A 56433-nucleotide genomic window follows, 5' to 3' on the forward strand; every position below is an offset into this window, starting at 1 on the left:
CGAGCTCGCCGGAATTGACGCCGGGCTCGTGGACGCTCGGCTCCGCCTCGACGATCAGATAGACGCCGGAGAGATGGATCGAAAGATCAAAGGGTGGCTTGCCGGGCTGCAGCTCGACGCCGAACAGGCGCTCGGTCGCATCCGGACCGCCGAGATGATCGACCCGGCTGCGGATCGTTTCGACCGCCGCCTCGGAGATCACGCCCGACAGCGGCCGCTGCAGCAGGTCGGCAACATCCGTTCCAAGAAAGCTCCCGACGTTGTCCGACGCCATGCAGATCGTGAAATCCGAGAGCACGGCCAGCAGGAAGCCAAACGGCTGCACGCTGCCGGGAATGTGGATCGGCTCGCGATCGCAGTTGGTGAGATTGACGGCCTGGTTCATGCCCGGTCCGCCGCCTGCTCGAATGCGGCGAAGGCGATGCGGGCCGCCGCGATCGCCTCGTCTTCGTCCCAGCGCTCGTCGGTTGCAAGCTTCGCCAGGAAAGTTTGCCAAAACCGCCTGCCGGTGCCGTGACTGAGATAGGCGACAGCTTCGCAGATGCGCGGATTGGCGGAATCCGCGACCATCTTCAGCAGGAATTTTGCCCCGAGACGGGAGCCTTCGAGCACATACATCGTGCCCACAACGCCGCTGCGCGTCAGTGGGGACACGGACACCAGCTGCGGCACCGCGCTGCCGAGGCGCTCGAGATCAGCCAGAATTGCCGCGCTTCGCGACCGCTCCGGCCAGTCCGGGAAAGCGCTGCTGACGCCGGCCTCGACGAGTGCCGTCTCGAGCGGCAGCAGGGCGCCGGCACTGGCTTGCAGAAAGCGCCGATAGCCGGAGAGCTCGGCCAGCTCGAACGCCGACAGCTGCGCGTCGAGGTCGCGGTGCGCGGCCGACGTTGCGTCTCTTAGTCGTTCGCGGAGTCCGGAGAAGCTGCGGCCTCCCTGCGTTGAAACGTCCGAAGCCCCAGCCAGCATGAAATTCCCGAGAACGCAGGTTGCCGCGGGCGCGGCGCGCCCGGCAACCGAGGGAACGCCGGCGGCACGCAATAGTTCCGCCGGCCTTGGCACTGCGAGAGGCGGGACATCGGGGGTCCACTCCGTTCATTTCCGCCGAACCGGCTTTCTGAGCTCGTGCTCGATCTCGCTCCGGGACATCCCCAAATCCTGAAGCTCGCGTTCGGTCACGGCCGCGAGCTGGCAGCGGACCCGAGACCGTTCGCGCCGGGCCTGCATGAGTTCCAGCAGCGCCCGGCAGGCCCGCACAAACATCGCGGGCCGTGACGAACAGGAGCGGCCGGTGGACGCGACCTGATCCAATCTGGTCAGCTCGCTGCCCTGGCGGGAGCTTGCGGAAACGGGCCGAGCGCCTTCTCGGTCAGCACGGAGTCGCAGTACTCGCGAATCTCCTTGATCCTGCCGTCCTCCAGACGAAACACGAGGCAATAATCGTTGTCGTAACGCACGCCCTCGGGCGTGACGTTATCGCCCTTGGCTTCGACCACCACGATGTCGCCATCGGCGATGAAGCGATGGGCGACGGTACGCGTGCGGTCGCGCAAGCGCGTGCGGACATAACCGTGCAGATCCTTGAGGATCGCCTCCTTGCCGGCAAAGGTGCGCGACCAGGAATATTGCCCGGTGACGACCCATTTGGCGTCGTCGGCGAGACTTGCGCTGAACAGGGCGCGGTCGCGCGCGGCGGGATCGGGATTGGCGGCCGCGGCAAAGATATCCTGCAGCAGTTTCTTGTTGGCGCTCGCGTTCATGGCGGCATCTCCTCGTGGTGACAACGCCGAGATCATCGCCGGGCCAACGTCATTCTTCAAATCGATATGAAATATGATATCTATTCACCTCATGAATTTGAAAACGCTCGACCTCAACCTATTGACCGCGCTCGACGCATTGCTCCGCGAGGCCAATGTCAGCCGCGCGGCCCTGAGGATTGGCCTGTCACAGCCGGCCACGAGCCACGCCTTGCAGCGCCTGCGCGACATCTTCGGTGACCCGCTGCTGGTGCGCACGGGCGTACGGATGGAGCTGACGCCGCGGGCGCTCGCCCTGCGTGCGCCGCTGGCGCAGGCGCTCGACCAGGTCCGCGGGCTGTTCTTGCCCGATGACTTCGATGCCGCGCGCAGCGAGCGGCAGTTCCGCCTGATGATGCCGGATCTCGCGGTCGAGCTGTTGATGCCGCCCTTGATGGCGAAAGTGACGCGCCTTGCCCCCAACGTCCGCATCGACGTGGTGCCGTGGCGGGGACCTGCGATCTTCCACGCCGAGTTCGCCCGCACCATCGATCTCGTGATCTCGATCGGCAACGCCTTCAAGGGGTTTCATCGCCAGTTGCTCTACACCGACAGCGACGCGCTGGCGGTGCGGCGCGGCCATCCCGTCGGAGCGAGGCTGAAGCGACGCGAGGCGTTCCTGGCCGCCCGCCATGTCGGCGTGATCATCCGCGGCAATGCCGAGGATCTCATCGACACCTGGCTGCACAGCAAAGGCGTCGAGCGACATATCTCGCTGGTCGTGCCGGGCTATCTCGAAGCCTTGCACGTTGCCGCGCGCACCGATCTCGTCGCCTTCGTGCCGCGCCGGCTGATCGCCGCGCTGTCGCAGCAGCTCGGCCTCGTCACGGTGACGCCGCCGCTCGATCCAGGGATCGACGAGCAGTTCATGTTCCACCCGACGCGCGCGCAGATGGACCCCGGTTCGATCTGGCTGAGAAGGCTGATGCTGGAGACGGGGCGGCAGCTGGAGCAAGCCAGGCGGAAACTCCCGTAGCAACTCTCGTAGGGTGGGTTAGCCGAAGGCGTAACCCACCACTTTGGCTTCCGCAGCGACAGAAGAGGTGGGTTACGCTGCGCTAACCCACCCCACAACAGCTGCGCTCCTACGCCTTCTGCGCCGCCATCACCTTGCTCACCGCGGGGCGATCGGACATGCGCTTGAAGTGATCGGCGATCTTCGGCGTCGCATTGATGTCGACGCTGTCGCCTTCGAGCCAGGTCGAGAGCGTATAGAGATAGGGATCGCAGATCGTGTACTGATCGCCCATCACCCAGGGTCCCCGAAACATCTTCTGCTCGATCAGCTTGAAGCAGGCGCCCATGGTCTTCGGCACCATCGCCTTCATGTCGGCGAACGAGCTCTCCTCGGTCGCCCAGCGCGCGCCGCGCATCTTGTGGGCGTGGTTGATGTGCACGGTCGAGCAGAGATAGGAGTTGAACGACTGCACCTGGGCGAAGTCGAAGGGATCGTCGAGCGGCGCGAGCTTCGCCTTGGGGAAGGTCTGCGCGAGATAGGCCAGCATCGCCGGCGTCTCGGTCAGGACGCCGCGGTCGGTGACCAGCGCCGGCACCCGGCCCTTCGGGTTGATGGCGAGATAGTCCGGGCTGTTCTGCTGGTTATCCTTGAAGCTCAGCCGCTCAGCGGTGTAGTCGGCGCCGGCCTCTTCCAGGGTGATGTAGGTGGCGAGCGCGCAGGTGCCGGTGGCGTAGTAGAGCTTGAGCATGTCGGACCTCATGGGGAAAACCGGAGGTTAACGGTCCTCCGCCGCGCCGTCCATAGGCGGCCTGTTCGCAGTTGCCCACGGCCGCCCGGCTGTGCCAAGACGCCTCCATCGGAGGGGTTTTCTCATGACGGTACTCATCGCCGGTGGCGGCATCGGCGGGCTGACGCTTGCGCTCAGCCTGCATCAAATCGGCGTTCCCGTGAAAGTGTTCGAGAGTGTCGCGGAACTGAAGCCGCTCGGGGTCGGCATCAACGTGCTGCCGCATGCGGTGCGCGAGCTGATCGAGCTCGGCCTGCTGGACAAGCTGGACGCCAGCGGTGTGCGGACGCGCGAGCTCGCATATTTCTCCAAGCACGGCAAGCCGATCTGGAGCGAGCCGCGCGGCCTTGAGGCCGGCTACAAATGGCCGCAATTCTCGATCCATCGCGGCACGCTGCAGCAGATCCTGCTCGACACCGCGCTCGAGCGGCTCGGCCGCGACAACATCCTCACCAGCCATCATCTGACCGGCTGGACCGAGACGGCGGGCGGCGTGCGCGCCGACTTCGTCGACAGGGCGACCGGCAAGGCCGCCGGCACCTACGAGGGCGCGATCCTGATCGCCGCCGACGGCATCCATTCCGCCGCGCGAGAGAAGCTCTATCCGAACGAAGGCCCGCCGATCTGGAACGGCCGCATCCTCTGGCGCGGCGTCACGCCGGCCAAAGCCTTCCTCACCGGCCGCAGCATGATCATGGCCGGTCACGAGATCCTGAAATTCGTCTGCTATCCGATCTCGAAAGAAGCGGACGCCGACGGCAACCACCTCATCAACTGGGTCGCGGAGCGCCACATGCCGCCGACCTATCAGTGGCGTCGCGAGGACTATAACCGCACGGCGCGGCTCGAGGAGTTCCTGCCCTGGTTCGAGAGCTGGCAGTTCGACTGGCTCGATGTGCCCGCCCTGATCAGGAACTGCCCGCACGCCTACGAATATCCGCTGGTCGATCGCGATCCGGTGTCGCAATGGACCTTCGGCCGCGTCACGCTGATGGGCGATGCCGCGCATCCGATGTACCCGATCGGCTCGAACGGCGCCTCGCAGGCGATCCTCGACGCGCGCGTCATCACGCGCGAGATCCTGGCGCACGGCCCGACGCAGGCGGCACTGCTCGCCTATGAGGCCGAGCGACGGCCCGCAACCACCGACCTCGTCCTGCTCAACCGCAAGAACGGTCCCGAGCAGGTGATGCAGCTGGTCGAGGAGCGCGCGCCTGACGGGTACAAGGTCGTCACCGACGTGCTGTCGCAAAAGGAGCTGGAGGACATCGCCGCCAACTACAAGCGCGTTGCGGGATTTCAGGTCGAGGCGCTGAATGCGAAGCCGCCGATCGTGAGCAAGGACGCGCGGGCGAAGGGGTGAGTTCTTTGCTCAAGGCGAGATGTGCGCGAATACGCCCTCTCCCCTTGCGGGAGAGGGCAGCGACGCAGGTAGAAGCGGACTCACTTGGGTGAGGGGTTCTGTCCGCAGGTAAATCTTTTGCCGTAGAATTCGCTGAGGCAACCCCTCATCCGGCGCTTCGCGCCACCTTCTCCCGCAAGGGGAGAAGGAAGAGCAGTGCGCACCGCCGAACTATTTTCCCACCACCCTCGCCGCCTCCAACAATCGCTCGCTGGCGCTTGCCGTCGCCAGCACCGTGCCGTCCTCTGCCATCAGCTTGGCTTCGACGAAGGCGATGGTCTTGCCGAGCTGCGTGACCTTGGCTTCGCCGGTGATCGGACCGGGCTTTGCGGGTGCCAAAAAATTCACGGTCATGCTGATCGTGGTGGTGTAGAGCCGGCCCTCGCTCATCACCAGCACCGCCGGACCCATGGTGTCGTCGAGCATCGCCGAGAGCATGCCGCCCTGGATGAAGCCCGCGGGGTTGCAGAACTCCGGCTTGCCGTCGAAGCCGAGCTTGATCCAGCCCTCCTCCGGACGGGCATCGAGCAGGCGCCAGCCGAGCAGCTCGGCGCATGGGGGCCTTGGGAAGTTATCGAGCGCGGTCTTGACCATGCGAGATCTCCTTTGCCCCCTGTTAGCGCAAGCCTGCTGACAGCCTGCTGTCAGCAGGATGGATGCTAGAGATCCAATCCATGCGCGATGACCTTGCGCATGACGTTGGGCAGCGCCTCATCTGCCAGAGTCGCGATCGGCACCCAACGCATGCCCTCGGGCGCGCGGACCCGGGCCTCGGCCTTGGCCGTGTAGACCACTAGCTCGAGCGGAAAATGCGTGAAGACGTGGGTGACGGCGCCCACCTTGCGCTGCCAGCGCGACAGCCCCTTCAGCTGCGGCGCCTGCTGCTTCGCCGTTGCATCGTCCTGGCCGGCGAGCCAGTCCGAGCACGGCACCTCCGTCATGCCGCCGAGCAACCCCTTTTCGGGCCTCGAGCGGACGAGCAGCTCGTCGCCGCGCGTGACCACGAAGGCGGCACCGCGCCTGAGCGTCCCGCTCTTCTTCGGTGCCTTGCGCGGGAACGTCTCCTGGGTGCCCTGCGCGCGTGCCGCGCAGTCCTCGTTCAGCGGACACAGCGAGCAGGCCGGCTTCTTCGGCGTGCAGATCGAGGCGCCGAGATCCATCAGCGCCTGCGCGCTGTCGCCGGCGCGAGACTCCGCCAGCAGCGTCGCGGCCAGTTGCTGGATGAGCGGCTTGGCTTGCGGCAGCTCCTCCTCGACCGCGAACAGCCGCGACACCACGCGCTCGATATTGCCGTCGACCGGCATGGTGCGGCGGTCGAACGCGATCGCCGCAATCGCCGCCGCCGTGTAGGGCCCGATCCCCGGCAGCGCGCGCAGGCCCTCCTCGGTATCCGGAAACACGCCGCCAAGTTCGCGCGTCACCGCGACCGCGCAGGCGTGGAGGTTGCGTGCGCGCGAATAGTAGCCGAGCCCCGCCCACATCCGCAGCACGTCGTCCTGCGAGGCTCGCCCCAGCGCCGTGACATCAGGCCAGCGCGCGACGAACTTTTCGAAATAGGGGCCGACCGCCTTCACGGTGGTCTGCTGGAGCATGATCTCGGAGAGCCAGACGCGATAGGGATCGGATGCCTCGCCCGGCGCGGCGCGCCACGGCAATCGGCGGCGGTGGCGGTCGTACCATTGCAGGAGCGCGAGCGGGCGAACCGACGACGCCGTACTCTGTTCCTTCTTGCGCGCAGTCGTGGAGAGCATGCACCTTTACTAGAGGAGGATTCCGCCTGTGGCCAGCGCGACCGGACCGTTGCGCGCTATAACGCCTTGCGTTATACACAGACATGATCCAGAGCTTCGCCAACTCCGAGACAGAGTTGATCTGGTCCGGTCGGCGAAGTCGAAAACTGCCGTCCGACATTCAGAATGTGGCTTTGCGAAAGCTGCGCTTGCTAAACCAGGCGCGGGTGTTGGCGGATCTCAAGGTTCCGCCGGGCAATCGGCTGGAAGCCCTGAAAGCCAACCGCGAAGGTCAGCACTCGATCCGGATCAACGATCAGTGGCGCATCTGTTTTGTGTGGGATGAAGGAGGACCGAGAGATGTCGAAATCGTCGACTACCACCAGGAACGGGTTCCTCCGCAATCCCCATCCCGGCGAGATCCTGCTGGAGGAGTTTTTGAAGCCGATGGAGCTGAGCCAGAACGCGCTGGCGCGGGCCGTTCACGTCCCGCCGCGGCGGATCAACGAGATCGTCCTCGGCAAGCGCGACATCACCGCCGACACTGACCTGCGGCTCGCCCGCTATTTCGGTCTGTCGGAGGGCTTTTTCCTGGGTCTGCAGATGGACTATGATCTGATGCAACGACGGCGCGAGATCGATCGCGACCTCAAGGCCATCCGGCCTCGCGCCGCGGCATAACGGACGGCTCATGTCCAAATCCGGCCCCATCTTCAAGCCCGGCCCGGTCAGCGCCAAACCGCTCGGGATCCTGCTCAACGACGTCTTTGCCGAGGCCTATGCCAAGCAGGGCTTTGCGGCGCGCGAGCTGGTGACGCGGTGGGCACAGATCGCGGGGCCGGAGATCGCGGCCCATGCCGAGCCGCTCAAGATGCAATGGCCGCGGCCGGTCGAGGGTCAGCCGCAGGAGCCGGCAACCCTGGTGCTACGGGTCGAGGGGCCGATGGCGCTGGAGATTCAGCATTCGGCCGACGTGATCCTGGAGCGGGTCAACCGCTTCTTCGGCTGGAGCGCGGTCGGCAAGCTGGCCTTCCGCCAGGCGCCCCTGTCGCGGCCGCGGGCCCGGAAGCGGCCCGGCCCACCCGACCCCAAGGCTGTCGCCAAGGTGGCGGAGAACCTGACCGAGATCGAAGATGAAGAACTGAAGACCGCGCTGGCGCGCCTCGGGGCCGCCATCAAGCGAAATTGAGCCTCATTCCGCGGCCAAACTGGACCTGTCCGTAGCGCCCGCCATTGCCTCAAACGACGTTTCAAGCTAGCGACAGGCCGTCCGAGCAGGAAACCTTGACCCGTCCTTTGGGCGAACCTTGCCAATCCCGGGAGCCGACCTTGATCATCACCCGCCGCGCCTTCACCACGATGCTGTCGCTGACCGGGCTTGCCGCGTTCGCCGGGCTCTCGCCGCTGCGGTTCATCTCGGACGCCATGATCCCTGAAGCAATGGCGCAGTCGGCCGCCGACGTCGCCAAGCCGGTGTCGCTGCCCGACATGGCGCTCGGCCCGAAGGATGCCGCCGTCACCATCACCGAATACGCCTCGATGACGTGCCCGCACTGCGCCGCCTTCAACGAGCAGGTGTTCCCGAAGATCAAGACGGAATACATCGACACCGGCAAGGTGCGTTACATCTTCCGCGAGTTCCCGCTCGACATCAAAGCCGCCGCCGGCTCGATGCTGTCGCGCTGCATCGCCAAGGACGATGCGCCGAAATACTTCGCGGTCACCGACATGCTGTTCCGCCAGCAGAATGACTGGGTGATGAAGAACACCACCGAGACCCTGACGCGGATCGGCAAGCAGGCCGGCCTCACCCAGCAGCAGGTCGAGGCCTGCCTGAAGGACCAGGCGCTGCTCGACAAGATTGCCGCCGACCAGAAATATGCCAGCGACGTGCTCAAGGTGGATTCGACGCCGACCTTCTTCATCAACGGCGAGAAGATCAAGGGCGACACCTCGTTCGAGGAGTTCGCCAAGAAGATCAACCCGCTGCTGAAGAGCTGATTCGCGCGTCAAGATCCTGATTCGCATCTCGAAAGCCGTATCTTTCCCGGCATAAATCCCTTGGGAAAAGCGGCTTTCGCCGGTTGCCCTCGCGGCGCACCGCGGCCATTGTCCAGCCGCATGAGGCGCCTCGCGCGACTCACCCAGACAGCGACATTGCCTTCCATGGTATTGTCCCGGCAGGGGGATTCGCGCCTGCCAACAGAGATGCGTGCTTATGAAAATCACCCGCCTGCGCCTTCACGGTTTCAAGTCCTTCGTTGAGCCCACGGACTTCGTCATCGAGCCCGGCCTGACCGGCGTGGTCGGCCCCAACGGCTGCGGCAAGTCCAATCTCGTCGAGGCGCTGCGCTGGGCGATGGGCGAGACCTCCTACAAGTCGCTGCGCGCGGCCGACATGGATGCGGTGATCTTCGCCGGCTCCGGCAATCGTCCGGCGCGCAACCATGCCGAAGTGACGATGACGATCGACAATGCCGATCGCACCGCGCCGGCGGCGATGAACGACAGCCAGATCCTGGAAATCTCCCGCCGCATCGAGCGCGAGGCGGGCTCGGTCTACCGCATCAACGGCCGCGACGTGCGGGCCCGCGACGTGCAGATCCTGTTCGCGGACGCCGCCACCGGTGCGCGTTCGCCCGCCCTCGTCCACCAGGGCAAGATCGGCGAGATCATCCAGGCCAAGCCCGAGCAGCGCCGCCGCGTGCTGGAAGACGCCGCGGGCGTTGCCGGCCTGCACGCCCGCCGTCACGAGGCCGAGCTGCGGCTGAAGGCGGCCGAAACCAACCTCACCCGCGTCGAGGATGTGATCGGCCAGCTCTCCGGCCAGATGGAAGGCCTGAAGAAGCAGGCTCGCCAGGCCGTGCGCTATCGCGAGGTCGCCGCCAAGGTCCGCAAGGCCGAAGCCACGCTGTTCCACCTGCGCTGGGTCGGTGCCCATGCCGACGTCAACGAATCCGGCCAGACCCACGATCTCGCCGTGCGCGAGATGGCCGAGCGCACCCAGCACCAGGCCGAAGCCGCCCGCATCCAGGCGATCCGCGCCGCCGAGATGCCGGCGCTGCGCGATGCCGAAGCGCGCGCCGCGGCCGGCCTGCAGCGCCTGACCAATGCCCGCGAGCAGCTCGACCGTGAGGAAGAGCGCGCCAAGGAGCGCGTCGCCGAGCTCGAGCGCCGCCTCGCCCAGTTCGAGGGCGACATCTCCCGCGCCCAGCAGCAGACCATGGACGCCGACGTCGCGCTGCAGCGGCTCGACGCCGAAGATGCCGAGCTGAAGGAAGAGATCAAGTCGCGCGTCGAGAAGCGCTCCGGCGTCGACGAGCGCGTCGCCGAGGCCGAGGCGGTACTGACCGAAACCGAGCAGCGCTTCGCCGAGCTCACAACCGCGCTCGCCGACCTCACCGCGAAGCGCAACCAGCTCGAGGCCAACGTCCGCACCCATCGCGACAAGCTCGCCCGGCTCGATCAGGAGATCGCGAACGTCACGGCAGAAGAGCAGAAGCTCACCGAAGCAACCGGCGGCTTCGGCGATCTCGACGAGCTGACCGCGCTGGTCGAGACGGCGGAAGGGACGCTGGCCGCCTCCGAAGCTGCGGCGCAGGCCAGCGAAGCGGCGCATGTCGCGGCACGCCAGACGCTGGAATCCTCACGCTCGCCGCTGGTCGAGGCCGACAAGCGCGTGCAGCGGCTCGAGACCGAGGCGCGCACGATCTCCAAGATCGTCAACGGCGAGACCAAGAATTTGTGGCCGCCGATCATCGACGGCATCACCGTCGACAAGGGCTTTGAAAAGGCGATCGGCGCCGCGCTCGGCGACGATCTCGACGCCCCGATCGATCCGTCGGCGCCGATGCGCTGGACCAATGTCGGACACACCGAGGGCGATCCGGAGCTGCCCGAAGGCGCCGTTCCGCTCTCCAACCATGTGCAGGCGCCGGCCGAGCTGGCGCGTCGCCTCGCGCAGATCGGTGTCGTCCCGCGCGAGCGCGGCGCCGAGCTGGTGTCGCAGCTCAAGACCGGCCAGCGGCTGGTCTCGCCCGAGGGCGACGTCTGGCGCTGGGACGGTTTTGTCGCCGCGGCTCACGCGCCGACCGGCGCCGCGCGGCGCCTGGCCGAACGCGCCCGCCTCGTCGACATCGAGAACGAGCTGGAGCAGGCCCGCATCGACGCGCAGATCAAGCGCCAGGCGCTGGAGAATGCCGAGTCCGAGCTGCAGATGGCGGCGAGCACCGAAGGCGCCAGCCGCGAAGCCTGGCGCGGCGCGCAGCGCGAGCTCAACGTCGCGCGCGAGCGCCATGCCAATGCCGAGCGCGAGATCAGCCGCCATGCCGCGCGCAAGGCGACGCTGTCGGAAGCGCACAGCCGCCTCGCCGCCGACCGCGCCGAAGCCGAGGCCGCCTACGAATACGCCCAGGCCGGCATCGGCGAGCTGCCGTCGAGCGAAGACACCGAAACCCAGCTCGCCGCCGTCCGCAGCGACATCGAAGGCCGCCGCCGCATGGCCGCCCAGGTCCGCGCCGAGGCGCAGGCGCTGGCACGCGAAGCCGAGCTCGCTGACCGCCGCGTGCAGGCGATCCTCGCCGAGCGGACCGAGTGGCAGAACCGCAAGGAGAGCGCGGCCTCCCACATCGACACCATCCAGGCCCGTATCGCCGAGCTCACGATCGAGCGCAGCGAGCTTGAAAACGCCCCGGCCGTTTTCGCCGAGAAGCGCAGCGCGCTGATCACCGAGATCGAATACGCCGAGAACGACCGCCGCATGGCCGCCGACGCGCTCGCCACCGCGGAGACCGCGATGGCCGAGACCGACCGTGTCGCCAAGCTGACGCTCGAGGCGCTCTCCAGCGCCCGCGAGGCCACCGCCCGCGCCGAGGAGCGCATGGAAGGCGCCCGCCGCCGTCTGGAAGACATCGAGCGCGAGATCCGCGACATGCTCGAGGTCGAGCCGCAGGCCGTCGCCGGCCTTGCCGAGCTCGAGCCCGGCGCCGAACTGCCGCCGCTGCACGAGATCGAGGAGGACCTCGAGAAGATGCGCCGGGACCGCGAGCGCCTCGGCGCCGTCAATCTGCGCGCCGAGGAAGAGCTGCGCGAGGTCGAGACCCAGCACACCGGCCTCGTCACCGAGCGCGACGACCTGGTCGAGGCCATCAAGCGGCTGCGCCAGGGCATCCAGAGCCTCAACAAGGAAGCCCGCGAGCGGCTGCTGACCTCGTTCGACGTCGTCAACGAGCACTTCAAGCGCCTGTTCGTCGAGCTGTTCGGCGGCGGCGAAGCCGCGCTGCACCTGATCGAGAGCGACGACCCCCTGGAAGCCGGCCTCGAAATCATCGCCAAGCCGCCGGGCAAGAAGCCGCAGACGCTCTCGCTGCTCTCGGGAGGCGAGCAGGCGCTGACCGCGATGGCGCTGATCTTCGCGGTGTTCCTGACCAACCCCTCGCCGATCTGCGTGCTGGACGAAGTCGACGCGCCGCTCGACGACCACAACGTCGAGCGCTACTGCAACCTCCTGCACGAGATGACTGGCTCGACCGACACGCGCTTTATCATCATCACGCACAACCCGATCACGATGGCGCGGATGAACCGCCTGTTCGGCGTCACCATGGCCGAGCGCGGCGTGTCGCAGCTGGTGTCGGTGAGCCTCGCCGAGGCCGTGGACATTCTCGACCAGAACGTGGCGTGATCTTGGACCGTCATTCCGGGGCGATGCGCAGCATCGAACCCGGAATCCATGGTGCGACCGACGCTGCAGATAAATGGATTCCGGGTTCTCGCTTCGCGAGCCCCGGAATGACGTGGGGTTGCTGATGATCTCCCCCACCCTTCCCGCCGAACTGAAAGCCGCCCTCGACGGCAAGCTGCAGGGCTTCTCTCGCAGCGACGCGGCCCGGCGCTCGCAGAAGATCTCGACTACATATCGCGCCGGCGGCACCTCCGGCACGATCAAGTCGGACGCAGATGCGCTCGCGTATGCGCTGGCGCGCATGCCCGCGACCTACGCGGCGGTGGCGGCGAGCCTCAATGCGCTCACCGAGATCGCGCCTGATCTCGCCCCCGAAACATTGCTCGACGTCGGCGCCGGTCCGGGCACCGCCAGCTGGGCCGCCGCGGAAGCCTTTCCGTCGCTACAGGATTTTACCCTGCTCGATGCCAACGCCACGCTGAGCCGGCTCGCGCTCGAACTGGCACACGGCAGCTCGCGATTGGCGGAGTGCCGTTATCTGCCCGGCGATGCCGGCGGCAACCTCGCCGAGGTCTCACAGGCCGATTTCGTCATCGCCAGCTACATCATCGGCGAGCTCAGCGAGGCCGATCAGCGCAAGCTGACCGAGGCGATGTGGGCCAAGGCGCGCCACGCGCTGGTGGTGATCGAGCCCGGCACGCCCGCTGGCTATGCCCGCATCCTCGCCCTGCGCCAGCAGCTGATCGCAGCTGGCGCCTTCGTCACCGCGCCCTGCCCGCACGAAAGGCCGTGCCCGCTCATCGCGCCCGACTGGTGCCATTTCAGCCAGCGCCTGCCGCGCTCGCAGGCGCACCGGCAGATCAAGGGCGCCGAGGTGCCGTTCGAGGACGAGCGCTTCATCTACGTCGCCCTGACCCGCACCCCGCCCGCGAACCGCGCCGCGCGCGTGCTGGCACCGCCGGACATCGGCAAGGCCGAGATCGCGGCCAAGCTTTGCACGGAGGCTGGGGTTGCGCCGGCAAACGTCCCGCGGCGGGACAAGGCGGCCTATGCCGAGGCCCGGCGCTGGCGCTGGGGCGATGCCGTCATGTCCGAAAGTTAATTTCGCTGGCCGTGCCTACCTTGAACTCGGGCCGTTCCTGATCCGACCAAGTCTTACCTTCCCTCCGCGCCGGGCTCTCATCCTGCGTTAATTTCGTCTACCCTAGCGCCCGCCTTCTTCCCTCTTCAGGAGTTCTCCATGTCGACCGGCTGGATCGTTCTCGGCGTCATCGTCGTCCTCGCGCTGATCGCTTTCAGCGCCTACAACCGCCTGGTGGCGCTGAGCCAGCGTGTCGGCCAGGCCTTTGCCGACATCGACGTGCAGCTCAAGCAGCGTCACGACCTGATCCCGAACCTGGTCGAGACGGTGAAGGGCTACGCCTCGCACGAGCGCGGCACGCTCGACGACGTCATCAAGGCGCGCAATTCGGCGATGTCGGCACAGGGTCCGGCGCAGGTGTCCGCGGCCGAGAACCAGCTCTCCGGCGCGCTCGGCCGGCTGATCGCGCTGTCGGAGGCCTATCCCGACCTCAAGGCCAACGCCAATTTCCAGCAGCTCGCGTCCGAGCTCTCCGACCTCGAAAATAAGATCGCGGCGAGTCGTCGCTTCTTCAACAACGCGGTGCAGGAATACAATACCGGCATCCAGCAGCTGCCCGCCGCCTTGTTCGCCGGCATGTTCGGCTTCACCAAAAAGGACTTCTTCGATCTCGGCGCCAGCCGCACCGAGGTCGAGACCGTGCCGCAGGTGAAGTTCTGATTTGAGCCGATAGGCCGGCAGGGCATCGCGTCATGGCCGCGTATGGTCTCTACACGCACATCGCCTCGAACAAGCTTCGTTCGATGCTGCTGCTCGCCGGCCTGTTCGCGCTGGTCTATGTGCTGGTCTATGCCGGCGCGCTGGTGGCCGAGGTGTTCATCGACGACAGTGAGACCGCCGCGTACTATCTGAGACACGCCTTCTCGGACCTGCTCAAGGCCGCGCCGATTGCAACGGTCGTGGCGGCGGTCTGGATCGTGATCGCCTATTTCTTTCACCAGTCGATGATCGATGCCGTGACCGGCGGCCACAGCGTCACCCGGCAGGAACAGCCGCGGCTCTACAATCTGCTCGAGAACCTCTGCATCTCGCGCGGCCTCACCATGCCGAAGCTGAAGATCATGGAGAGCCCGGCGCTGAACGCGTTCGCGACCGGCCTCAATCCGCGGCAATATTCCATCACGGTCACCACGGGTCTCCTCGATGCGCTCAACGACAAGGAGATCGAGGCGGTGCTCGGCCACGAGCTGACCCACATCAAGAACGGCGATGTGCAACTGATGGTGGTCGCCGTCATCATCGCCGGCGTGGTCGGCTTCTTCGGCGAATTGTTCTTCCGCCTGTTCACGAATCTGAACTGGAGCTCGGGCGGCTCCTCGGGCTCGTCCTCGTCGTCGCGGTCGTCCTCGTCGTCGAGCGACAGCAAGAGCTCCGGCGGCGGCGCGATCATCGTCATCATCATCGCCATCGTGCTGATCGTGCTGGCCTGGCTGCTGTCGCAGGTGGTGAAGCTCGCACTGTCGCGGTCACGCGAATATCTCGCCGACGCCGGTTCGGTCGAGCTGACGAAAGACCCCGACGCGATGATCTCGGCGCTGCGCAAGATCGACGGCCGCGGCGAGCTGCCCGGCGCGACCTCGGCCGTGATGGAGCTCTGCGTCGACAATCCGCGCGAGGGCTTTGCCGACCTGTTCGCGACCCATCCTTCCGTGCAGTCCCGGATCGACGCGCTGGTCAAGTTCGCCGGCGGGCGCGATCCGGGACCGCTGCCGGACCCCGCCGAAGAGACGGAACAACTCGAGACCGAACATGCCGAGGCGCAGGACGGGCCGCCGCCGCTCTCGCAGGGGCCGTGGAGCGATGCGGCCGGTCCCGCCAGCCCGCCGCCCGTTCCCGCGCCCAGTCCCTCTGGAGCCCCGGCAGCCAATCCGATGGGACCGTGGGGCCGTCACTGACGGCGTGATTTGCCGCTTCATGCGCCGGGTTTCCCGGCAATCGGGAAAATCCTCGGGAATTGCCGTAAGTGGAGCGCGAGGAATTGAATTCTCCCTTGTTTCTGCCATGTTCGCGCCCAACAGCAGACTCGGGACGTCTTTCGGGACATCGATTTGGGGCCCGGCCGATTGCGACCTCGCGATCGGGGGCGCGCGTTAGGGGACAGCAATGGCAAAGCCGGCAGTGGTTGTGGTGGGCGCGGACAAGGGCGGGGTCGGCAAGACCACGGTATCGCGCACCCTGCTCGATTATTTCTCGGCCAACAACGTGCCGACGCGGGCGTTCGACACGGAGTCGCCGCGCGGAACCCTGAAGCGCTTCCACCCCGACATCACCGAGATCGTCGACATGACGACGACGGCCGATCAGATGAAGATCTTCGACACGCTCAACGCTGTCAGCCCTTCGGTCACCGTGATCGACGTCCGCGCCGGCCTGCTTTCGCCGGCGCTGGCCTCGCTGCGCGACATCGGCTTCCTCGACGCCGCCAAGGCCGGCCAGATCACCTTCGCCGTGTTCCACATCCTCGGACCCTCGATCGCCTCGCTGGAGGAGATCGCGGAGACCGCAGGCTTCATGGGGGGCGCGAAATATTTCCTGGTGAAGAACTTCATCAACGACACCCAGTTCTTCCAGTGGGACCAGGCGACCTATAATTCCTACTTCCACCGCATCAAGGACGCGACCGAGCTGACCATCCCCAAGCTCAACGAGATGGCCTATGAGCAGGTCGAGGTCTCCTCGGTCCCGTTCCTGAAATTCGTGGCCAACAAGGGCATCAGCGACGAGGCCGCGAACTATTCCTTCGTGCTGCGCGGTTATGTCCGGCACTGGTTGGCCAATGTCTGGAGCGAATACGACCGCATCCGCCTGACTGACATCGTCGGGTCGAAATCCGCCAGCCGCAACAGCGAAAAATAGTTGCGCAAACCGGGCTGATACGGCTGGATTGGGCGGTGAGTTGGCCTGATATAGCTGGCGATGCCCGCGACACCCGTCTACATCATCTGCTCGCCCCGCCCGCAGGTCGGCAAGACCTTGCTGGCGCGGCTTTTGAGCGAATTCCTGCTGCTCAAGAACGGCAACGTCGCGGCCTTCGACGTCAACCTGAAGGAGCCGTCGCTGCTCGATTACCTACCGAAGGTGACCGAGACCGCCGACGTGATCGACACCTTCGGCAAGATGCAGCTGATGGACCGCGTCATCGTCGATGACGGACTTGCCAAGGTGATCGACCTCGGCTTCCACGCCTTCGACGAGTTCTTCAAGATGACCGACGAGATCGGCCTGCTGAAGGAGGCGGCGCGGCGCCACGTTGCGCCGATGATCCTGTTCGTCGCCGACACCGACCGCGTCTCGGCCCGCGCCCACGAGATGCTCCGTGGGCGGATCCCGCGGATGAACCTGGTCACGGTGGACAACGAATATGTCGTCCGCGGCGAGCTGCCGCCGGCAATGGGAGGCGGCCGGCTGTTCCGCCTTCCCGCGCTGCCCGGTTTCCTCAAGACCTATATCGACCGACTGAACTTCTCCTTCACTGGCTACCTGCGCCAGGAGAAGGACTCCTCGACCGAGCTGCACCAATGGACGCGGCGGAATTACATCGCGTTCCGGGAGCTGGAGCTCAGCCTGATCCTGCAGCGGTCGTGAAGCATCCGATCGGGAGCTCGGTGTTCACCTCTCCCCAGCGGGGAGAGGTCGGATTGCGCTTGGCGATGCGAAGCATCGTCCAGAGCAATCCGGGTGAGGGGCCGCAGCGTTCAGTGAGACCAGAACCCCTCACCCGGATCGCCTCATCGATGCGATCCGACCTCTCCCTATGGGAGAGGTGAACCGCGTCCTTGGCCCACACACCGCCCCCGAAGCTTGTTCTGCCTCGTTGACGCTCAGTGCCCCTCGAACGACATCAGCGTGCGCACGGGCACGTCCATGGCGCGCAGCTTGGCGGCGCCGCCGAGCTCGGGCAGGTCGACGATGAAGCAAGCGGCAATCACGTTGGCGCCGATCTGGCGCAGCAGCTTGACCGCGCCTTCCGCGGTGCCGCCGGTGGCGATGAGGTCGTCGACCAGGATCACGCGCTCGCCGGGTGCGACCGCGTCGACATGCATCTCCATCTCGTCGATGCCGTATTCGAGCGAATAGGCGATGCGCACCGTGGTATGCGGCAGCTTGCCCTTCTTGCGGATCGGCACGAAGCCCGCCGAGAGCTGATGCGCCACCGCGCCGCCGATGATGAAGCCGCGCGCCTCCATGCCGGCGACCTTGTCGATCTTGTTGCCGGCCCAGGGGTTGACGAGCTCGTCCACGGCTCGGCGGAACGCGCGCGCATCCGCGAGCAAGGTGGTGATGTCGCGGAACATGATGCCGGGCTTGGGATAATCCGGGATGGTGCGGACGCTCGCCTTGATGTCGTGGTCAAAAGTCATTCGTGCCTCTCAATTGACCGGCGCATCCAGCCGGAACGCGTTTTCGACAATACGTAGCCCCACCTCGCCGCCGAGCGACATCAGCGATTCCGGATGGAATTGCACGCCGGCGACCGGCAGGGTCTTGTGCTCCAGCGCCATGGCGACGCCGTCCTCGGTGCTGGCGGTGACGCTGAGCACCTCCGGCATGCTGTCGCGCTCGACATAGAGCGAGTGATAGCGGCCGATGACGATCTCGTTCGGCAAATTGCGCATCAGCCGTCCGCCGCGCACCTGCACCCGCGAGGGCCGGCCGTGGGCGGGATGGGTGAGCTGGCCGAGCTCGCCGCCGAAATATTCGCCGATCGCCTGCACGCCGAGGCAGACGCCGAACACCGGCAGCTTCTTCTCCAGCGCCGCATCGATCGTCGTCTTGATCCCGAAATCCTCAGGGCGCCCGGGGCCGGGCGACAGCACCAGCAAGTCCCACCTCTTCTGCTTGAGCATGTCGAGCGCATGCACATAGCGGACCACGGTGACGCTGGCGCCGACCTGGCGGAAATAATCGGCGAGCATGTGCACGAAGCTGTCGTCGTGGTCGATCAGCAGCACCTGCTTGCCCGAACCGGTGGCATCAGGCGCAAAGGTCGAGAGCGGCTTCGGCGGATCGCCGCGCAGCGCCTGGAACAGCGCGGCCGCCTTGACCTGGCACTCGCGGTCTTCTGCGGCGGGGTCTGAATCGAACAGGCAGGTGGCGCCGACGCGCACTTCGGCGAGGCCATCCTTCATGCGGATGGTGCGGATGGTGAGGCCGGTGTTAATGCTGCCGTCGAAATTCACCGCGCCGATCGCGCCGGCATACCAGCGCCGCGGCGAGCGCTCGTGATCCTCGACGAATTGCATGGCCCAGAGCTTCGGCGCACCGGTGACGGTGACAGCCCAGGCGTGGGTGAGGAAGGCATCGAGCGCATCGAAGCCGGGGCGCAACATGCCCTCGACGTGATCAACGGTGTGGAACAGCTTTGAGTAAGTCTCGATCTGGCGGCGCGCCAGGACCTTGATCGTGCCGGGCACGCAGACGCGCGCCTTGTCGTTGCGGTCGACGTCGGTGCACATGTTGAGCTCGAACTCGTCCTTCTCCGAGTTCAGGAGCTGGCGGATCTGCTCGGCATCGCCGATCGCATCAAGGCCGCGCGCGATCGTGCCCGAGATTGGGCAGGTCTCGACGCGGCGGCCGTCCGAGCGCACGAACATTTCGGGCGAAGCCGAGACGAGAAACTCGCCCTCGCCGAGATTCATCAGCGCACCATAGGGCGACGGGTTGATGACGCAGAGGCGCTGGAACACTTCGGCCGGCGAGCGGTCGCAGGGCTCGGCGAACAGCTGGCCCGGCACGGCCTCGAACAGATCGCCACGGGCAAAGGCGGCGCGCGCTGTCTCGACCGTGGCCTGATATTCGCCCGGCGCGTGATCGGCAAAGCCCTGGCGCGGCGTCTTCAGATAGGGGCTGTCGGCGGTCTCGCGCGGCAGGCCTTCGGTCGACTTGCCCTTCCAGGCGAAATCGTAAGAGAGCACCACGCCGCGGCCGGTGGCACGGTCGTAGGCGAGCAGGCGATCGGGAATATAGAGCACGATATCGCGCTGGTCGGCCTCGCGCGGGCGCTTCTGCACGAGGTCCTCGATCTGGAACACGAGGTCGTAGGCGAAAGCGCCGAACAGGCCGAGCAGGCCGTCGTCACTGGCGGAGAAGGCAGCGACGAGATCGCGCACCAGCGACATCACGCTGGCACGCCGCGTGCGCTGGTCCTCCTCGACCGGCGCATCACCGCGGATGATGTGGCCGGCAAGGCGGCTCGCCGTTCTCTCGGAGATGACGACACAGGGTTCGCGCAGGACATCGCCGAGGAAGGCGATCAGCACCTCTCCGCGCGCGTTCAGCGCTTCCAGCTTGAAATTGACGCCAACTGTCTCGAGCTTGAGCGGCGGGTCGGAGAAGCCGAGATCGAAGCTCTCGTAGCGGCCGGGCACGGTCGTGCCCGAGGACAGCACCACGCCGCGGCGGCGGTCGAGCAGGTTGATCAGGTCGTCGAGCCGGTTGGCGCCGCCGGTGAACTGCTCGGCCACGCGCGTGATCGCAAGACCCGCGCGGGTCACGTAGTCGCTTCGAGCCGGGAGGGCAAAGACTGTCCTGTTCATGTCGTCCTCTTACGAAACTTGTCGAGGAAACGCCACACAGGACAAACGATCAGGCCGCCGCACTGCGTGGCGACCTCAGACGATTTTGAGAAATGAAATCGCACCGGCCACCTCTTTAGGAGGTGCGCCACCAACGACGGGCTGGGCGGACGGCGGTGCTCATGGGCGGATACTCACCATGGCGCGGGGGCGGCGTCAAGGGTGCGGCAAGGCGGTAGCCCGGATGGAGCGCAGCGCAATCCGGGGTTCGTCCACAATCGGAAAGTCCCCGGATTCCGCTTCGCTCCATCCGGGCTACGGACTAGAGGCCGCACCGCTTCCAAAGCGCGGCCATGTCTGCATCGGTCGCGTACTCGGCTCGATCGGCCTCGCGGAGCCCCTCAAGAACGGCAGCGCGATGGTCCTCCGGGACCTTGAAGGCCTCACGCTTCGACTGCGCATCGGCTTCAGATTTGTCCTTCACGCTCCTACCCCAGATGCTTCCTGAAAAACTCCGTCGCTCGGCCCCAAGCGAGCTCGGCGGCTTCGCGGTCGTGCACGGCCTGGCGCTGCTCGTTGACGAAGGCGTGCTCGGCGTCATAGCGGAACAGCTCCAGCGACTTGCCGGCGGCCTTCATGGCCTTCTCGAAACCGTTGACCAGCTCCGGCGTGCACCAATCGTCCTTGTTGGCGAAATGGGCCTGCAGCGGGATCTTGACGTCGGCAGGCTTGGCCGCCTGCTCGGGCGGGATGCCGTAGAACACGACGCCCGCCGCGAGCTCCGGGATCTTGGTCGCGCCGATGATGGTCACGGCGCCGCCGAGGCAGAAGCCGGTCAGCCCGACCTTGGCACCGTTGCGCGACAGATATTGCGTGGCGCCGCGCACGGTCTGTGTGGTGGCGTCCATGAAGTCGAGCGAGTTCATCTCCTTGTTGGCGCTGTCCGTGTCGTGATACGGCACCACCTTGCCCTTGTAGAGATCGGGCGCCAGCGCGTCGAAGCCGGCCAGCGCGAAGCGGTCGCACAGGCCCTTGATCTGATCGGACAGGCCCCACCATTCCTGGATCACGACGACGCCCGGCGCATTGCCGCGCCCGGCATTGGCGAGATAGCCCGAGGCGTCCTTACCGTCCGGGCGCTTGAAGGTGATGCTGGTTCCCATGGTGTCCTCCGGTGAGTTTCTGGGGGATCGGTTGGCGGCATTTTGGCCGGTGGGGGGGCGATAGGCAATCGTGCCGAGCAACACACTCTCGTGCCCGGATGAAATGCAGCGCGCCCCTGGCGATGCGCAGCATCGTCCAGTGCGGCGATGCATTGCTGATCCGGGGCCCAGCCCCACGCATCCAGTGTCCCGGCTCGCGCGCTTCGCGCGTCCGGGACACGGGACCAACAAAAAAGCCCCCGTACGGGGGCTTTTGCATTTCTCGTCTTTCGCCGCTCAGTGCGAGTCGGCCCAGACCTTCTTCTTGGTGAAGTACATCAGGCCCGCGAAGACGATCAGGAACACGAAGACCTGGAAGCCGAGGCGCTTGCGCGCTTCCATGTGCGGCTCGGCGGTCCACATCAGGAAGGTGGTGACGTCCTTGGAGTACTGCGCGACGGTAGTCGGCGAGCCGTCGTCATAGGTCACCTGGCCGTCGCTGATCGGCTTCGGCATCTTGATGGCGTGGCCCGGGAAGTACTTGTTGTAGTACGAGCCCTCCGGGAGGGTGACGCCCTCCGGCACCTTGTCCTCATAGCCTTGGAGCAATGCGGCGACGTAGTCAGGCCCCTGCTCCTGGTACTGGGTGAAGACGTCGAAGATGAACCAGGGGAAGCCGCGCTTGTAGGAGCGCGCCTTGGTGATCAGGGACAGGTCCGGCGGCGCCGCACCGCCGTTCGCGGCACGCGCGGCCTGCTCGTTCGCGAACGGCGACGGGAAATAGTCCGCCGGCCGGCCCGGACGCTCGAACATGTCCCCCGCATCGTTCGGGCCGTCCTTGACCTTGTACTCGGATGCAAACGCCGCGGCTTGCGCCACCGAATAGCCGGGCCCGCCGGGCTCGGCGAGGTTACGGAAGGCGACGAAGGACAGGCCGTGGCAACTGGCGCAGACCTCCTTGTAGACCTTGAGGCCGCGCTGCAGCGCGCCGCGATCGAACTTACCGAAAGGGCCCGAGAACGACCATGTGTTGCCTGGCGGCTTATCGCTACCTTCGGCTGCTTTCGCGCTGTCGATCGAGCCCGCGAACAGCGAGCCGGCGAGCGCCAGCACGATCGCGGTCGAGACCATGGGCGTCGACCGGCTGCCGGTCTTGGCCAGCACGGCATCCGAGATCGAGTTCGGCACCGGCCGCGGCTTCTCGATGCGCGCGAGCAGCGGCAGCACGATCAGGAAGTAGGCGAAATAGCAGAACGTCAGGATGCGGCCGGCGATGACGTAGATGCCTTCCGGCGGCTGTGCGCCGAGATAGCCGAGCAGGATGCAGACCGCGACGAAGATCCAGAAGAACTGCTTGGCGAGCGGACGGTACTTCGAGGACCTGGTCTTGGCGGTGTCGAGCCAGGGCAGGAAGCACAGGATGATGATCGCCCCGAACATCGCGATGACGCCCGCGAGCTTGTCTGGAATCGAGCGCAGGATCGCGTAGAACGGCAGGTAATACCATTCCGGCACGATGTGCGGCGGCGTCACGCCCGGGTTCGCGGGAATGTAGTTGTCGGCGTCGCCAAGATAGTTCGGCATGTAGAAGATGAACCAAGCGTACAGCAGCAGGAAGCAGGCGACGCCGAACATGTCCTTGATGGTCGCATGCGGCGTGAACGGCACCGTGTCCTTTTCCGTCTTCGGCTCGACGCCATCAGGGTTGTTCTGGCCAGCGACGTGCAGCGCCCAGACGTGGAGCACGACGACGCCTGCAATCACGAACGGCAAGAGATAGTGCAGCGAGAAGAAGCGGTTCAGCGTCGGGTTGCCGACTGCATAGCCGCCCCAGAGCAGCGTCACGATGCTCTCGCCGACATAGGGAACGGCCGAGAACAAATTGGTGATGACGGTGGCGCCCCAGAAGCTCATTTGGCCCCAGGGCAGCACGTAGCCCATGAAGCCGGTCGCCATCATCAGGAGGTAGATGATGACGCCGAGGATCCACAGCACCTCACGCGGCTCCTTGTACGACCCGTAGTACAGACCGCGGAACATGTGGACGTAGACGGCGACGAAGAACATCGAGGCGCCGACCGCGTGCATGTTGCGCAGCAGCCAGCCGTAGTTCACGTCACGGACGATCAGCTCGACCGACTTGAAGGCGAGATCGGCGTTTGGCGTGTAGTGCATCGCCAGGATCACGCCGGTCAGGATCTGCATTCCGAGCATGAAGGAAAGAATGGCGCCGAAGGTCCACCAATAGTTCAGGTTGCGCGGGGTGGGATAGGCGACGAAGGAGGAATGGATGAGACCAAAAATCGGCAGGCGCCGCTCGATCCATTGCAGGGCCGGATTGCTCGGCTGGTAGTCGGATGGTCCGCTCATGATGCGATCCTGAGGAAATAGTACGACGAGACGGCGCGAAGCTTCGGACTTGAGTCCGAAGCTCAGCCGATCTGGATTTTGGTGTCGGAAACGAACTGGTACGGCGGCACGGCCAGGTTCGTGGGCGCTGGGCCCTGGCGGATGCGGCCGGACGTATCGTAGACCGAACCATGGCAGGGGCAGAAGAACCCGTCGTAGCTGCCTTCATGAGCGATCGGGATACAGCCGAGATGGGTGCAGATGCCGATCACGACCAGCCACTGCTCGTGGCCCGACTTGACCCGGGCCTCGTCGGTCTGCGGATCCGGCAGGCTCGCCACGTTGACGGCGCGCGCCTCGTCGATCTGCTTCTTGGTGCGGTGGCTGATGTAGATCGGCTTGCCGCGCCAGAACACCTTGATGTCCTGGCCTTCCGCGATCGGGCTGAGATCGACCTCGATCGGCGCACCGGCGGCGATGGTCGAGGCATCCGGATTCATTTGGGAGATGAAGGGCCAGAGCGCAGCCGCGCCCCCTACTGCTGCAAATGCCCCTGTTGCAACGAATAAGAAATCACGGCGTGTCGGATGGTCCGCCGAAGACGCTGTCGTCACGATTCCAACCCTTTCTTCTTGCGCTACCGGTGGAACCGCTCCGAGGGGCGCCCAAGAGGTCCCCGGAAAGGCTGCCGGCACCCGCGGCCCCCCGCGGCGGCAGAACTTGGCTTGTTCACCTCTAAACGGGTGAAACAGCAGTCCAGAATCGTTCTATTGGCACCCTTGCCGGGCGAGCGCAAGCCCGCTAACGGCGTGAGAGCGTGCAATGCACGAATTCCCGGGCGGGCGATGTTTTATTGAGACATTTTGCGCCCGCAAGCCAACTCGCCGCCGCCCATGCAGATCGCACTTTTCCAGCCCGACATCCCCCAGAACACCGGCACGATTCTTCGCCTCTGCGCCTGCCTGGGGCTCGATGCCCATATCATCGAACCGGCGGGCTTCCCCATCTCGGACCGCCTGTTCCGCCGGGCGGGAATGGACTACCTCGACCATGTCAGGCTGGCCCGCCACGTCTCCTGGGCGACATTCGAGGACTGGCGTGCAAGCCAGGGCCACCGGCTGCTGCTGTTCACCACCAAGGCCGCCACCGACTACCTCGATTTTCATTACCAGAGCTCGGACATCCTGCTATTCGGGCGCGAGAGCGCCGGCGTCACCGACGCAGTGGTCGAGGCGGCCGATGCGCGTCTGGTGATCCCGATCAAGGCGGGGCTGCGGTCGCTCAATGTGGCCATGAGCGTAGCCATGGCCGCCGGCGAGGCGCTGCGGCAGATCCGGAACTCGCAAGGTTTGACAGGTTGAGGAGAGAGGCTTGAGTTACGCGGTCAAGGAGATCTTCCTGACCCTGCAAGGCGAAGGCGCCCATGCCGGGCGCGCGTCGGTGTTCTGCCGCTTTGCCGGCTGCAACCTTTGGAGCGGGCGGGAGGCTGACCGCGCGGATGCGACCTGCAAGTTCTGCGACACGGATTTCGTCGGCACCGACGGCACGCTCGGCGGGCGCTATGGCTCGGCTGCGGAACTCGCCGATACCATCGCCGCGCAATGGACGGCGGCGGCCGCCAACCGCTATGTGGTGCTGACCGGCGGGGAGCCGCTGCTCCAGGTCGACGCCGCGCTGATCGAGGCGCTGCACGAAAGAGGCTTCGAGATCGGCGTCGAGACCAACGGCACGATCGCAGCTCCTGATGGGCTCGACTGGATCTGCGTTAGCCCCAAGGGCGGCAGCGAGCTGGTCCTGCGCCAGGGCCACGAGCTGAAGCTGGTCTATCCCCAGGCCTTGGCGATGCCCGAAGCATTTGAGGATCTCGCCTTCGAGCGCTTCTCGCTGCAGCCGATGGACGGGCCTGAGGTCATCGAGAACACCGCGCGCGCGATCGATTATTGCCTGCACCATCCGCAATGGCGGCTCAGCGTGCAGACCCACAAATCGCTCGGCATCAGATAGGACGCGACCCGCGAATGCAGATGGACGTCACGACGATCGAACACCGCAAGGCCCGCGCCCGCGCCTGGTTCGAGCGCTTGCGCGACGACATCTGCGCGAGCTTCGAGCGGCTCGAGGACGACGCGCCGCAAAGCCTCTATCCGGGCGAGGTCGGCCGCTTCAAGCGCACGCTTTGGCAGCGCACCGACCATTCCGGCGCGGCCGGCGGCGGCGGCGTGATGTCGATGATGCATGGCCGGCTGTTCGAGAAGGTCGGCGTGCACTGTTCGACGGTGCACGGCGAGTTCGCACCCGAGTTTCGGGCCCAGATCCCCGGCGCGGCGGAGGATCCAAAATTCTGGGCCTCCGGCATCTCGCTGATCGCGCATATGCGCAATCCGAATGTCCCTGCCGTGCACATGAACACGCGCTTCGTCGTCACCACGAAAGCCTGGTTCGGCGGCGGCGCCGACCTGACGCCGGTGCTGGAGCGAAGGCGGACGCAGGACGATCCCGACAGCATCGCCTTCCATGCCGCGATGAAACAGGCCTGCGCGCAGCCGAACGGCGTCGCCGACTACGACAAGTACAAGAAGTGGTGCGACGAGTATTTCTACCTGCCGCACCGGAAAGAGGCGCGCGGCATCGGCGGCATCTTCTACGACTGGCACGACAGCGGCGACTGGGACGCCGACCTCGCCTTTACCCAGGACGTCGGCCGCGCCTTCCTGAAGATCTATCCCGAGATCGTGCGGCGCAATTTTGCGAGCGCCTGGACCGCTGCGGATCGCGAGGAGCAACTGATCCGCCGCGGCCGCTACGTCGAGTTCAACCTGCTCTACGACCGCGGCACCATCTTCGGGCTGAAGACAGGCGGCAATGTGGACTCCATCCTGTCGTCGCTGCCGCCGGAGGTGAAATGGCCATGACGACGATGAAGCCCGCTGCAAGACCGCTCCCGCGCGCCATGCTGATCGACATGGACGACACCATCCTGTCGGCCTATGGCCGGCCCGAGATCGCCTGGAACACGATCACGGCCGAATTCGCCGAGGAGCTCGCCCCGCTGCCACCGCCGATGGTCGCGACCGCAGTGCTGGCCTTCGCGCGAAACTTCTGGGCCAATGCCGAACCGGCGTGGCGGATGAAGCTCGCCGAGGCGCGGCACCTGACCGTGAAGGGCGGCTTCGCCGCGCTCGCGGCCGCAGGCCACCGCGCCCTGCCCGATGACCTCGCCATTCGCCTCGCCGACCGCTTCACCGCCTATCGCGAGGAGGAGATGTTCGTCTTTCCCGGCGCGCACGAGGCGATCGACCAGTTCAAGGCGCTCGGCATCAAGCTCGCGCTGGTCACCAACGGCGCCGCCGACATGCAGCGCGCCAAGGTCGAACGCTTCGAGCTGGCGCACCGCTTCGACCACATCCAGATCGAGGGCGAGCACGGCTTCGGCAAGCCCGAGGAGCGCGCCTATCTGCACGCGATGCAGGCGCTCGGCGTCACCGCTGAGGACACCTGGATGATCGGCGACAATCTGGAATGGGAAGTGGTGACGCCGCAGCGCCTCGGCATCTATGCGATCTGGATGGACGTGCATGGCGAGGGCCTGCCCGAGGGCTCGACGGTCAGGCCCGACCGCATCATCCGCTCGCTCGGCGAGCTGCTGCCCGACCGGGCATGATCGAGGGCCCAAAACAAAACCTCGAAAACAACCCCATGCACAGTAGCGCGCTGCTGTAAAATCAAGGACTTACGGATTTTACGAAAAATTTCTGACCCGTCGGGCAAAACAGGGGTATTGTGGCATCGTCGCGAGGGTTGCGATCGAGCCTGGAGCGCGATGGCATCAGGATGAATCGTCATCGCGCTTTAGCTTATGTTTGAGCATGATCTTTTCGGAAAACCGCTACGCACTTTTCCGGATCATGCTCTAGTCGCGCTCCCGCGAGCACGCCCAAGGCAACCTATTCCACGGTGATATTGCCGGCCTCGATGACCCGCTTCCAGCGGGCCAACTCAGAGACCAGAAACTCCTGGAATTGCTCCGGGGTGTTGGCCACGATTTCGAGGCCGATATCCTCCATTCGTTTGCGTACGTCCGGTGCCTTCAGCGCCGCGACGATCTCGCCATGCAATTTTGCTTTCACGTCGGCAGGAAGGCCCTTCGGAGCAGCCACCGCCTGCCACGAAAAGACGTCGACACCTTCAATCCCAAGTTCCTTCAAGGTAGGCACTTCGGGCAAAAGAGGGGATCTGGCATCGCCGGTGATGGCGAGAACCTTGAGCTGCTTGGATTGAATTTGCCCGATGACGGCGTTGATGTTTTGAAACGATACGTTGACATGCCCCGCGAGGAGATCACTCACGGCAGGCGCCCCGCCGCGATACGGCACGTGGAGACCGGTCGTCCCAGTGCGCTGCCAGAACAGCGCCGCCGTGAGATGATCGGACGAACCCGCACCCGAGCTTGCAAAAGTGATCTTGCCGGGGGCCTTCTTCAGTTGCTCCACCAACTCGGCGACGGTGTTTGCCGGAAAGTTCAAGTTGGCGACCAGGACGTTCGGTGCGCGCACAGCGACCGTCAAAAGGTCGAAGTCCTTCAGAGGATCATACTTCAGATTAGGCTGAAGAAATGGATTCGTCGCATAGACACCGATCGAGCCGACGAGAATGGTGTATCCGTCCGCTGGCGCCCGGGCAACCGCCGTTGCTCCAAGAGCGCCCGTTGCGCCGGACCGGTTTTCGACGACCACCGGCTGCCCCAACGTATCGGAGACCTTCTGTCCGATTGCTCGCGCGACCATGTCGGACGAGCCTCCCGCCGGGAATGGGACGATGAAGGTGATATTCCTTTCCGGCCAGGCCGCGTATGCCATCGAGGTTGCGGCAAGAAGCAGGATGCCAGCTGCGCCAAATCGAATCTTCGATAAAAAAGTAGCATTGCCCATTGTCGATCCTCCGTTGCGACATTTTTCTGAGGGCCTATTTTACGTGCTCATGCCATCCCGATTGATGCTCAGATTGTATTGATTGATCCACTATTTATCACGGGCGCTTTGTCGCGGTGAAATCGCCGATGTGCAAACCTGCCGAGGGGTGGCGCTTCGCTCTTCCAAGCGCTGTCGAGTTTTGCCTACGCGTTATCTCAGCTCCCACGCTTCACCTTGAGCGTCAGCAGCGGCTTGCCTTTCTCGGCGATGTAGGTCGCGAGCTCCGCCGCGTTGCGGGCGCAAACGCGGTCTTTCACGCCCCAATCATTGCGCAGCGTATCTCGCGGTCAACGAATGACCGTGCAAGCTACCGGAGAACACCACGATCGCCTTTGGCGACAGCTCGGCCTGCAGCTTTCCCGTCATCATGTTGGGATTGGCCGGCGCAAGCGGAACGGTGACTGTCTTGCCGCCATCCTGAATCGTTGCGCGTCCCCGCATATCCTTCGTCGACAGCGGCGATCCATCGTCGTCGCCAACGTAAAAGATGATGTCCGTCCCCTTGCTGACGAATTCGATCGGATGCCCCTGCGACTTGACGACGGGGCCGCCGTTGCTGCCCTTCGTCTGCGCCGCGGCAACATCCAGCGTCGCGATCATCGCAGCCGTCATGGCGAGGCCGATATAAGTTCTCATTGCAGGCTCCTCGGTGGTTGTCCGCGCGCATCAATAGGCTTCCGCGGGGGTGAACGTTGCGGCGTGCCCGGCCACCAGCCGCTGCAGCGGCCGGTGGCCGAACTTCAGAAACAGAATCGGGGTCACGATTGTGTCGAGGACCGTGGCGCTGAGCAGGCCGCCGAAGATCGTCACGGCCACCGGGTGCAGGATTTCCCGGCCCGGCTCGTCCGCGCCGATCAAGAGCGGCGTGAGCGCTAGTCCTGCGCAAAGCGCCGTCATCAGCACCGGACTGAGGCGCTCCATGCTGCCGCGAATGACCAGCCCGGCCCCGAAACGCTCGCCTTCGTGGATGGCGAGATTGATATAGTGCGAGATCTTCAAGATCCCGTTGCGCGCCGAGATGCCGGCCAGCGTGATGAAGCCGATCATCGATGCCACCGACAAGGGCTGCCCGGAGATCTTCAGCGCGGCGACGCTGCCGATCAGGGCGAGCGGAATACCTCCCATGATGATCAGCGCCAGTGCGATCGACCGGTAGCGGCTGTAGAGGACGACGAAGATCATCGTCATCGAGGCCAGCGACAGAATGCCGATGCGCCAGATCGCCTCCTGCTGGGCCTGGAACGCGCCTTCGAGGCTGGTCGTGTAGCCTTGCGGGAAATCGAGCTCGCGAACCGACCTCTGAATGTCGGCCGCGATATCGGCGATGTCGCGGCGTCCGTCCCCGTTGCCGTACACGACGATCCTGCGCTGGGTCCCCTCCCGCTGAATCTGGTTCGGCCCGTCTGTCTCGACGATGTCGGCCAAAGCGCTCAGCGGGACGAACTCCGAGCCGGTCGGGATGAGCAAATTGTGCAGTCCCGTCGTCGACCGGTCTTGCTCCGACAGGCGCATCACGACGTCGAAACGGCGATTGCCGTCGACGATCTGGGAGACCTTCCGGCCATTGGACAGCGCGTCGAGTGCCTGGGTGACCGCAGCCGGCGTCAGGCCGTGAAGCGCGGCGCGAGCATGGTCGATTTGAACCCGCACTTGCGGAATCAGCACCTGCTTCTCGACCTGGAGATCGACCAGACCCGCGATCGTCGATAGACGCTGGCGCACCGTTTCGGACAGCCGCCGCAACATCTCGATGTCCTGGCCGAAGATCTTGAGCACGATCTGGGCACGAATACCGGACTGGAGATGATCGAGGCGGTGGCTGATCGGCTGTCCGATGGCCACCGACGCCGGCAGCGCGGACAGGGCTTCCCGGATGCTCGCATAGATGTCCGCCTTCTGGCGCTTGGACGGTGTGAGATCGACATCGACCTCGCTGTAGTGCACGCCTTCGGCGTGTTCATCCAGTTCGGCGCGGCCGGTGCGCCGTCCGAGCGATTTCACCTCGGGCACCTTTGCGAGCAACTGCTCCGCCAATAGGCCAAGACGGTTGGATTCCGCGAGCGAAATGCCTGGATTGTACTGCAGCGACAGGACCAGCGTCCCCTCGTTGAAAGGAGGAAGAAAGCTGCGGGGCATCTGGCTCGCGGCATAGCCTGCCACCGCGACCGCAGCGGCGACGAAGACCAGCACCAAACCCTGCCGCTGGAAGGCCCAGCCGAGCACCCGCCGATTGGCCTGCTTCAGCTTCGTGACGACAAAGCTCTCGCGGTCACCTGAATGAGCTCGTCCCGAAAGCAGATAGTAGGACAGCACCGGCGTCACCGTGATCGAGGTCAGCAGCGAAGCCAGGATCGAGACCACATAGGCCACGCCAAGCGGCGTGAACAGCCGCCCTTCGATTCCCGGAAGGGCGAACAGCGGCACAAAGACGAGAACGATGATCATCGTTGCATAGACGATGCTGGAACGAACCTCCTGGCTCGCGCCGGAGATCACGTCGAGAACAGGGCGCGGGGTGCTCGACGCAGCGTTCTCCCGCAGGCGCCGCAGGATGTTTTCGACGTCCACGACGGCATCGTCGACCAGCTCACCGATCGCGATGGCGAGGCCGCCCAGCGTCATGGTGTTGATCGTGAGGCCGAAGGCGCGAAACACCAGGACCGTCACCAGGATCGATATTGGAATGGCCGTCAGCGACACGAACGCGGCGCGACCGTTCATCAGGAAGACGAACAGGACTATTGCGACGACGATCGCGGCCTCGATCAGGACGCGCTCGACATTGCCGATCGAGGTCTCGATGAAGGTGGCCTGCCGGAACTGCACGTTGGTGACGCTGATGCCCCCGCGCATAGTGCGTTGCAGCTCCCGCAGCGTTGATTCAACATTGCGCGTCAGTGCTACGGTATCCGCAGCCGGTTGCTTCATGACGCTGACGATGACGGCGGGCTTGCCGTTATATCCTGCGTCACCGCGCTTGGTCCGCGCGGCAAAATCCACAGAGGCAATCTGCTTCAGCAGGATCGGCTGCTCTCCGCGGTTGACGACGACGGTGTTGCGGAGGTCCTCGATACGCCTGGTGAGACCGACATTGCGGATCAGATATTCGCGGCCATGCTGGTCGACGAAGCCGCCGCCGCTGTTGGTGCCGAACCTTGCGACCGCCTGCTCGATCTGATCATGGGTGACGCCGAGTGCCTGCATGGTGGCGACGTTCGGCGTCACGCGATATTGGCGGACCTCGCCGCCGATGGGTATCACCTGGGCGACGCCGGGAATGGCGAGGAGTTGCGGTCGGACGACGAAGTCGGCGATCTCGCGCACGTCCATGGGTGAAGCCGTGCCATCGCTCGTCAGCGCGATCAGCATGATCTCGCCCATGATCGAGGTCACCGGGCCCATCTGGGGATTGACCGCGGACGGCAATTGCTCGCGGATCAGCGCCAGCCGCTCGGAGACGAATTGCCGGGCGCGGTAGATTTCGACGCCCCAGTCGAACTCGACATAGACGACCGACAGACCAACGCCCGAGACCGAGCGCACGCGAATGACGCCGGGCATGCCGTTCATCGACGTCTCGATCGGGAACGTCACCAGCTGTTCGACCTCCTGGGGCGCCAGCCCCTCTGCCTCGGTCAGGATGTTGACGGTCGGGCGGTTGATGTCAGGCAGGACGTCGACCGAAACGCTCGGCAGGACGAACAGGCCGTAGCCGACCAGGACGGCGGCGACTGCCAGCACGAATAGGCGATTGCGCAAGCTTGTCTGGACGATGAGCTTGAACATGGTCGGCTACCGGATCTGGTTGATGAGGTCGGTGCCGCGCACGACGATATGTTCGCCTTCGTTGACACCGGCGGCCACAATCACGCGGGCTGCGTCTACCTGCACCACGCGAACCGGCCTCGGCTCGAAGCGCTCGGGCTCTGTGTGCAGCCAAACGATATTCTCACCGTTGCCGCTTCGAACGACGGCATTGCGCGGCACGACCAGGCCAGACACGGGCGCTCCGGCCTGGACCATCACATTCAACGGCTGACCGATGTTGAGACCTGCTGGTGGCTCCGGAATGGCGAACTGAACCACGGACGCATGCTGGCGCAGCGCCCGGCTCGTCCCGACGAAGCTCAGCGCAATCTGCTGCCCGTTCGGAGCCATTGCCGTTGCGGCTTCAGGCTGCTTCAAGCCGATTTCGTCATAGGCGAGCGCCTCGACCCAAAGACTGCTTGGGTCCGCGATCTGAAACAGGACGTCTTGGGGCTGTATGACCTGGCCCGGCGCGACCTTGGCTGAGGTGATGATGCCATCGGTCGATGCCCGCAGTTCCTCGAAGCCGGTGCGGGAATTGCGAACGGTCTCGCGGCGCGCCCGCAGACCCTCCAATTCGCTTTCGAGGTCGTTGACCTGCCCTTGCGGCACCGCGCCGCGTTCGGCCAGCGGCCGGAGACGCCGCAGCTTGTTGTCCGTGATCGCCATCAGCTGTTCGATCTCGCCGACCTTCTCGAGGATCGTCGTGCGGTCGGCGATTGGCAGATGCGGCTCGATCCGGATGAGCAGATCGCCCTTGCGGACGGTTTGCCCGATGCGGGGGATGCCGTCATCGCCGGGAACCACGCGGCCGCCGTAGATGCTCTGCACGATGCTGCTGCGGTTGGGGTCGGCCATGACACGGCCGATCAGGGTGACGGCGGGATGAATCGTCTGCGGCTCGGCTGCAGCGGTTCGTACCTCGAGCAGACGCTGCGTCGGCTTGGCCGCGAAGACGGTGCCGTCTTGCAGACGGCGCGGGGCATCGCTCAGCGCGGGAACATCCGGCGGACTTGGTTGCGTTGCATTAGTCCGGCCCTCGCCGAACATGATGGCGGCGAGAATGACCAAAGCCCCCGCCATCACGGCGGACGTCGAGGCCGCCATGAAGCGGCCACGACGCCTCCAATAGGCGAAGAGACCGCCGAAGCCCAAGGCGGCGAGCGCGGACGCGGCGATGGCGGCTCGGTTCGATAGAAGCCAGCCGGGCTCGTGCTTGTGCTCCGCGGGCCGGGCCTCTGCACGCGGTACGAACGAGTCGACCAGCAGATCATTTCCCCTGCTAGCGCTGATCGAGAAGATCACCTCGACCGATCCAGACGGCGTGCCGTTCGGAATCGCGGCGGTGTAGACGCCGTCCTCCTGGCTCGATGCCTCGATCGGGGCAGAATCGCCGATCGTGACCTGCAAGGCGGCGTCCGAGACCGGCTCGTTCGTCGCGGCATCATCGATGAAGACGGACAGCCTGCCGTCCTTCAGGATGCCGACGACTTCGTAGAGCTCGGAGCGCGCGGCAATCCTCGGATAGGCTGAGGACACGACCGCCGTCTTTTCGGCGTCGCCGTGATCGTGCCCCTCATGGCCAAAGGCGCCCGACAAGCCAAAGACCAGGCTCGCCAACCAAAAAGCGCCAGCCAGCCCAAGAGCTGCGAGCCGCCCTTTCGGGCAGCGCTGATTCATCAACATCGAAAGATCCTTCAGACATGCGAAAAGGCGGCGACCGAAGCGCCGCCGGGACTACGCGATGCTGAAGGTACTTGGTGGCCGGACGAGTCCGTCGGGGCGCACCCCGACAATGGCCCGCGCGAGCGGCAGGTCCATGGCGCCGAGCACTTCGAAGACGCTGAGCAGGTGAACGACCTGCGCTGAGGCGATCGAGGTGCCAAACATGTCCCAGGCCACGCCGGGAGTGCCGTCCTCATCGTGATCCGGCCCGTCATGGACGTGGCCTTCCGCGTCGTCGCCGGCGTGGGAATGCACGTGGCCGGCCAATTGATCGTGGAAATGCAGGGAACCGCTGAGCGTGACGGACGGCATCGGCATGGCGCCAACAGCCGCCTTCACCTGCGAGACCGAGATCAGGGCCGCCTGAAGCACAAACGCGGATATCGCCACGAACATGGCCGTTCTGGCGAGTTGACGAAGATGGTGGCGGACACCGTGCGGCACGCCGAAAAACTAGGCGATGCCGACCGCGAATTCAAGGCGACGTTCGCATCGCGTGGGAGGTGGTCCAGACACCCTCCCCGTTCGATCGAGGAGCTGCCGCCGCCCGACATCCGGCAGCCCGCCTGCCTTACTTGAAGTGAAATGCTTCACAAGCCGCAATCCGGGATTGCGGTAGCCTCGTGCCATGGGGCGTGGCGAGTTGGAGGCGACAATGGAGCAGGACCTTCCGAAGCAGGCAGCGCGCACGCGATCCCCGGTGAAGGCGGCGGGTATCTGGCAGAGAATTCAATCCTGGGACAGCCGCCTCTCGGTCACCAAGGGACTGACGGCCGTGACCCTGCTGACCGGCTTCCTGGGCGGATATTTCCAGTACCTGAATTCCTATGAACAGAAGGTCGGCGAGCAGGCCAAGGCGGACATGCAGAAGGCGACCGACACCTTCCTCGAGATCTCGGACGCCTTCGCCGACGTGCAGATCCAGCAGGAGACCATGCTGCGCGAGCAGTTCGGCTCGCTGAAGGCGCAGGCAAGCCCCGCTTTCATTCCGGTGGACTCCAAGACATTCGGCTCGTTCTCGGACTATTGGAAGGCGCGCACGTCGCTGCGGCGGAACGGCGCCATCTTCGCGCGCAAGGCGGAGATCTACATCGACTGGCCCAGCGACCTCGGGCGCGATCCGGCCGCAGAGCACACGCTCGACCAGGATCCCCTGACGGCAACGCTGCTCACCAAGTACAATTTCGATTGCGATTCCGACGCCAACCTTCCGCAGTTCAAGGGTGCGATCTTCAATGGCGCCGATCCGGGACGCCCCAGCGACGAATTGTGCAACGACCCGACGGCCAATGGGCTCAAATCCTACGTCAACCTCTGTGCCAGGCGGGCGGATGGCGAGATCGATGCGTTGCAGAAGGTCGTGACCATCAACTGGTGGAGCGCCAAGCACCACGTCCTGGTGATGCACCATTGCTTCGAGGTGCTCCGCGGCGGGCCGAATGCGTTGCAAGCTCCGGCCTCCGGCAACGACGTGCCGAACGATCGCAAGCTCGACAAACCACGCGACAGCAATGAGCACAGGCTGCAGCTTCAGGCCCGCCGGCTGGACGCGTTCATGACGCTGACCATGGCGCAGCTGGATCGCATCAGGGTGCGATACCGCCCCACCGGCTTCTTCTGCCATGTTCCGCTCGCGCGCGATGCCATCGGCTATTTCAGCAACCAGTGCCTGCCGAACCAGCCGGTCACGAGCGAGCGCAGCTGAGTCGTACCGCGGAGACACCTTCCGGCGCCGGCAGCCGGCGTGATCGGCCTGTCATGACGGCCTGTTAGCGTCGGCCGTGTCGATCAACCCGAAAGGACAATCCATGGATCTGAAGGCCGGCGATGTCGTGATGCTGAAATCCGGCGGTCAGCCGCTGACCGTCGCGGAGGTGAAGGAGAACGAGGCGCTGTGCCTGTGGATGGGCATGGAAGGCGACCTGTTCCGCGAGACGCTGCCGCTCGCCGTGCTCGTGCAGGTGGAAGAAGACGACGAGGACGACGAAGACGAAGATGATGACGAGGAGTAGGCACTTCTCGGACTGCATTTCTCGTGCGAGCCGAGTTCGGCTCCGGCGCGCCCGATGTCCGCTTCCCTGTCAACCACAGGGCGATAGCGGACATCGCTGGATGTCGCAGAAGCGCAAGCGATGGATTTCGCAAGCGAAGCTCGCCGCCAATGGCTCGACGGTGAAGGCGCTGTGCGTCGAGGGCCTCACCGCGGCCCCGATGACGGGCGCGGGTTGATCAGACGAGGATACGAGGCGCCGCCGTGGCCCTGTCTCCGGAATTCGGCGTCCCCGTCGGTTCGATCAAGAGGATGTGCACTTCCCCACGCGCCACCGGCCGGTGCTCGACGCCCTTCGGCACGACAAAAACCTCGCCGGGGTTGAGGGTGACCGTGCGGTCCCGCAGCTCGATGTCCAGCGTCCCGCTGAGCACGAGAAAAAAGTCGTCCGTGTCCTCGTGCTTGTGCCAATGAAACGGCCCCTCGAGCTTGGCCACCATGATGTCGTTGTCGTTATAGGTCGCCACCGTGCGCGGGGAGAAGCGATCGGTAAACGTTGCGAGCTTCTCGGCGAGATTGGCGGGGGCTTTCATGGCGTCTCCCTGGACAAGCAGCAGTCTGGTCCGCGTTTGCAAGACGAGCTGCGCCGGTTAGCACGAGCTGAATCACAATACGAGACTGCTGCGACGCCGGGAGTGGCACAAGGATGGGTTTCGCAACGGCGAAACCCATCCCTACGAGCTGATGCCGATCGGATCAGAACCGATAGTTGATGCCGCCCTTGGCTGTATGAAGCTGAACCTCGGTGTCCGTGAAGGACGCTCCGGGGAATGCAAGAGCATTGCCGTTCGACTTTCCGAGATTGATGTAGATGTACTCGGCCTTGAACGTCCAGCGCGGGTCGAAAGCCCATTCAATGCCGCCACCCGCGGAGAAGCCGACCTGGACGTCGGACGATGACGCGCTTCGCGTCAGGGCCGGGAAGAAGCCGTTGAAATTGGCGATATTCGGCGTGGCGAGATTGGAGGTGAAGATGCTGTTCTTGACGTGGCCCCAGGCGAAGCCACCGGTACCGTAGATCAGCACATTGTTCGCCGCGTATCCGAGACGTCCGCGGATCGTGCCGAAGACATCGATTTCCTGCTTGAGATTGAACACGCCGGTGAAGGCGCCATTGTCGCCGCCGATCGTTCCGGTGACGCTGAAGGGGCGGCTCGCCGTTTCACTGATGGCAGCGCCGCTGACATCCGCTTCCAGACCATACACGAACGTGCCGGACTGCCAGTTATAGCCGATTTGGCCGCCGCCGAATCCGCCCTTGGGGCTCACATCCAAGGTGAACGGCCCAGTGCCACCCGTGACGACATAGCCGGGCACCGTCCCGGTTGCGAGCGCGCCGGGATCGAAGGTCGCCGTCGGATCGCTCCAGCCATAACCGCCATGCACGCCGGCGTAAAAACCGGTCCAGCTGAATGCGACCGGCGCGGGCGGCGCCTTGGTGTAGGCCCTGGCAAGATCGGCCGCGGAGGCGGCGTGGGAGAGACACACAGCCGAGGCCAGAAGGGCAGCAGAGACGATGGATTTGGAGACAATGGATTTCATGACTTCCCTCGAACGCTGTGCGCGTGACAAGGCGGCACCGCTTAAGCCAAGGTATAGAGGTGGTCTCGCAATATTGCTGTAGCGTCGGCGACACAGCGTGGAACTGCGGAACACGGTTTGTGCGCGCGAAGTTCGCCTGACGCGACGCCGCCAGATTTTCGCGACATCAGATGCTCCTCAGACGCCAAGAACGCCATTTCAGCCGGCGTCGTTAGACCACGAGCTGCCTCGCCGCTGCCGAGATCATCACCAGCCCGCCGGTGATCACGGCGGCATCGAGGATCGCGGTGCGGATGTGCACCGGCATCGACGAAGGCCTTGGCGAAGAACGCCGGGCACGGCCATACCGAAGTAGAAGCTGCAGAAGCGAGATATCGGCGAAGCCCGAGACGATGGTCAATCTTTCTGGTCGCCTCTGATGCGGGCCACGGCTTGATCGGCGAGCGTAGCGAGCGCGGCTTCTTCCAGCGGGAAATCCGCCGCGAGCCAAGCGTCTTCGGCGAGCGCCAACACATGGCCGAGCGCAGGTCCTTCGGCGAGACCGCGGGCGATGAAATCGGCGGCCTTCAGCGGAAATTTCGGCGCGGTCCAGCGCTGCGGCAGCTCGGCGAGCGCGCGCCAGCGCGGCGAATGCACGTCAGCGGCGGCGCGTGCCCAGCCAAGCAATACGCGATCGTGATAGCTCTCGGGCCCGAGCCGGTACAGCAAGCGCCGTGCATTGGCTTCGTCCTTGGTGGCGAGGCGCCACCAGCGGTGCCCCATCGAATCCAGCGCCTTGGCCTCGGCATTGGAGAGCCGCAGGCGCACGGCGAGGCGCTTGGCGTCTTCGGTGACGGCGACCGAGAGCGCGGCCAGGCGCCGCGTGCTGCTGGGGCTGAGGCCGAGCTCGCGCTCGATCGCGATCATCGTGTCCAGGGGACCCGTATAGACGACGCCGCCAGTCAACGCCTGCAGCAATCCGCCCTCGGCCATGGCTCGCACGGCCGCAGCCGCACCACCGGCGACCAGCAGCTTGAGCATCTCCATGCGCACCCGCTCGGCCGACAGGCTGGCCAGGCCCGCGCGTCGGCGGATGCAGGCGAGATAGCCGTCCGGGTCGGGATCGCCGGCGCCGAAGGCGGCATGGATGCGGAAGAAGCGCAGGATGCGTAAGTAATCCTCGGCGATGCGCTGGTCGGGATCGCCGATGAAGCGCACGCGCCGCGCTTTGGCGTCGGCGATGCCGCCGACATAATCGTAGACCACGCCGCGCGCATCGACCGACAGGCCGTTCATGGTGAAGTCGCGCCGCTCGGCATCCTTCATCCAGTCGCGGCCGAACGAGACCTTGGCCTTGCGGCCGAAGGTTTCGGTATCCTCGCGCAGCGTCGTGACTTCATAGGGGTGGGCATCGATCACCAGCGTAACGGTGCCGTGGTCGATGCCGGTCGGCACGCTCTTGATGCCGGCAGCCTTGGCCCGCCGTATCACCTCGTCGGGCAGCGCCGTGGTCGCGATGTCGATGTCACCCGGCGCAAGGCCGAGCAGCGCGTTGCGCACGGCGCCGCCGACCACACGCGCCTCCTCGCCATCGGTGCCGAGCAGCGCCAGGACGCGCGCGGTGCCGCCTGCGGTCAGCCAGGGCGCATCGGCGAGTAAAGGCTCCGCGCTCATGGACCCGCCCCTACTTTTCCGTGCCCGGCACGAGCTTGCCGTCCTCGATATGGGCGGGGACGTAGGTCGAATCCGGCGGCGCGCCGGAGAACTCCGCCAAGCCGATGAGGCCGGCGATGACCAGCACGATCGCCACCAGCGCAAGACGCGCGACGATCGCGACCGGCCATGAGGAGCGTGCGAACACACCCGACCGCGTCGCCGCCAGGAACAGCGCATAGACGGCAAAGGGGATGAGGAAGATTCCGATCTCGGTCAGAACCGTCCGGATCATGACGAATAGATCCGCTCATACAGCACACGCAGCATGCCCGCCGTCGCCCCCCAGATGTAGCGTTCCGCGAACGGCATCGCGTAGTAGGACCGCGGCGTGCCGCGGAATTCCTTGCTGTGCACCTGGTGGTTCACCGGATTCATCAGGAAGGATAGCGGCACCTCGAAGGCATCATCAACCTCGGAATGGTTGATGCTGAGCGAAAAGCCCGGCCTGACCCTGGCAACCGTCGGCAGGATGCGGAAGCCGAAAGCGGTGCCGTAGAGATCGAGATAGCCGAGCGGCTCGACGAAGTCGCGTGACAGCCCGACCTCTTCCTCGGCCTCGCGCAGCGCCGCATCGAGCGGCGAGGCATCGATCGCGTCGATCTTGCCGCCGGGAAAGGCGATCTGGCCGGCATGGTCGTTGAGATGCGCCGAGCGCTGCGTCAGCAGGATGGTGGGCTCGGGATGGTCGACCACCGCGATTAGGACCGCTGCGGGACGCACCGGCTGCTCGCGCGCGATGATCTCGAGCATCTTGTCGGTGCCGGGATCGCCCGAGGCGGGGATGATGTTGGGATCATAGAGGCCGGGCGGCACGTCGAAGCCGAGCCGCGCCCTGGAGCGGGCGAAGAAATCCGCAGCGCCAAGCGCGACCGGCTCGTTCGTCAGGATAGGGTTGTTCAAATTCAAAGCGCCGCCCTCACCTGCTCCGCATCGGCCATGGCGAAGAACTCGCCGGCCGACTCGACACCGAACATCGGCTGGCCATCGACCATCCGCTCCTCGCCCATGTCAACCAGATCGTAATAGAGCGCGCGCGTCACCTTGGCCCAGAGGTCGGCACGGACGTGCAGATAGGGCGTCAGCCCGCCATCCTCCGCCTGCTCGAAGCGCAGCCGGTGCGCCGCGTCGCAGGTGACCCAGTCGTCGACGTTGGTGCGGAAGTGCAGCACGCGATGGCTGCCCTCGCCGTCCTTCTGCATCTCGACCGCCATGAACGGCGCATCGTCGACGCGGATACCGACCTTCTCCACCGGCGTGACCAGGAAATGCTTGTCGCCATCGCGCTTGAGAATGGTCGAAAACAGCCGCACCAGGGCGGCACGCCCGATTGGCGTCCCCATGTAGAACCAAGTACCATCGGAGGCGATTCGGATGTCGAGATCGCCGCAAAACGGCGGATTCCACAGATGCACCGGAGGCAGGCCTTTCTTGGCGCCTTCGGCATTGGCAGCGCTTTTGGCGGCGGCAGTCAGTCCCTCGAGACCCCGATCGGCGCTCTGCCCTTGGTTCGCCATGGTTTGCCCTGACTTTGTGATTGGCACGATTGGTGCAGGTCTACGTTGTACTTAGGTGCGCGGTTCCATCCGGAATAGCCCGGTGTGGAGGTCGCCACTTCGTGATGCCGTACATACCCCGAAGCCGATAAGGTGGGGATAGGTTAATTCAACGAATACATGGCCTTCCTGCAAGTCTAGCATGGGGCCCATGATCTGGCGTGATGACCTGACGTGACAGGCTGACGATGCAAGCAAGCCGCGTTGCACAGGCTGAAGGAGCAAGCGAATGGCGGAGAGTGTCGAGAAACTCGAGGACGGGATCGTCCGTTCGGCCGAGCAGGTGTCGAGCCAGGTTCGCGCGGCCAAGGACGCGATCGCCTCGGTCATCTTCGGCCAGGATCGCGTGATCGAGAACACGCTGGTCACCATTCTCTCCGGCGGCCATGCGCTCCTGATCGGCGTGCCGGGCCTTGCCAAGACCAAGCTGGTCGAGACGCTCGGCGTCACGCTCGGTCTCGACGCCAAGCGCATCCAGTTCACGCCCGATTTGATGCCTTCCGACATTCTCGGCGCCGAAGTGCTGGACGAGAGCACCGCGGGAAGGCGCGCCTTCCGCTTCATTGCCGGTCCCGTGTTCGCGCAGCTCCTGATGGCCGACGAGATCAACCGCGCCAGCCCGCGCACGCAATCGGCGTTGTTGCAAGCGATGCAGGAGCAGCACATCACCGTCGCCGGCGCGCGTCACGATCTGCCGAAACCCTTCCACGTGCTCGCGACGCAGAACCCGCTGGAGCAGGAAGGCACCTATCCGCTGCCCGAAGCCCAGCTCGACCGCTTCCTGATGGAGATCGACGTCGACTATCCCGACCGCGATGCCGAGCGCCGCATCCTGTTTGAAACCACGGGCGCGGAGGAGACTCTGGCTAAGGGCGCGATGACGCCCGATGCGCTGATCACCGCGCAGCGCCTGATCCGGCGCCTGCCGGTCGGCGATTCCGTGGTGGAAGCAATTCTCTCGCTGGTGCGCTCGGCCCGCCCGGGTCCGGACGCCGGCGAAGCCGGCAAGTTCATTGCCTGGGGCCCCGGCCCGCGCGCCAGCCAATCCCTGATGCTGGCGGTGCGCGCGCGTGCGCTGATCGACGGCCGCCTCGCACCCTCGATCGACGACGTGCTCGACCTTGCCGAGCCCGTGCTGAAGCACCGCATGGCGTTGACGTTCCAGGCGCGCGCCGAAGGCCGCACGATTCCGGACGTGATCCGGCAATTGAAGACACGGATCGGTTGATGGCAGCGGAGAACGGGCGGGCAGCGAAGGAGATATTGGCGATCCGACGTGCAGATGGCGAAAGCCGCACGCTCGCCGCTTCGTTGCCGCGCTTGGTGCTCGAGGCCCGCCGCATCGCCGCCAACGTCATCCACGGCCTGCATGGACGGCGCCGCGCCGGCTCGGGCGAAAACTTCTGGCAGTACCGCCGCTTCGTCTCGGGCGAACCGTCGCAGAACGTCGACTGGCGCCGCTCGGCGCGCGACGACCATCTGTACGTGCGCGAGCTGGAATGGGAAGCCTCGCACACGGTCTGGATCTGGCCGGACCGCTCGCCCTCGATGGCGTTCGCCTCGAAGACCGCGCGCGAGTCCAAGCTCGAGCGGACACTGATCGTCGCCTTCGCACTGGCCGAGCTGCTCGTCGCGGGCGGCGAGCGCGTCGGCATTCCCGGGCTGATGGCGCCGACCGCAAGCCGCAGCGTCATCGACAGGATGGCGCAGGCGATGCTGCATGACGATGCAGACCGACTGAGCCTGCCGCCATCCTTCGTTCCGGCCGCGCTGGCCGAGATCATCGTGCTGTCGGATTTCTGGTCGCCGATCGCCGAGATCAGGACGACGCTCGCCGGGCTGTCCAGCTCCGGCGCGCATGGCACGATGGTGCAGGTGGTCGATCCTGCCGAGGAATCGTTCCCCTATTCCGGCCGCGTCGAGTTCGTCGAGCCCGAAGGCTTTGGCGTGATCACCGCCGGCCGCGCCGAGAGCTGGGCGCAGGATTACACCGCGCGGCTCGCGCTGCACCGCGACCAGATCCGCGCCGAGACCAACAAGCTCGACTGGCTGTTCACGACGCACGCGACCGACCGCTCCGCCGCCGAGCTCTTGCTGTTCCTGCATGCGGGCATGCAGGTGAGCAAGTCCGGCGCACGCACCACGACGATCAAGGCGGGGCCGGCCGCATGATGGGATTGCCGCTCGCCTTCACGCAACCGCTGCTCCTGATCGGCCTCCTCAGCCTGCCCGTGCTGTGGTGGCTCCTGCGCGTGATGCCGCCGCGGCCGCGCCGCATCGAGTTTCCGCCGACGCGGCTGTTGTTCGACATCACGCCGCGCGAAGAGACGCCCTCACGGACGCCGTGGTGGCTGACCGCGCTTCGCCTGCTCGCCGCCGCGCTGGTGATCTTCGCCGCCGCCGGCCCGATCTGGAATCCGCAAACGGGCATCGCCGGCAGCAAGGCGCCGCTGATGATCATGTTCGACGACGGCTGGAGCGCCGCATCGCACTGGGACGTCAGGATCAGGACCGCCGACGAGCTTATCGCCAATGCCGACAATGACGGCCGCGGCATCGCGCTGGTGCCGCTGTCCGAGCCGAACCGCGACATCACCCTGATGCCGGCGGGTGCGGCGCGCGTCGCGCTGCGGCAGCTGGCGCCAAAGCCCTATTCGATCGATCGCGTCGAGACGCTGGCCGCGGTCGACCGTTTCCTCAAGGTCACCGGCGACTGCGAGATCGCCTGGCTCTCGGACGGCGTCGACACCGGCCGCGGCGAGGACTTCGTGGCCGGCCTCGGCAAGACCATCGGCGATCGCAGCCTGACCGTGTTCCAAGGCGGCACCTCCTCGCCGTCGGCCCTGGTCGCCGCCGAGAATGCCGCAGCGAAGATGACGGTGAAGGTGCTGCGCACCGACGGCGGGATTGCGGTCGGCACGGTACGCGCGCTGGACCAGAAGGCCTCGCCGATCGGCGAAGCGCGCTATTCGTTCGGCCCGCAGGACAAGGAAACCGAGGCGGCGTTCGACCTGCCGGTCGAGCTGCGCAACGACATCACGCGGCTGGAAATCTCCGGCGAGCGCTCGGCCGGCGCGGTGCAGCTGCTCGACAAGCGCTGGCGCCGCCGCGCCATCGGCATCATCTCGGGCGCGACCAGCGAGACCGCGCAGCCACTGCTGGCGCCGACCTTCTATCTCACCCGCGCGCTGGCGCCGTTCGCCGACGTCCGGCTCGCCGACAAAGGCTCGCCTCAGCAGGGCATCACGCAGTTCCTCGACCAGAAGCTACCGATGATCATCCTCGCCGATGTCGGCACCATCGCCCCCGAGTTGCGCGAACGCCTCAATGCCTGGGTCGACCAGGGCGGCGTGCTGGTGCGGTTCGCTGGGCCCCGGCTGGCACAGGCGGAGGACGACCTCGTGCCGGTCAAGCTGCGCAAGGGCGGCCGCACGCTCGGCGGCAGCCTGACCTGGGAGAAGCCGCAGCATCTCGCCTCCTTCGACGTCGACGGTCCGTTCGCCGGGGTCGCAGTGCCGAAGGACGTCACCGTGAGCCGGCAGGTGCTGGCCGAGCCCGACGCCGTGCTCGCCACCAAGAGCTGGGCCTCGCTGGAAGACGGCACCCCGCTCGTCACCGGCGAGCATCGCGGCAAGGGCCTCGTCAGCCTGTTCCACGTCAGCGCCGACATGCGCTGGTCTGACTTACCGATGTCGGGCACCTTCGTCGAAATGCTGCGACGGGTGGTCGACATGTCCGGCTACACCGCGAAGCCCGGCGCTGGCGTTGCCGGCGAAGCGACCACTGAGACCGTGGCGCCGCTGCACATCCTCGACGGATTTGGCGCGTTTGGTCCGCCGCCCGCGACGGCCAAGCCGCTTCCTGCGGATTACCGCGACCGCGCCACATCAGATCATCCGCCCGGCTTCTACGGCCCGGCAGAAGGACCGCTCGCCGTGAACACGCTTGCCAGCGCCGACCGCATCGCCGCCCTGAACACCGCGAGCCTGCGCGCCCGGCACGCCACCTACACCAATGCCGAGCCGCGCGATTTGCGCGGCTGGCTGCTGTCGACGGCGCTCGCGCTGTTCCTGATCGACGCCATCATCATCGCGGTGCTCGGCGGCGGCATTGCCGCGCTGCTGCGCCGCCGCGCCGCGCCCGCGATGATCGTGCTCGCCCTGCTCGCGGGATTCGCGGCGCTCTCGCCGGCGCCGTCGCGCGCCGACGGCGTCACGGACGAGTTCGCGATGAAGTCGGTGTCGCAGACCCGCCTCGCCTATGTCGTCACGGGCAATGCGGATGTCGATTCCATCGTCAAGGCGGGAATGAACGGGCTGACGCTGTTCCTGGCCCAGCGCACGGCGCTCGAGGCCGGTGATCCCGTCGGCGTCGATCCCGCGCGCGACGAGCTCGCGTTCTTCCCGCTGATCTACTGGCCGATCGTGCCGGGCGCGCCGAAGCCGCCGCAGGACGCCATCAACAAGATCGACGTCTACATGAAGCAGGGCGGCACCGTGCTGTTCGACACCCGCGACGCGATCGAGGCGCCGCCCGGCGCCAACGGCGCGGCGCAGACCCCAGCGATGCAGACGCTGCGCGAGATCCTGTCCTCGCTCGACGTGCCCGAGCTCGAGCCGGTGCCGCGCGAGCATGTGCTGACCAAGACCTTCTATCTGCTGCGCGACTTCCCCGGCCGCTTCACTGCCGGCCAGACCTGGGTCGAGACCTTGCCGCGCGAAGACGACGATGAGAGCGCGCAGCGGCCGGCACGCGGCGGCGACGGCGTCTCCCCAATCATCATCACCTCGAACGACCTGGCCGGCGCCTGGGCGGTGCGGCCCGACGGACAGGCCATGCTGCCGGTGACCGGCGGCGACCCCCGCCAGCGCGAATTCGCCTACCGCGCCGGCGCCAACATCGTGATGTACACGCTGACCGGCAACTACAAAGCCGACCAGGTGCACGCTCCGGCGCTGATCGAACGGCTGGGGCAATGATGCGGGTGTTAAATTTGGACCCAACGGAGGCCGTCATGCCCGGCCTTGTGCCGGGCATCCACGTTCTTCGTGCCGCGCGGCAAGTCGTGGATGGCCGGGACAAGCCCGGCCATGACGATGCCGAGAGAGTGACCTCATGAGTTACGGGATCGCGTTCACACCGCTTGTTCCTACCATCGTGCTGTGGCTCGCGCTCGCCGCGATCGTCATTGTCGCGCTCGTGCTGCTGCTGGCGCGCGCGCGCGGCGCCGCGGTGCGCGTGGCCGCGCTGGCGCTGTTCCTGCTGGCGCTTTCCAATCCCTCCTTCACCCGCGAGGACCGCGATCCCCTCACCTCGGTCGCCGCTGTTGTCATCGACAAGAGCCCGAGCCAGAACTTCGGCAACCGCAATCGCGAAGCTGCGCAAGCGCAGGAGGCGCTGGTCGACAGCCTGAAGAAGATCAAGGGCCTCGAGGTCCGTGTCGTCGAAGCCGGACAGGCCGACGGCGAGACCGACGGCACCAAGCTGTTCGGCGCGCTGGCCTCGGCCTTGGCGGACGTCCCGGTCGACCGCGTCGCCGGCGCGTTCCTGATCACCGACGGCCGCGTCCACGACATTCCCGCGAACGCCGCCGCGCTCGGCTTCCAGGCGCCGGTGCACGCGCTGGTCACGGGCCAGAAGGACGAGCGCGACCGCCGCATCGCGATCACCGCCGCGCCGCGCTTCGGTATCGTCGGGCAGAGCCAGACCATCTCCTATCGCCTCGACGACCAGGGTGTCACCGGCGAGCGCGCCAGGGTCATCGTCCGCCGCGACGGCGAGGTCATCAACGAGCGCACGCTCTCCAGCGGCCAGGCCGCGAGCGTCGACGTCGACATCAAGCATGCCGGGCCGAACATCGTCGAGATCGAGGCCTCGCCGCTCGAACGCGAATTGACGCCGGTGAACAATCGCGCCGTCGTCGCCATCGACGGCGTGCGCGACAAGCTGCGCGTGTTGCTGGTCTCGGGCGAGCCGCATTCGGGCGAGCGCACCTGGCGCAACCTGCTCAAGTCCGACGCCAGCGTCGACCTCGTGCATTTCACCATTCTGCGCCCGCCGGAGAAGCAGGACGGCACGCCGATCAACGAATTGTCGCTGATCGCGTTTCCGACCCGCGAGCTGTTCCAGCAGAAGATCAACGAATTCCAGTTGATCATCTTCGACCGCTATGCCCGCCAGGGCGTGCTGCCGATCCCCTATTTCGAGAACATGGCGCGTTACGTGCGTGCAGGCGGCGCCGTGCTGGTCTCGGCCGGTCCCGACTATGCCTCGAACAGTAGCATCTGGCGCACGCCGCTCGATTCGGTGCTGCCGGCCGAACCGGTCGGCGTCACCGAGAAGCCGTTCTATGCGCATCTGTCCGACCTCGGCAAACGCCATCCCGTCACGCGCGGGCTGGAAGGCTCCGCCAGCGAGCCGCCGCGCTGGAGCCGGTTCTTCCGCACCGTCGATACCCGCAATGCGGTCAACCCGCCCGTCATGACCGGCGTCGACGGCAAGCCGCTGCTGTTCCTGTCGCGCTTCGGCGAGGGCCGCGTCGCGCTCCTGCTGTCCGACCACATCTGGCTGTGGGCGCGCGGCTATGAGGGCGGCGGTCCGCATCTCGACCTGCTGCGGCGGATGTCGCACTGGCTGATGAAGCAGCCTGATCTCGACGAGGAGGCGTTGCGCCTCCAGGTGCAGGGCAAGGACCTCGTCGTGGTGCGTCAGACCATGGCGGACAGCGTCCAGCCCGTCAGCGTGACATCGCCGTCGGGCGTGTCGCAGGATCTGACGCTGAGCGCCGGCGATCCCGGCGAGTGGCGCGCCAGCCTGCCGGCGAGTGAGCTCGGCCTGTGGCAGGCCACCGACGGCACGCTGAAGGCGCTGATCAATGTCGGCCCGACCAACCCGAAGGAATTTTCGGAAGTCACCTCCACGGTCGATACGTTGAAGCCGCTGACACAGGCGACCGGCGGCGATGCCGTGCGTGTGGCTACTAGCTCGAGCGTCGAGCTGCCGCGCATCCTGCCGGTGCGCTCGGTCGGCATGTTCCACGGCGACGGCTGGATGGGCGTGCGGATGCGCGATGCCAGCGTGGTCAAGGGCGTCGGCGTGCTGCCGATCTTCTCCGGCCTGATCGGCCTGCTGCTGCTGCTCGGCGCATTTGCGGCGACCTGGGTGCGCGAGGGGCGGTAGTTGCCCGAACGACACATCGGCTTGGCGGCTTGCATGCGCCGATCCCCCCGCCGTTGACATCGGTGAACCGGTCGGGCGATGTTATACTATAACATCGCGGCGTCCTGGGATTGACGCCTCGGTGTGGGGGTGGCGTTTTCCAGATGAAGTGGTTCCGGTCGAATAGCAGGCACGGCGCCCGGCTCGCGTTGTTCGCGATGCTGGTGCAGCTCGCGCTGACGTTCGGCCACAGCCATTGGTTCGCGCAGGCCGCGCCTTTTGCTCAATCATCGGTCCAGCACATCGAAGGCGGCGCCAAGGACGTTGCAGCAACCGACGGCGCCGCCGTCGAGAAGCAATCGCCCTCAAGTCCCGACCGCGAGCATTCGCGCGACGAGAGTTGCGCCATCTGCGCCATCATTGCGATGGCGGGCACGATCGTGTCGGCGACGCCGCCCGTGCTGTTGCTGCCGCAGGCGATCGAGCTGCTCCGGCGCAGCCTCGACGCCGAGTTCGCTCATCTGACATCGGCCCGCACGGCGTTCCAGCCGCGCGCCCCTCCTGCGTCCTGACTCCAACGCTTGATCACACCCAGCCTCGCCGCACATCGGCAAGTGCCTGGGAGAAGTTGAAGTCGAATTCCGTCGCGTCGCGACGGCAGGCCGCCTCCGATCAGCAGAGCATCATCCGGACGGCGCCTGAGTGGAATCAGGACCATGTCATTTCAATTGCGACGCGCGCAGCGCCTTGGCGGAGCAAGCCTGCTCCTGCTCGGCGCCGCCGCTACATCCGCGTTCGCCCAGGACTCGGCACAACGACCGGCACAACAGCCGGCACAAGACAAATCGTCGACCGAACTCCCCGCTATCACCGTAACGGCGCCGAGCCCGATCGTACGCAGAGCAGTGGTGCCGACCCGCAACGCAGGCCGCGGCACGCGGACCGCGCGGGTGCGCAGCCGCGAGCAGGCGGCTGAAGCGGCACCGGCAGCTCCCGTGTCCGCCGCGCCCCAGCAAGGCGTGCTGCCTGTTGTGACCGATCAATTCGCGACCGTCACCGTGGTGCCGAACGAGGAGATTCGGCGCAACGGCGGCGGCACGCTCGGCGATCTCCTGTTCTCCAAGCCCGGCATCACCGGCTCTGAATACGCACCCGGCGCATCCAGCCGCCCGATCATTCGCGGGCTCGACACCAACCGGGTCGGCATTATCGAGAACGGAACGGGCAGCAACGGCGCGTCCGATCTCGGCGAGGATCACTTCGTGCCGATTGATCCGCTGGCAGCTACCCAGGTCGAGGTCATCCGCGGACCGGCGACGCTGCGCTACGGCTCCACCGCGATCGGCGGCGTGGTCAGCGCAACCAACAATCGAATTCCGGATGCCTTGCCGTCCTGCACGGCGCCCTTTCCGACTTACGGACTCCCGACCAAGGCGCCGCTGGCAAACGTGGGATCGCCGGGCTGCATCACCGCGGAAACGCGGACGGCCGTAACTTCGGTCGATCGCGGGACCGAAGGTGCCGTGCTGCTCGATGCCGGCGGCGGCAACTTTGCCTTCCACGCCGATGCCTTTGGCCGCAAGGCCGGCGACTACAACATCCCGAGCTATCCGTTCTTGACCGACCCGACGCTGCCGTTCAACGGACGCCAGCCGAATTCGGCATCGCAGGCCTACGGCGGATCTGTCGGCGGCTCCTACATCTTCGACGGCGGCTACGTGGGCGCGGCGATCACGCAGCACAACGCGCTCTATCACATACCCGGTATCGAGGGCAGCGAGTTCCTGACGCGGATCGACGGACGACAAACGAAGTTCACGACAAAAGGCGAGTATCGGCCGGACGCGGCGGCGATCGATGCGATCCGGTTCTGGGCCAGCGCCACCGACTATAAGCACGATGAGGTCGGGCTCGCCGACTCCGCTGACCTCGGCTCCCTCGGCGTGAGACAAACCTTCACCAACAAGGAACAGGAAGGCCGCGTCGAGGTGCAGCTTGCGCCGTTCGACGTCCGCTTTGCTGCGCTGACCACTGCTGTGGGCGTTCAGGCGTCGCACCAGAAGTTGACCGCGCCGAGTCCGGACGATCCAGGCAGCCCGGTCAACGGACTGTTCGATCCGAACAAGAATACAAAGGTCGCCGGGTACATCTTCAACGAGTTCAAGTTCAGCGAAGCCACCAAGGCTCAGATCGCCGGGCGCGTCGAGAGTGCAAGGTTGAGCGGCACGGCGCCGGCCTTCGTCCCCGATGTGTTCGACCTCGCCGTCGATCCGGCCGCGATCGGCCCCGCAACGGCGGTCAACCGCAACTTCACGCCGCTGAGCGGGAGCATCGGCCTGATCCACAGCCTTCCTTGGGATCTGGTCGCCAGCATCACCGGCCAATATGTCGAACGCGCGCCGAAACCGGCGGAATTGTTTTCGCGCGGCGGCCACGATGCCACCACCACTTTCGACATAGGCAATCCCAATCTCGGCATCGAGACCGCCAAGTCGGTCGAGGCGGGACTGCGACGAGCGGTAGGACCGCTTCGCTTCGAAATCACCGGCTACTACACCAAGTTCAACGGTTTCATCTACCGGCGCCTGACCGGCAACACGTGTGAGGACGGCGTTTGCCAGCTTGGCGCTGGCCTCGAACTGAATCAGGCGGTCTATTCGCAGCGCGACGCGACATTCCGGGGCGGCGAATTCCAGTTCCAGTACGACGTGATGCCGGTCTGGAACGGGATCTGGGGCATCGAGGGTCAATACGACATCGTGCGCGCGACCTTCGACGACGGCACCAACGTGCCACGCATTCCGCCCCAGCGGCTGGGCGGTGGTGTGTACTATCGCGACGCCGAATGGTTTGCCCGGATCAACCTGCTGCACGCGTTCGCGCAAAACGACATCGCACCGATCGCGGAGACGCCGACGCCCGGCTACAACCTGCTAAGGGCCGAGGTCAGCTACAAAACGCAGCTCGATCAACGTTGGTTCGGCGCGCGCGAGATGCATGTCGGGCTCGTCGGCAACAACCTGCTCAACGAGAATATCCGCAATGCCGTCTCCTTCAATAAGGACCAGGTGCTGTTGCCCGGCATCGGCGTCAGGGTGTTCGCGAACTTCAAGTTCTAGGTAACGACACGCGCCGTCATTGCGAGGAGCCCTTGCGACGAAGCAATCCAGACCGCCTCCGCGGAAAGACTCTGGATTGCTTCGCTGCGCTCGCAATGACGGAGTATGACGCGCGCAGCCGCGCGTCTTCTCGACGGTCTCTTAGCCGGATGAGATACGAGCAGTGTCGTAGCCCGGATGGAGCGTAGCGTAATCCGGGGTTCTCTCGTTGCGGAAGACCTTCCCGGATTGCGCTGCGCTCCATCCGGGCTACGGCGTTTCCAACGACGCGCGCCGCTCCTATGTCCGCGCTTTGCTCCAGTCGGGGCCGACCGCGCCCGACACGCCCTCGAAGGCGCCGTCGACGAGCTCGAACACCAGGATGCGCGCGGCATCGACCGGGCCGGGCATGGTGACGCGGCCCTTGGCGACCTGCTTGAAGCCGACGCGGCCGTAATAGGGCTCGTCGCCGACCAGCAGCACGAGGCGGTGGCCTTTTTCCCTGGCGTCCTTCAGCGCGCGCTCCATCAACTGACGGCCGATGCCGCGATCGCGGAACGGCGGCTCGACGGTGAGCGGCCCGAGCAGCAGCGCCGGCGTTTGGCCGATCAGAATCGGCAATTGCCTGACGGAGCCGACCAGGAGCGTGCCGATACGGGCCGTGAAGGACAGTTCGAGCAGATGGTCGACGTGCTCGCGGATCCGGTAGGCGCTCAGCACGAAGCGGCCGGGGCCGAAGGTGCGTTCGTGCAGCCGCTCGATGGCCTGAGCGTCGCCGGCGGCTTCGGGAAGAATGGTCAGTGAGAGATCGTTCATGTCAATTCGCGGAGTAGCACTTGCGCCTGCGAAGGTCCATGGGCGGCGGCGGTGCCCCGTTTACCTCCCGGCGGGCGAAGTGCAAGCCTGGCTCAACCTGCGTTCCGTTTCGACGCCGGCTGGGACAGATAGGCCAGCATCTTCATCTCCCGCCGCCCTCGCGTCACCGTATCGAGCACGAGCCCTGACGACACCGACAGCAAGGCCATGATCATCAGGCCCATCGACAGCACGGCAGTGGGCAGGCGCGGCACGAGGCCGGTTTCGATGAAGGTGATCACGATCGGAATCGCGAAGATGATCGACGCCAGCGCCAGCAGGATTCCGATCACCGTGAAGAAGCGCAACGGCCGCTCGCTGCGATAGAGCTTCAGCATGGTGCCGAGGATGCGAAAGCCGTCGCGCCAGGTGTTGAGCTTGGAGAACGAGCCTTCGGGGCGCGCATAATAGGGCGTCTCGACCTCGGCAACCGGCAGCGACAATTCCAGCGCATAGACCGCAAGCTCGGTCTCGATCTCGAAGCCGTCGGAGAGGACGGGAAAGGATTTGACGAAGCGGCGCGAGAACACCCGGTAGCCGGACAGGAGGTCCTTGAAAGCGTGGCCGAAGGTGTCGGACAGGAAGCCGGTCAGCATGCGGTTGCCGGTGCGGTGGCCGAGCCGGTAGGCAGCCTGGACCTGATCGACGCGAAGCCCGACCACCATGTCGAGATGCTCGTCGAGCAGCTTGTCGATCATGATGGGTGCGCTCGGCGCATCATAGGTGGCATCGCCATCGACCAGCACATAGACGTCGGCCTCGACGTCCGCGAACATGCGGCGCACGACGTGGCCCTTGCCCTGCCGGCGCTCGCTGCGCACGATCGCACCGGCTTCGCGCGCGACCGCGGCGGTCCGGTCGCGCGAATTGTTGTCGTAGACGTAGATCTCCGCCGCGGGCAGCGCCTTGCGGAAATCGGCAACGACGGTCGCGACCGCGGCCTCCTCGTTGTAGCAGGGCACCAGCACCGCGATACGAAGTTGCGTTGTGGTCATCAGGCAGCACTCCGAGGCTTGTCGGCTCGCGCCCGAGCGGCGTGGCCTGCCGTGCGCGTCGAGCGGGTTACTAGCACAAGCCGCCCTCAGCGCCACGTCGCAATCACGGGCCTGCCATCGAGCACTTCGGCGATTCGCAGCCGCGTGCCGGGCGTGGTGCCCTCGGGCAATGCGGCATTGTCGAAGAACCCGCATTCGACGATCTCGCGGTTGGGCTCAGGGACGCGGTCCTGCCTGAACTGCCTGACCACGTAGACCGCGACGTGGTCGCGGCGGGAGACGTGGCTGTTGAGGAAGACGCCGTGCAGGATCGCCTCGCCGGTCAGATCGATGTCGCCCTCCTCCTTGAGCTCGCGCCGCAACGCCTCTTCCATGGTCTCGCCGAAATCGACGCCGCCGCCAGGCAAATACCAGCCGCTGACGTAGCTATGCCTGACCAGGAAGACACGATTGTCGGCATCCAGCACCACGGCACGGACGCCGAGCGTCATGCCGCGGACGAGCAGGAAATAGCCGTGCAAGAACCGCCGCAGCAGCGGCTCGACTTTCCGTCGGGCTCGGTTCAGACGTTCTCCCATCAGGCTCCTTGACGCCCCCTGTTTCAGGCCCTGCTTGCGCGGGGCGCGCGACCTTGCCATTACAGCGGAGCAATAGCGAGGCATTCGCGCGCCATGACTCCCTCCACGCTGGCTCCCTTCACGCTCGCCCACCTTTCCGATCCGCATCTGGCGCCTTTGCCGAAGCCGCGGCTGATCGAGCTCGCGGGCAAGCGCGCGTTCGGCTATGTCAACTGGACGCGCAACCGCCACAAGTACCAGCGTCGCGAGGTGCTCGACGCGCTCGTCGCCGACATGAAGGCGCAGGCGCCCGACCACATCGCAGTGACGGGCGATCTCGTCAACCTGGCGCTTGAGGCGGAGTTCGCACCGGCGCTGGCCTGGCTCGAAAGCGTCGGCCCGCCCGACCGCGTGACCGCGATCCCCGGCAATCACGACGCCTATGTCAGCGCGACGCGTCATCGCTTCGGCGAGACGTTCCTGCACTACATCGCCGCGGACACACCCGGCGGCGCAGCCTTCCCTGCGGTGCGCCGGCGCGGGCCGCTGGTCCTGATCAGCCTGTCCACGGCGGTGCCGACCCTGCCGCTGATGGCGACCGGCACGCTCGGGCGCGATCAGCTCGCCGCGCTTGCGGAGGTGCTCGAGCGGCTCGCCGCGGAAGACGTCTTCCGCGTGCTGCTGGTGCATCATCCGCTGAAGTCCAGCGCGCGGGCGAAGCGGATGACGGACGCGCCGGAATTGCTGGGACTGTTGAAGCGCCACGGCGTCGAGCTGGTCCTGCACGGGCACGACCACATTCATTCGACGATGTGGTTCGAGGGTCCGAACGGCAACATTCCCGCGCTCGGCGTGCCGTCGGCCTCCGCGCTGGCGCACGGACGTTATCCGGCGGCGGCGTACAATCTGTTCACCATCGAGAAGGACAATGCCGGCTGGCGCTGCGAGCAGACGGTGCGAAGCCTCGGGGCGGGGTTTCAGGTCGGGCAGATCAAGCATGTGCGGTTGATCTAGACCCCGGTCGTCATTGCGAGCGCAGCGAAGCAATCCAGGAATCTCCGCGGAGGCAGTCTGGATTGCTTCGTCGCAAGGGCTCCTCGCAATGACGAAGGAGAGAGCCTCACCAGTTCCGCAAGACCGCCAGCACTGCCACCCCGAACAACGCGGCAGCGCCGAGCACGAAGCCGAACACGAATGGCCACAGGCGCGAGCGGCGCGGCGGCGCGGCGGCCGGGGCCTGCGGTTCGGGCGCGACCACCATCGCACGCTCGCGCTCGACCATGCGGCGCGCGACATAGTCGGTGACGGCCTCGACGATCACGGCGGTGTCGTGCGATTCGGCGAGCACGATGCGGCCGAAGCGGGTGTCCTGGACGAAGCGGTACATCCGCTTGTCGCGGCCCATCACGATATGGGCGACGACGTCGATCCACAGCCGCGGCGTATCGCCCTGGCTGATGCCGCGGTCGAACAGGTCGATCTGATCAGGCACCTGCGCGAACAGGGGATCGAGCGCGTCGTTGAGGATCTCGAGCCGTGCCACCTCGGCGTCGCGCAAATCGACGACGACGCCGGTGCGGTCGGCCGCCTCGATCCGCGCGCGCAGCAGCGCATCGCGCAGCCGCACCGGGCCCGGCTGGCCGGGATGGGTCCCGCTGGTCTCGGGCTCTGACATTGTCGGCCTCGTCCTCGACTTATGCCCATTAACCTATCAGCAACCAAACCCTCCGCAAAGGCCTACAATTCCAGAGACTTACGGCGCCCACAGCTGGTTCACCTGTGCCAAAAACAGACGATCCCACCCAGGCAGGGCCTGGATGGGACCATCCGTCCTTGGACGTCTTCTTAAGTCGGGGCGATCAGGCCGAGACCCGCGAGGGCTCTTCCACGATCGAGAAGCGGACGCCGGCCTTGTGACGGCTTTCTTCCGAGACTTCCTTCCAGCACTCTTCGGCTTCCTTGCGGGTCTTGAACGGACCTTTGACCTGGGCCGAGCCTTCCACGAGCTTGTGGAAGTTCATCGAACCGAACTCGCCGCCGATCACCCAGAAATTGCTGCCTTTGGTCATTGTCAGTCTCCTGTTGAGGTGCGTGACCGGCCTGGACTCCAACCTGGCTTCCAGACCGGTCCGATCCGCCGTTAGCCGAACTGGTTCATCGTGTTGTGGACGCCGCCCGCCTTCAGCGCAGCTTCGCCCGCGAAGTACTCCTTGTGGTCGTCGCCGATGTCGGAGCCGGCCATGTTCTGGTGCTTCACGCAGGCGATGCCCTGACGGATCTCGGCGCGCTGGACGTTCTTGACGTAGCCCAGCATGCCCTGCTCGCCGAAATACTCGCGGGCGAGATTGTCGGTCGAGAGCGCGGCCGTGTGATAGGTCGGCAGCGTGATCAGGTGGTGGAAGATGCCGGCGCGCTTGGCCGAATCCGCCTGGAAGGTACGGATGCGCTCGTCGGCTTCCTTCGCCAGCGGCGTGTCGTCGTACTCCGCCTTCATCAGCTCGGCACGGTTGTACTTGCTGACGTCCTGGCCCGCTTCCTTCATCGCGTCGTAGACCTGCCAACGGAAGTTGAGGGTCCAGTTGAACGACGGCGAGTTGTTGTAGGCGAGCTTGGCGTTCGGCACCACCTTGCGGATGCGGTCGACCATGCTGGCGATCTGCTCGATATGCGGCTTCTCGGTCTCGATCCAGAGCAGGTCGGCGCCGTTCTGCAGCGAGGTGATGCAATCGAGCACGCAGCGGTCTGCACCGGTGCCGGGGCGGAACTGGTAGAGGTTGGAGGGCAGCCGCTTCGGACGCATCAGCTTGCCGTTGCGGTTGATGATGACGTCGCCGTTCTTGGCGTTCTCCGCGGTGATTTCCTCGCAATCGAGGAAGCTGTTGTACTGGTCGCCGATGTCGCCGGGCTTGTGGCTGACCGCGATCT

54 protein-coding genes and 2 pseudogenes (2 of these 56 only partly in view) are annotated in these 56433 nt (G+C 65.6%); 25 read left to right on the forward strand and 31 right to left on the reverse strand.

Annotated elements, in window-relative coordinates; translation table 11 throughout:
• The 4 genes in view from I6F20_RS22190 to I6F20_RS22205 are tightly spaced (at most 54 nt apart) and all read right to left on the reverse strand, a layout consistent with a single transcriptional unit that may run on beyond the window.
• Window positions 1-385, reverse strand: the start of a protein-coding gene (locus I6F20_RS22190; RefSeq protein WP_225127831.1) for an HWE histidine kinase domain-containing protein. 2162 nt of this gene lie to the left of the window's left edge; the window shows 385 of its 2547 coding nt (coding positions 1-385); its start codon is at window positions 383-385; its stop codon lies off the left edge, out of view.
• On the reverse strand, window positions 382-1038 hold the full coding sequence (locus I6F20_RS22195; protein WP_225127833.1) for a biliverdin-producing heme oxygenase: 657 nt from the start codon (window positions 1036-1038) through the stop codon (window positions 382-384). The genes I6F20_RS22190 and I6F20_RS22195 overlap by 4 nt, the downstream gene beginning before the upstream one ends.
• A 54-nt stretch (window positions 1039-1092) precedes the next feature.
• Window positions 1093-1260, reverse strand: a complete 168-nt coding sequence (locus I6F20_RS37985; protein ID WP_225127883.1) for a DUF1127 domain-containing protein — start codon at window positions 1258-1260, stop codon at window positions 1093-1095.
• Window positions 1261-1313: 53 nt separating this feature from the next.
• Entirely contained in the window at window positions 1314-1757 is a 444-nt protein-coding gene (locus I6F20_RS22205; protein ID WP_225114453.1) for a nuclear transport factor 2 family protein, read from the reverse strand.
• A 91-nt stretch (window positions 1758-1848) separates the two neighbouring features.
• Here I6F20_RS22205 and I6F20_RS22210 point away from each other — a divergent pair, with 91 nt between their 5' ends.
• Window positions 1849-2772 (forward strand): LysR family transcriptional regulator, encoded by a 924-nt coding sequence (locus I6F20_RS22210; RefSeq protein ID WP_225127835.1) that lies wholly within the window; start codon window positions 1849-1851, stop codon window positions 2770-2772.
• Window positions 2773-2881: 109 nt separating this feature from the next.
• On the opposite strand, the gene I6F20_RS22215 is transcribed toward I6F20_RS22210, so the two are convergent.
• Window positions 2882-3502, reverse strand: coding sequence for a glutathione S-transferase family protein (locus tag I6F20_RS22215; RefSeq protein WP_036006329.1), 621 nt, complete (start codon window positions 3500-3502; stop codon window positions 2882-2884).
• Window positions 3503-3626: 124 nt separating this feature from the next.
• Here I6F20_RS22215 and I6F20_RS22220 point away from each other — a divergent pair, with 124 nt between their 5' ends.
• Window positions 3627-4904 (forward strand): flavin-dependent oxidoreductase, encoded by a 1278-nt coding sequence (locus I6F20_RS22220; protein WP_225127837.1) that lies wholly within the window; start codon window positions 3627-3629, stop codon window positions 4902-4904.
• A gap of 210 nt (window positions 4905-5114) precedes the next feature.
• Here the strand turns inward: I6F20_RS22220 and I6F20_RS22225 are convergent, their stop codons facing one another.
• Window positions 5115-5537: a PaaI family thioesterase gene (locus I6F20_RS22225; protein WP_036006298.1), complete on the reverse strand. Its 423-nt coding sequence runs from the start codon at window positions 5535-5537 to the stop codon at window positions 5115-5117.
• Between the two features lie 65 nt (window positions 5538-5602).
• Entirely contained in the window at window positions 5603-6694 is a 1092-nt protein-coding gene (mutY, locus tag I6F20_RS22230; RefSeq protein ID WP_225127839.1) for an A/G-specific adenine glycosylase, read from the reverse strand.
• A gap of 83 nt (window positions 6695-6777) precedes the next feature.
• Here mutY and I6F20_RS22235 point away from each other — a divergent pair.
• The 10 genes and pseudogenes from I6F20_RS22235 to I6F20_RS22280 all read left to right on the forward strand — a co-directional run.
• A pseudogene (locus tag I6F20_RS22235) lies at window positions 6778-7056 on the forward strand (type II toxin-antitoxin system RelE/ParE family toxin); the annotation flags it as partial.
• Window positions 7034-7354, forward strand: coding sequence for a HigA family addiction module antitoxin (locus I6F20_RS22240; protein ID WP_036024868.1), 321 nt, complete (start codon window positions 7034-7036; stop codon window positions 7352-7354). The pseudogene I6F20_RS22235 and the gene I6F20_RS22240, both read left to right, overlap by 23 nt.
• Before the next feature lie 10 nt (window positions 7355-7364).
• Window positions 7365-7862: a DUF721 domain-containing protein gene (locus tag I6F20_RS22245; RefSeq protein WP_225127840.1), complete on the forward strand. Its 498-nt coding sequence runs from the start codon at window positions 7365-7367 to the stop codon at window positions 7860-7862.
• 140 nt (window positions 7863-8002) lie between these two features.
• Entirely contained in the window at window positions 8003-8674 is a 672-nt protein-coding gene (locus tag I6F20_RS22250; RefSeq protein ID WP_036006292.1) for a DsbA family protein, read from the forward strand.
• Window positions 8675-8891: 217 nt separating this feature from the next.
• Window positions 8892-12356 carry a chromosome segregation protein SMC gene (smc, locus tag I6F20_RS22255; RefSeq protein WP_225127842.1) on the forward strand — a complete coding sequence of 1155 codons (3465 nt, stop codon included), beginning with the start codon at window positions 8892-8894 and terminating at the stop codon, window positions 12354-12356.
• Between the two features lie 124 nt (window positions 12357-12480).
• Window positions 12481-13458, forward strand: a complete 978-nt coding sequence (locus tag I6F20_RS22260) for a small ribosomal subunit Rsm22 family protein (protein ID WP_225127885.1) — start codon at window positions 12481-12483, stop codon at window positions 13456-13458.
• A 138-nt stretch (window positions 13459-13596) separates the two neighbouring features.
• Window positions 13597-14157, forward strand: a complete 561-nt coding sequence (locus I6F20_RS22265) for a LemA family protein (protein WP_036006288.1) — start codon at window positions 13597-13599, stop codon at window positions 14155-14157.
• 32 nt (window positions 14158-14189) lie between these two features.
• Window positions 14190-15392 (forward strand): M48 family metallopeptidase, encoded by a 1203-nt coding sequence (locus I6F20_RS22270; protein ID WP_225127844.1) that lies wholly within the window; start codon window positions 14190-14192, stop codon window positions 15390-15392.
• A gap of 208 nt (window positions 15393-15600) precedes the next feature.
• Window positions 15601-16353 (forward strand): P-loop NTPase family protein, encoded by a 753-nt coding sequence (locus I6F20_RS22275; RefSeq protein ID WP_036006284.1) that lies wholly within the window; start codon window positions 15601-15603, stop codon window positions 16351-16353.
• A 60-nt stretch (window positions 16354-16413) separates the two neighbouring features.
• Complete coding sequence (locus I6F20_RS22280) at window positions 16414-17082, forward strand: hypothetical protein (RefSeq protein WP_036006282.1); 669 nt, start codon at window positions 16414-16416, stop codon at window positions 17080-17082.
• Window positions 17083-17318: 236 nt separating this feature from the next.
• Here I6F20_RS22280 and I6F20_RS22285 read toward each other — a convergent pair whose 3' ends face one another.
• The 6 genes from I6F20_RS22285 to petA form a co-directional block, all read right to left on the reverse strand.
• Window positions 17319-17858 carry an adenine phosphoribosyltransferase gene (locus I6F20_RS22285; RefSeq protein ID WP_036006280.1) on the reverse strand — a complete coding sequence of 180 codons (540 nt, stop codon included), beginning with the start codon at window positions 17856-17858 and terminating at the stop codon, window positions 17319-17321.
• A 9-nt stretch (window positions 17859-17867) separates the two neighbouring features.
• Window positions 17868-20033 (reverse strand): anthranilate synthase component I, encoded by a 2166-nt coding sequence (locus I6F20_RS22290; RefSeq protein WP_036006277.1) that lies wholly within the window; start codon window positions 20031-20033, stop codon window positions 17868-17870.
• A 301-nt stretch (window positions 20034-20334) separates the two neighbouring features.
• Window positions 20335-20496, reverse strand: a complete 162-nt coding sequence (locus I6F20_RS22295; RefSeq protein WP_157784007.1) for a hypothetical protein — start codon at window positions 20494-20496, stop codon at window positions 20335-20337.
• A gap of 4 nt (window positions 20497-20500) precedes the next feature.
• The gene (locus I6F20_RS22300) at window positions 20501-21175 is read right to left on the reverse strand and encodes a dienelactone hydrolase family protein (RefSeq protein ID WP_057026276.1); all 675 of its coding nucleotides are present in this window, start codon (window positions 21173-21175) and stop codon (window positions 20501-20503) included.
• Between the two features lie 276 nt (window positions 21176-21451).
• The gene (fbcH, locus tag I6F20_RS22305; RefSeq protein ID WP_036024843.1) at window positions 21452-23524 is read right to left on the reverse strand and encodes a cytochrome b/c1; all 2073 of its coding nucleotides are present in this window, start codon (window positions 23522-23524) and stop codon (window positions 21452-21454) included.
• Between the two features lie 62 nt (window positions 23525-23586).
• Window positions 23587-24117, reverse strand: coding sequence for a ubiquinol-cytochrome c reductase iron-sulfur subunit (gene petA, locus I6F20_RS22310; RefSeq protein ID WP_036006265.1), 531 nt, complete (start codon window positions 24115-24117; stop codon window positions 23587-23589).
• Between the two features lie 279 nt (window positions 24118-24396).
• Between petA and I6F20_RS22315 the strand changes: the two genes are divergently transcribed.
• Genes I6F20_RS22315 through I6F20_RS22330 form a run of 4 tightly spaced genes read left to right on the forward strand, consistent with a single transcriptional unit; the run spans window position 24397 to window position 27164 of the window.
• The gene (locus I6F20_RS22315) at window positions 24397-24864 is read left to right on the forward strand and encodes a tRNA (cytidine(34)-2'-O)-methyltransferase (protein ID WP_225127845.1); all 468 of its coding nucleotides are present in this window, start codon (window positions 24397-24399) and stop codon (window positions 24862-24864) included.
• A gap of 10 nt (window positions 24865-24874) precedes the next feature.
• The gene (gene queE, locus I6F20_RS22320) at window positions 24875-25507 is read left to right on the forward strand and encodes a 7-carboxy-7-deazaguanine synthase (protein ID WP_225114466.1); all 633 of its coding nucleotides are present in this window, start codon (window positions 24875-24877) and stop codon (window positions 25505-25507) included.
• 20 nt (window positions 25508-25527) lie between these two features.
• Complete coding sequence (gene hemF / locus I6F20_RS22325; protein ID WP_225127887.1) at window positions 25528-26415, forward strand: oxygen-dependent coproporphyrinogen oxidase; 888 nt, start codon at window positions 25528-25530, stop codon at window positions 26413-26415.
• On the forward strand, window positions 26406-27164 hold the full coding sequence (locus I6F20_RS22330; protein WP_085968942.1) for an HAD family hydrolase: 759 nt from the start codon (window positions 26406-26408) through the stop codon (window positions 27162-27164). Before hemF ends, I6F20_RS22330 begins: the two co-directional genes overlap by 10 nt.
• Before the next feature lie 283 nt (window positions 27165-27447).
• Here the strand turns inward: I6F20_RS22330 and I6F20_RS22335 are convergent, their stop codons facing one another.
• The 5 genes from I6F20_RS22335 to I6F20_RS22355 all read right to left on the reverse strand — a co-directional run bounded on the left by I6F20_RS22335 (window position 27448) and on the right by I6F20_RS22355 (window position 34401).
• Window positions 27448-28431 (reverse strand): Bug family tripartite tricarboxylate transporter substrate binding protein, encoded by a 984-nt coding sequence (locus I6F20_RS22335; protein WP_051056898.1) that lies wholly within the window; start codon window positions 28429-28431, stop codon window positions 27448-27450.
• Window positions 28432-28737: 306 nt separating this feature from the next.
• Entirely contained in the window at window positions 28738-29109 is a 372-nt protein-coding gene (locus tag I6F20_RS22340) for a hypothetical protein (RefSeq protein WP_225127846.1), read from the reverse strand.
• Between the two features lie 30 nt (window positions 29110-29139).
• Window positions 29140-32259 carry an efflux RND transporter permease subunit gene (locus I6F20_RS22345; protein WP_225127847.1) on the reverse strand — a complete coding sequence of 1040 codons (3120 nt, stop codon included), beginning with the start codon at window positions 32257-32259 and terminating at the stop codon, window positions 29140-29142.
• 6 nt (window positions 32260-32265) lie between these two features.
• Entirely contained in the window at window positions 32266-33690 is a 1425-nt protein-coding gene (locus tag I6F20_RS22350; RefSeq protein WP_225127848.1) for an efflux RND transporter periplasmic adaptor subunit, read from the reverse strand.
• A 327-nt stretch (window positions 33691-34017) separates the two neighbouring features.
• Window positions 34018-34401, reverse strand: coding sequence for a hypothetical protein (locus tag I6F20_RS22355; protein WP_225127849.1), 384 nt, complete (start codon window positions 34399-34401; stop codon window positions 34018-34020).
• A gap of 259 nt (window positions 34402-34660) precedes the next feature.
• Here I6F20_RS22355 and I6F20_RS22360 point away from each other — a divergent pair, with 259 nt between their 5' ends.
• Window positions 34661-35710: a hypothetical protein gene (locus tag I6F20_RS22360; RefSeq protein WP_128263021.1), complete on the forward strand. Its 1050-nt coding sequence runs from the start codon at window positions 34661-34663 to the stop codon at window positions 35708-35710.
• A gap of 103 nt (window positions 35711-35813) precedes the next feature.
• Window positions 35814-36017 carry a DUF2158 domain-containing protein gene (locus tag I6F20_RS22365; protein WP_036024831.1) on the forward strand — a complete coding sequence of 68 codons (204 nt, stop codon included), beginning with the start codon at window positions 35814-35816 and terminating at the stop codon, window positions 36015-36017.
• A 217-nt stretch (window positions 36018-36234) separates the two neighbouring features.
• Here I6F20_RS22365 and I6F20_RS22370 read toward each other — a convergent pair whose 3' ends face one another.
• From I6F20_RS22370 to I6F20_RS22395, 7 genes and pseudogenes are all read right to left on the reverse strand, one after another.
• Window positions 36235-36588: a cupin domain-containing protein gene (locus I6F20_RS22370; RefSeq protein WP_109145945.1), complete on the reverse strand. Its 354-nt coding sequence runs from the start codon at window positions 36586-36588 to the stop codon at window positions 36235-36237.
• 163 nt (window positions 36589-36751) lie between these two features.
• Window positions 36752-37597: an outer membrane protein gene (locus tag I6F20_RS22375; protein ID WP_225127850.1), complete on the reverse strand. Its 846-nt coding sequence runs from the start codon at window positions 37595-37597 to the stop codon at window positions 36752-36754.
• Window positions 37598-37808: 211 nt separating this feature from the next.
• A pseudogene (locus I6F20_RS38185) lies at window positions 37809-37904 on the reverse strand (sulfite exporter TauE/SafE family protein); the annotation flags it as partial.
• A gap of 89 nt (window positions 37905-37993) precedes the next feature.
• Entirely contained in the window at window positions 37994-39250 is a 1257-nt protein-coding gene (locus tag I6F20_RS22380) for a CCA tRNA nucleotidyltransferase (RefSeq protein WP_225127851.1), read from the reverse strand.
• Between the two features lie 10 nt (window positions 39251-39260).
• Complete coding sequence (locus I6F20_RS22385) at window positions 39261-39524, reverse strand: DUF6111 family protein (RefSeq protein WP_036013774.1); 264 nt, start codon at window positions 39522-39524, stop codon at window positions 39261-39263.
• Window positions 39521-40192 (reverse strand): CoA pyrophosphatase, encoded by a 672-nt coding sequence (locus I6F20_RS22390; protein ID WP_157286391.1) that lies wholly within the window; start codon window positions 40190-40192, stop codon window positions 39521-39523. Before I6F20_RS22390 ends, I6F20_RS22385 begins: the two co-directional genes overlap by 4 nt.
• A 2-nt stretch (window positions 40193-40194) precedes the next feature.
• Window positions 40195-40806: a DUF1285 domain-containing protein gene (locus tag I6F20_RS22395; RefSeq protein WP_225127852.1), complete on the reverse strand. Its 612-nt coding sequence runs from the start codon at window positions 40804-40806 to the stop codon at window positions 40195-40197.
• Between the two features lie 268 nt (window positions 40807-41074).
• Here I6F20_RS22395 and I6F20_RS22400 point away from each other — a divergent pair, with 268 nt between their 5' ends.
• The 6 genes from I6F20_RS22400 to I6F20_RS22425 all read left to right on the forward strand — a co-directional run bounded on the left by I6F20_RS22400 (window position 41075) and on the right by I6F20_RS22425 (window position 51122).
• Window positions 41075-42073, forward strand: a complete 999-nt coding sequence (locus I6F20_RS22400; RefSeq protein WP_025038173.1) for an AAA family ATPase — start codon at window positions 41075-41077, stop codon at window positions 42071-42073.
• Window positions 42073-43017: a DUF58 domain-containing protein gene (locus I6F20_RS22405; protein ID WP_036013782.1), complete on the forward strand. Its 945-nt coding sequence runs from the start codon at window positions 42073-42075 to the stop codon at window positions 43015-43017. The genes I6F20_RS22400 and I6F20_RS22405 overlap by 1 nt, the downstream gene beginning before the upstream one ends.
• Entirely contained in the window at window positions 43014-45824 is a 2811-nt protein-coding gene (locus I6F20_RS22410; RefSeq protein WP_225127853.1) for a DUF4159 domain-containing protein, read from the forward strand. The genes I6F20_RS22405 and I6F20_RS22410 overlap by 4 nt, the downstream gene beginning before the upstream one ends.
• 136 nt (window positions 45825-45960) lie before the next feature.
• Entirely contained in the window at window positions 45961-48024 is a 2064-nt protein-coding gene (locus I6F20_RS22415; RefSeq protein ID WP_225127854.1) for a hypothetical protein, read from the forward strand.
• Window positions 48025-48167: 143 nt separating this feature from the next.
• A complete protein-coding gene (locus I6F20_RS22420; RefSeq protein ID WP_036013788.1) occupies window positions 48168-48575 on the forward strand; it encodes a DUF2946 domain-containing protein in 408 nt (135 codons plus the stop codon).
• 144 nt (window positions 48576-48719) lie between these two features.
• Complete coding sequence (locus tag I6F20_RS22425) at window positions 48720-51122, forward strand: TonB-dependent receptor (protein WP_225127855.1); 2403 nt, start codon at window positions 48720-48722, stop codon at window positions 51120-51122.
• Between the two features lie 279 nt (window positions 51123-51401).
• On the opposite strand, the gene I6F20_RS22430 is transcribed toward I6F20_RS22425, so the two are convergent.
• The 3 genes from I6F20_RS22430 to I6F20_RS22440 all read right to left on the reverse strand — a co-directional run bounded on the left by I6F20_RS22430 (window position 51402) and on the right by I6F20_RS22440 (window position 53529).
• Window positions 51402-51917 carry a GNAT family N-acetyltransferase gene (locus tag I6F20_RS22430; RefSeq protein WP_057026259.1) on the reverse strand — a complete coding sequence of 172 codons (516 nt, stop codon included), beginning with the start codon at window positions 51915-51917 and terminating at the stop codon, window positions 51402-51404.
• A 92-nt stretch (window positions 51918-52009) separates the two neighbouring features.
• Window positions 52010-52951: a glycosyltransferase family 2 protein gene (locus I6F20_RS22435; protein ID WP_036013795.1), complete on the reverse strand. Its 942-nt coding sequence runs from the start codon at window positions 52949-52951 to the stop codon at window positions 52010-52012.
• An 86-nt stretch (window positions 52952-53037) separates the two neighbouring features.
• A complete protein-coding gene (locus I6F20_RS22440; RefSeq protein ID WP_225127857.1) occupies window positions 53038-53529 on the reverse strand; it encodes an NUDIX domain-containing protein in 492 nt (163 codons plus the stop codon).
• A gap of 108 nt (window positions 53530-53637) precedes the next feature.
• Here I6F20_RS22440 and I6F20_RS22445 point away from each other — a divergent pair, with 108 nt between their 5' ends.
• A complete protein-coding gene (locus tag I6F20_RS22445; RefSeq protein ID WP_225127889.1) occupies window positions 53638-54522 on the forward strand; it encodes a metallophosphoesterase family protein in 885 nt (294 codons plus the stop codon).
• Between the two features lie 106 nt (window positions 54523-54628).
• On the opposite strand, the gene I6F20_RS22450 is transcribed toward I6F20_RS22445, so the two are convergent.
• The 3 genes from I6F20_RS22450 to I6F20_RS22460 form a co-directional block, all read right to left on the reverse strand.
• Window positions 54629-55183 (reverse strand): hypothetical protein, encoded by a 555-nt coding sequence (locus I6F20_RS22450; protein WP_225127859.1) that lies wholly within the window; start codon window positions 55181-55183, stop codon window positions 54629-54631.
• 184 nt (window positions 55184-55367) lie between these two features.
• Complete coding sequence (locus tag I6F20_RS22455) at window positions 55368-55577, reverse strand: DUF4170 domain-containing protein (RefSeq protein WP_036013800.1); 210 nt, start codon at window positions 55575-55577, stop codon at window positions 55368-55370.
• 71 nt (window positions 55578-55648) lie between these two features.
• Window positions 55649-56433, reverse strand: the 3' portion of a protein-coding gene (locus I6F20_RS22460) for an isocitrate lyase (RefSeq protein WP_036013803.1). The gene runs 850 nt beyond the window's last position; the window shows 785 of its 1635 coding nt (coding positions 851-1635); its start codon lies off the right edge, out of view; its stop codon occupies window positions 55649-55651.

This window comes from Bradyrhizobium sp. IC3123 (assembly GCF_020193625.1).
Lineage (GTDB): Bacteria > Pseudomonadota > Alphaproteobacteria > Rhizobiales > Xanthobacteraceae > Bradyrhizobium > Bradyrhizobium yuanmingense.

Excerpts from the sequence above, each read along its gene's own strand:
- I6F20_RS37985 (WP_225127883.1), bottom strand. The coding sequence starts at position 1,260 with ATGTTTGTGCGGGCCTGCCGGGCGCTGCTGGAACTCATGCAGGCCCGG.
- I6F20_RS22205 (WP_225114453.1), bottom strand. The coding sequence starts at position 1,757 with ATGAACGCGAGCGCCAACAAGAAACTGCTGCAGGATATCTTTGCCGCG.
- I6F20_RS22210 (WP_225127835.1), top strand. The coding sequence starts at position 1,849 with ATGAATTTGAAAACGCTCGACCTCAACCTATTGACCGCGCTCGACGCA.
- I6F20_RS22215 (WP_036006329.1), bottom strand. The coding sequence starts at position 3,502 with ATGCTCAAGCTCTACTACGCCACCGGCACCTGCGCGCTCGCCACCTAC.
- I6F20_RS22220 (WP_225127837.1), top strand. The coding sequence starts at position 3,627 with ATGACGGTACTCATCGCCGGTGGCGGCATCGGCGGGCTGACGCTTGCG.
- I6F20_RS22225 (WP_036006298.1), bottom strand. The coding sequence starts at position 5,537 with ATGGTCAAGACCGCGCTCGATAACTTCCCAAGGCCCCCATGCGCCGAG.
- mutY (WP_225127839.1), bottom strand. The coding sequence starts at position 6,694 with ATGCTCTCCACGACTGCGCGCAAGAAGGAACAGAGTACGGCGTCGTCG.
- I6F20_RS22240 (WP_036024868.1), top strand. The coding sequence starts at position 7,034 with ATGTCGAAATCGTCGACTACCACCAGGAACGGGTTCCTCCGCAATCCC.
- I6F20_RS22245 (WP_225127840.1), top strand. The coding sequence starts at position 7,365 with ATGTCCAAATCCGGCCCCATCTTCAAGCCCGGCCCGGTCAGCGCCAAA.
- smc (WP_225127842.1), top strand. The coding sequence starts at position 8,892 with ATGAAAATCACCCGCCTGCGCCTTCACGGTTTCAAGTCCTTCGTTGAG.
- I6F20_RS22260 (WP_225127885.1), top strand. The coding sequence starts at position 12,481 with ATGATCTCCCCCACCCTTCCCGCCGAACTGAAAGCCGCCCTCGACGGC.
- I6F20_RS22265 (WP_036006288.1), top strand. The coding sequence starts at position 13,597 with ATGTCGACCGGCTGGATCGTTCTCGGCGTCATCGTCGTCCTCGCGCTG.
- I6F20_RS22270 (WP_225127844.1), top strand. The coding sequence starts at position 14,190 with ATGGCCGCGTATGGTCTCTACACGCACATCGCCTCGAACAAGCTTCGT.
- I6F20_RS22275 (WP_036006284.1), top strand. The coding sequence starts at position 15,601 with ATGGCAAAGCCGGCAGTGGTTGTGGTGGGCGCGGACAAGGGCGGGGTC.
- I6F20_RS22280 (WP_036006282.1), top strand. The coding sequence starts at position 16,414 with ATGCCCGCGACACCCGTCTACATCATCTGCTCGCCCCGCCCGCAGGTC.
- I6F20_RS22285 (WP_036006280.1), bottom strand. The coding sequence starts at position 17,858 with ATGACTTTTGACCACGACATCAAGGCGAGCGTCCGCACCATCCCGGAT.
- I6F20_RS22290 (WP_036006277.1), bottom strand. The coding sequence starts at position 20,033 with ATGAACAGGACAGTCTTTGCCCTCCCGGCTCGAAGCGACTACGTGACC.
- I6F20_RS22300 (WP_057026276.1), bottom strand. The coding sequence starts at position 21,175 with ATGGGAACCAGCATCACCTTCAAGCGCCCGGACGGTAAGGACGCCTCG.
- fbcH (WP_036024843.1), bottom strand. The coding sequence starts at position 23,524 with ATGAGCGGACCATCCGACTACCAGCCGAGCAATCCGGCCCTGCAATGG.
- I6F20_RS22315 (WP_225127845.1), top strand. The coding sequence starts at position 24,397 with ATGCAGATCGCACTTTTCCAGCCCGACATCCCCCAGAACACCGGCACG.
- hemF (WP_225127887.1), top strand. The coding sequence starts at position 25,528 with ATGGACGTCACGACGATCGAACACCGCAAGGCCCGCGCCCGCGCCTGG.
- I6F20_RS22330 (WP_085968942.1), top strand. The coding sequence starts at position 26,406 with ATGGCCATGACGACGATGAAGCCCGCTGCAAGACCGCTCCCGCGCGCC.
- I6F20_RS22335 (WP_051056898.1), bottom strand. The coding sequence starts at position 28,431 with ATGGGCAATGCTACTTTTTTATCGAAGATTCGATTTGGCGCAGCTGGC.
- I6F20_RS22340 (WP_225127846.1), bottom strand. The coding sequence starts at position 29,109 with ATGAGAACTTATATCGGCCTCGCCATGACGGCTGCGATGATCGCGACG.
- I6F20_RS22345 (WP_225127847.1), bottom strand. The coding sequence starts at position 32,259 with ATGTTCAAGCTCATCGTCCAGACAAGCTTGCGCAATCGCCTATTCGTG.
- I6F20_RS22355 (WP_225127849.1), bottom strand. The coding sequence starts at position 34,401 with ATGTTCGTGGCGATATCCGCGTTTGTGCTTCAGGCGGCCCTGATCTCG.
- I6F20_RS22360 (WP_128263021.1), top strand. The coding sequence starts at position 34,661 with ATGGAGCAGGACCTTCCGAAGCAGGCAGCGCGCACGCGATCCCCGGTG.
- I6F20_RS22365 (WP_036024831.1), top strand. The coding sequence starts at position 35,814 with ATGGATCTGAAGGCCGGCGATGTCGTGATGCTGAAATCCGGCGGTCAG.
- I6F20_RS22370 (WP_109145945.1), bottom strand. The coding sequence starts at position 36,588 with ATGAAAGCCCCCGCCAATCTCGCCGAGAAGCTCGCAACGTTTACCGAT.
- I6F20_RS22375 (WP_225127850.1), bottom strand. The coding sequence starts at position 37,597 with ATGAAATCCATTGTCTCCAAATCCATCGTCTCTGCTGCCCTTCTGGCC.
- I6F20_RS22380 (WP_225127851.1), bottom strand. The coding sequence starts at position 39,250 with ATGAGCGCGGAGCCTTTACTCGCCGATGCGCCCTGGCTGACCGCAGGC.
- I6F20_RS22385 (WP_036013774.1), bottom strand. The coding sequence starts at position 39,524 with ATGATCCGGACGGTTCTGACCGAGATCGGAATCTTCCTCATCCCCTTT.
- I6F20_RS22395 (WP_225127852.1), bottom strand. The coding sequence starts at position 40,806 with ATGGCGAACCAAGGGCAGAGCGCCGATCGGGGTCTCGAGGGACTGACT.
- I6F20_RS22400 (WP_025038173.1), top strand. The coding sequence starts at position 41,075 with ATGGCGGAGAGTGTCGAGAAACTCGAGGACGGGATCGTCCGTTCGGCC.
- I6F20_RS22405 (WP_036013782.1), top strand. The coding sequence starts at position 42,073 with ATGGCAGCGGAGAACGGGCGGGCAGCGAAGGAGATATTGGCGATCCGA.
- I6F20_RS22410 (WP_225127853.1), top strand. The coding sequence starts at position 43,014 with ATGATGGGATTGCCGCTCGCCTTCACGCAACCGCTGCTCCTGATCGGC.
- I6F20_RS22415 (WP_225127854.1), top strand. The coding sequence starts at position 45,961 with ATGAGTTACGGGATCGCGTTCACACCGCTTGTTCCTACCATCGTGCTG.
- I6F20_RS22420 (WP_036013788.1), top strand. The coding sequence starts at position 48,168 with ATGAAGTGGTTCCGGTCGAATAGCAGGCACGGCGCCCGGCTCGCGTTG.
- I6F20_RS22425 (WP_225127855.1), top strand. The coding sequence starts at position 48,720 with ATGTCATTTCAATTGCGACGCGCGCAGCGCCTTGGCGGAGCAAGCCTG.
- I6F20_RS22430 (WP_057026259.1), bottom strand. The coding sequence starts at position 51,917 with ATGAACGATCTCTCACTGACCATTCTTCCCGAAGCCGCCGGCGACGCT.
- I6F20_RS22435 (WP_036013795.1), bottom strand. The coding sequence starts at position 52,951 with ATGACCACAACGCAACTTCGTATCGCGGTGCTGGTGCCCTGCTACAAC.
- I6F20_RS22440 (WP_225127857.1), bottom strand. The coding sequence starts at position 53,529 with ATGGGAGAACGTCTGAACCGAGCCCGACGGAAAGTCGAGCCGCTGCTG.
- I6F20_RS22450 (WP_225127859.1), bottom strand. The coding sequence starts at position 55,183 with ATGTCAGAGCCCGAGACCAGCGGGACCCATCCCGGCCAGCCGGGCCCG.
- I6F20_RS22455 (WP_036013800.1), bottom strand. The coding sequence starts at position 55,577 with ATGACCAAAGGCAGCAATTTCTGGGTGATCGGCGGCGAGTTCGGTTCG.